Source organism: Rothia sp. HMSC062F03, from assembly GCF_001836905.1.
Classification (GTDB): Bacteria; Actinomycetota; Actinomycetes; order Actinomycetales; family Micrococcaceae; genus Rothia; species Rothia mucilaginosa_A.
On record NZ_KV830893.1, the window covers coordinates 57,672 to 105,669 of the forward strand.

The following is a 47,998-nucleotide window of genomic DNA, read 5'->3' on the forward strand; positions in this document are numbered from 1 at the left end:
GAAAGCACCCGAAGACACCATGAGCTCACGGATGCGCTCCACCTGCTCATCGCTCAGGTTGGGGTTGCCCAGGCTGTCGTGCAGGAGCGCTACCTCCTGCTCGCTGAGGGCCGCGGAGGTCAGCGCCACCAGGACGGTGCGCTTACCCTCGCGCAGGTCGTCACCGGCGGGCTTGCCGGTCACCTCGGGACGACCGAAAACGCCCAGCTCGTCGTCGCGCAGCTGGAAGCCCTCACCGAGCGGCAGACCGAAGGCCCGGTAGCCGGCAAGCACCGGGTGCTCCTCGCTGATTGCACCGGCCCCGCTCTCCAAAGCCCGCGCCTGCAGCGCCAGGGCCCCACCGAGCGTGAAGGGGTGCTCGCACGAGTACTTGGCGGACTTGAAGCGGATCACGTTGAGCGCTCGCTGCAGGGCCGAGCTGGCATCTTCGGTGTCGAGTACCTCGGAGTAGACGTCCAGGTACTGCCCGGCCAGAACCTCAGAACGCATACGGTCAAAAATGGTGCGCGCCGGGGAACCGTATAGTGCGCCCTCGCCCAGGGACGCAAAGACCTCCGCCGACCAGGCGAGGGTCAGGTCGCCGGCCAGGATGCCGCCGGTCAGACCGTAGTTGAAGGCGTCGCCGCGCCAGTTATTCTGCTCGTGCGCGGCCTCGAAACGCTTGTGCACGGAGGGGGCGCCGCGGCGGGTGTCGGAGCGGTCGATGATGTCGTCGTGAATGAGCGCGGAGGTCTGGAATAGCTCCACCGCCATGCCGGCCTTCACGATGGACCAGGTGCCGCGGTTCTCGGTCACGGGTGCGCCTCCCGCCCCGCGCCAACCCCAATAGCTCAGCAGGGCACGCAGACGCTTGCCGCCGGTAGAAAGGGACTCGATGGCCTCCAGCAGGGGGAGGGTCTCGGGGGAGATGCCCTCCAATAGTTCGCGCTGCGCGGCAAAGAACTCGGCCATCAGGGTATTGAAGGCGTTCAGGTAGGCGCTCTGCTCATGTTCGAGAGCCTCGGCGATGCCTGCGGGCAGCTCTGCGGAGCCTCCGGCGGGGGAAGGGGTCGTCATACTATCCTCGGTGTACGTGGGGACGATGGGCATGGGTGCGGTGTGCACCCCTCTAGCTTAGTGGAGAAACGCGTCACACGGGGTATTTACGAATATGTTTACTAATATTTGGGAGCTTAATTCGTAGACGTGTGCTATATTTGGGGTGTGGTGAAAGCTGTCGAAGGGAGGTTGAGGGGTGAGTAAGCCGGGCCGCGATAATGCGCGCGTCATTATGCATCTCGATATGGATGCCTTCTTTGTCAACGTCGAACTCCTCGAGAACCCCTCGCTTCGGGGTAAGCCCATTATCGTTGCGCCGACGGGCCCTCGCTCAGTGGTATGCTCGGCCTCCTATGAGGCGCGCGCCCACGGGGTCCATTCGGGTATGCCTCTCAGCTGTGCCCTCTCCGAGGTTCCGCACGCTACGGTCCTTCCCCTGCGCGCGGATTACCGGTACTATTCCCGAGCCGTCATGGGTATTCTGCGTGACCTTAGCCCGCTGGTAGAGCAGGTGAGCGTGGACGAGGCCTTCGTGGATCTTACGGGCGCCTACCGGCACGGGCAGGACCCCGTGCAATTGGCGCAGCGGGCGCGTGAGCGCATCGCAGGGGAACTCTCCCTGCCTTCCTCGGCGGGGGTGGCTCCCAATAAACTGCTGGCCAAGATGGCCTCGACCGGCAGTAAGCCCAACGGCCTATGGGTCGTGCCGCCCGGCCGCGTGCAGGAATTCCTCGACCCGCGCCCGGTCTCGGCGCTGTGGGGCGTGGGCTCGAAAAGCACAAAGCTTTTGGCCGGCTACGGAATCCAGACCATTGCGCAATTGCGGTCCATGAGCATCGAGTGGCTTCGGGACCGTTTCGGTACCTCCCACGGGGAATACCTCTGGACTGTTGCGAGGGGTATTGATGACCGGCCCGTCCTGACCGAACGCGATGAGAAGAGCATGGGTGGCGAGCATACCTTCTCCGAAGATACCGTCGATGCCGCCGCCATCAGCGGGATTGTGCGCGAGCTGAGTCTCAAGCTCGGGCGGCGTCTGCGCGAATCCGGTCGCCTCGCGGGGCGGCTGAGCCTGAAAATTCGCTATGCGGGTTTCGAGACCCACACTCGATCTGTGCCCCTCAGCTCGCCCCTGGATTCGGGGATGCGCATCGCCGAGCTGGCGCTGGAGGCGCTGCGGGCCGACGGAATCCTGACCGGGGACGAGGCACCGCGACCCATCCGCCTGATTGGCGTGCGGGCTGAGAAACTGGCTCGCGCCGAGGACGGGGTGCAGCAGGCTCTCTTCGAATCCATCGAGTACAAGCCCGCCGGGCGGGGGTCGAGGAATCGGGGGAGCGGAGGCGCGGTGAACCTCGGGGATCTGAACTCTCGATCGTCGAAGCTCGCGCCGGAGGCTACCGAGGCGGTGCTCGTGAAGGCTGGTCGCTGGTCCGAGGTTGAGCACGTCATGGACGCGATTCAGCGGAAGTACTCGGCCGAGAGCATCAAGCCGGCCTCGGGGGTTGCGCTACCGACCGGAAGGCCGACGGCCGCTCGGGAGGGGCCGAGGCGGGCTCCGCGGAAGAGGCTCGTGACGGATAGAGGGACAGGAGAATCGGTGGACCATCGCAGCGGCGAAGGCTGAAAGAAACGGGCGGCTGGTGAGTTCCCCGGCCCCGTCGCATCCACGTGTCGAAATAGCCCCAAAATGGTTCGTAAAATAAGTAGCTGAGAGGCTAAAAATAGTGCGTTGCTCGCGCCTTGCGCGGTAGGATGGAACCAAAGAGTGCGTGCGCGCCACGGGATGCGTTTCAACCCGCTGTGGATACCGGCGCGAACGCGTTGTCAGAAAGACAAAGGAGAACACGATGGCACTGTCCGAGCGTGAACAGAAAGTTCTTGAGCAACTCGAAGAACTCATGAGCAATGAGGATCCGAACTTTGCCTCGTCCATGTCCTCCACCGGCAATACTGCTCCCGTATTTAGTGCTCGACAGTTGGCGCTCGGAATTCTCTGCGTGCTAATCGGTCTGGGCATTATCATTGGTGCCGTCGCCTCTCACCTCATCTGGCTGGGCGTGCTCGGCTTCCTCTTTGCAGCCTTCGGCGTGTACTTCACCAGCACCAGCAAGAAGACCCCCGTGGATTCCTTCCTGGGAGGCAAAGCCGGCGGTGCCGCCCGCGCCCGCTCCCGCGAGCAGAAGGAGCGCTCGGCCTTCATGAACCGCCTGGAGGAGCGCTGGGACGAGCGCAACAACGGTCAGAACTAAAACCCGCTGATGGCCCGGGACAGCAGGTTTCGGACCGAAGATACCGGGGTGAAAATACCGAGGTGAAAATACCTGGCTAAGGATGCCGAGTTGAAGGGTGCAAGCCGGAACTCATAATGACTTTCCCAAGCGGAGGCGAGACGTATGTCTCGCCTCCGCTTTTTCGTGCCCGGTGCCTTTCCAGAGCGGCCCTTTCTTGCTCGGGGGGGGGCTTGTGGGCTTCGCTTTCAATCCTTCTGCGTACGGCAAGCTGGTTGCCCCGGGTGAAGGCATATATAGCCCGCCCGGAATAGGAGCTAACTCCTTTTGTGTGTGCCTCGCGCCACTCCGCTACTGTGTATCTAAGTTCTGCCGCTAAACGGCTCTAACCTGTGTAGAAGCTGTGCGTTGAGATAAAAAATGCAAAAGAAGGAATAAAAACCCTAAAAGACCTTCCTCGAGGTGGGGGAGGTGGTGGAAAGTGGGGTAAAGTGGAGGAGAAGGCTGAAGCCCCCTCCCTCAGCCGTGCTCCGCACCCGTTTCCGCTGTGGTGCAGGGCGCACGTCGTATTCTTCCGCTCGCTCCGCAAGCGCCATCGGAAGGGACGTGAGGCGAGGGCGCACGACAGGCTCAGCATCAGGCACACACGGGGGAGGTGACGCGAATGTTCCTGGGAACCTATTCGCCACGGATGGACGCCAAAGGGCGCATCATCCTCCCCGCCAAATTCCGTGAGGAACTCTCAGCAGGCCTCGTTCTGACCCGCGGTCAGGAACGATGCCTGTACGTTTTCCCCTCCGCGGAATTCGAGCGCATCCACGAGCGGATGCGCAGCGCACCCCTGCCGGGGCGAGCCGCCCGCGACTTCCTGCGAGTATTCCTCTCGGGAGCCTCGGATGAGCTACCCGATAAACAGGGGCGCATCACCATCCCTCCGATTCTTCGGCAGTACGCCGGGCTTGGCGACCAGCTCGTGGTCATCGGGTCCGGAACCCGCGCGGAAATCTGGGACGCCTCCGCCTGGGAGGAGTACCTGGCCCGCACGGAGGCCGAGTTTGCGGCCCTGGACGAAGACCCCTTCAGCCCCCTGCTCTAACGACTCGACGGCTCGTCGAATCGGCAGAGACACGGAGTCGACAGGAACGCCGATTCGACAGGAACGCCGAGCCGGCAGAGCGGTAAATCGGTACGGACCCGATGCGCGGTCTGCGCCCCCCACACGCTTTATCGACACACCACTCACCACCACGCAGGATTACCTCACACAGGAGCACCCATGAGCGTAGAACGCGCCCCCGAAGCCGGCACCTCCGGCTCCTCGGTGAAGGTCACCGGCGCCTCCATCGACAATCTTTCCGAGCGTGACGCCAGCGAGCGCCACGTGCCCGTCATGCTGGACCGCTGCATCAACCTGCTGGCACCCGGCATTGAGCGTGCCGTGGAGGAACGCGGAACCGCCTACGTGATTGACGGAACCCTGGGCATGGGCGGCCACTCCGAGGCGCTGCTGGAGCGGTTCGAGAACCTGGTGCTCATCGGTATCGACCGGGACCTGCAGGCCCACTCCATCGCGGGGGAGCGTCTGGCACGCTTCGGCGAGCGTTTTGTGCCTGTACACGCGGTCTACGACGAAATCGACCGCGCCATGGAAACCGCCGGGGTGCAGGGAATTGACGGCGTCCTGCTGGACCTGGGCGTCTCCTCCATGCAGCTGGACGAACGCGCCCGTGGCTTCGCGTACTCCTACGACGCGCCCCTGGACATGCGCATGAACTCCGAGGACGAGCTCACCGCGCGCATCGTGGTCAACGAGTACAGCGAGGACCAACTGCGCCGCATTATCCGCAATTGGGGCGAGGAGAAGTTCGCCTCGCGCATCGCCCGCGCCATCTGCACTGCCCGCGCCAACGCGCCCCTGGAGACTACCGGCGAGCTCGTGCGCATTATTCAGAAGGCGGTTCCCGTCGCGGCCCAGCGTACCGGCGGCCACCCCGCCAAGCGCACCTTCCAGGCGCTGCGCATCGAGGTCAACCACGAGCTGGAGGCGCTCGAACGGGCCGTTCCCGCGGCCCTGGATGCGCTGAACCTGGGCGGCCGATTCGTTGCGATGAGCTACCACAGCCTGGAAGACAAAATCGTGAAGCGCGCCCTCACAGCCGAGGCGACCTCCAAGGCTCCGAAGGGATTCCCTGTGGAACTCGAGGAGCACAAGCCCACGATCAAGATTATTACCCGCGGCGCGGAGCCGCCCACCGAGGAAGAGATTGCGCAAAACTCTCGTGCGGCCAGCGCCAAGCTGCGCGCAGCCGAGAAGATTCGAATCCCCGCCCAGTAGCGATTTGCTCGCCCGCAGGCGACAGACGCTAGTAACCACCTAAGACGAAGATTAGAGAGCGAATGAGCACCCAGCACGCATCCCAGCGCCCCACCCGCGCCCAGGGTACCCCGCGGACTCGACGCGCCGGTTCTTCGCGCCCCTCGGCGGGTGCATCCGGCGCTCTGAGCTCGAGCCTGGGCTCCTCGAACGCCTCGCACAGCGCGGGCGTGACCCGCACCTCCAAGGGCGTACATTCCGGCCGTACCCGTAGCGCGCGGGTGGATCCGGTTACCGCTTCTCAGCCCGTGGTTCGCCCGGCAAGCACCGCAGCCTCCCACGGGGGTAAGCGCACCGCGGGCCACGTTCCCGGACCGGTACGTGCCGCGGCCCGAACCGAGGAACCGCGCGAGGAAGAGGTCGTCACCCGACGCACGCCGCTGTCCGCGGTGACCCGCCGCGCCCGCCGATTGAGCCCGCCGACCATGCTGGCCGTTTTTGCCGCTATCCCGCTGACCCTGATTTTTATCCTGCTGCTCAACGTGCTGATCGTGACCCGACAGTATGACATGGTGGACCTGCGCGCGCAGGAACAGCGTCTCGTGCAGGAGAACCAGGCCCTGCAGCAGGAGATCGGTTTCAAGGAGGCGCCCCAGGACCTGGCGGTGCGCGCGAGCGCCCTGGGCATGTTCGCCAGCTCCTCGCAGGCCACCCTGAACCTGCAGACCTCCAAGATTGAGGGAACCCCCGCCCCCGTGGCCAGCCCCACCGGCAAGGCCGCGACCAAGGAACAAAACCTGATTGCGCCCCCGGCCGCAGGCTCCGAGGAAAGCTACGCCAAGAGCGTGGTGGATGCGGATAAGACCACCCAGCAACGTCACGCAAGCGCGGCCGCGAGCGCCTCGGCGAGCGCAACGGCCAGCCCCGCCGCGGCCAATAACGCCGCGAACACGAACACCGGTGCCGCTAACGGCACCGCACAGAACGGCCAGGCCACCCGCTAGCCGCCCCCAACCGACACCCCACACAGCACGAGAACCGCGAAAGGATATCCCCGAATGAGCTTCGACGCGCGCCATCACGCGAACGAACCGGCATCCGGGAAGCCGGACCTGACCCGCCGAGGCTTTCTGGCCGGCGCGGCCGCCACCGGTGCCCTGGGCGTCATCGGCGTAAACCTTTTCGTGCGCCAGGGCTTCGACCCCGGCGGGGTTGCCAACGCATCGCGCCAGAAGCGTCTGCGCTCGCAGGTGCTTCCCGCAGTGCGCGGACAGATTCTCGATATTAACGGCAACGTCATGGCCCGCTCGGTGCAGCGCTACAACCTCACCGCGGATCAGACGGCCGTCGCCACCTTTAAGCGTTACAACGAGGACCGCACCGAGAAGATTGAGGTGACCCCGAGCCAGCTGGTCTACGAGATGACCGATATCCTCAAGAGCGTGGACCCGGGCATCACCGACGAATTCATCAAGTCGAAGCTGGACGGCACCTCCAAGTACTCGGTCATCAAGACCGACGTTTCTCCCGAGATTTTCCACAAGATTGACGACCTTGGCGCGCCCTTCATCTACGGCGAGGCCTTCTCGCAGCGCCTGTACCCCAACGGTAGCGTGGGCGGCTCCGTGGTCGGCAAGTACAACATCGTGGATGAGCCCGACGGCAATGGCACCGGCGGCACCGTGACCCGTAACTTTTCGGTGGGTATTGAGCGCGTCTTCGAAAAGGAGCTGGCCGGAACCCCCGGCGAGCGCACCTACGAGATCAGCGCGGACGGTGTGCGCATCCCCGTGGCCAAGGAGGAGCAGCGCCTCGCGGTTGACGGTAAGGACGTGCGTCTGACCATTAACCGAGACATCCAGTACTTCGCCCAGCAGGTTGTGCGCGCCCGCGCCGAGGAGCTCAAAGCGGAGTGGTGTACCGCAATCGTCATGGACGTGCGGGACGGCTCCCTGCTGGCGCTGGCGGATTCCTCGACCATGGATCCCGGCGCGAAGACCATCGAGGACGCCACAGATATGACCCCGCGAGCCATCTCGCAGAGCGTGGAGCCCGGTTCGACCGAGAAAATGCTGACTTCTTCGGCGCTGATTGAGCAGGGCCTCACGACCCCCACGAGCGTTTACGACGTACCCGCGACCCTCACGATTGACGGGCAGACCTTCAAGGATGCGTTCGAGCACCCGGCGCAACGCCGTACCTTCTCGGGCATTATTGCGGACTCGATGAACACCGGTACGGTGCTGGTCGGTCAGAAGCTCAGCAAGGAAGAGCGCTACAACTGGTTGAAGAAGTACGGCGTGGGCGAGTTCACCGGCATCGAGCTGACCGGTGAGGAGCAGGGCCTGATCAGCGATTGGCGCGATTGGGACGGCCGCACGCAGTACACCGTGCTGTTCGGTCAGGGTGTTGCGCAGACTCCGCTGCAGACCGCCATGATTTTCCAGGCGCTGGGCAATAAGGGTGTTCGTCTGAAGCCGCGCATTGTGGACGCAATTATTGACGCCGACGGTACCGAACATAAGCGTGCCGTGGAGCCTGGTGAACGCATGGTGAGTGAGCAGACTGCCGCCTCCTGCCTGACTCTCATGGAGAATGTGGTGGAGCAAGGCCATGATGCCCGTCCGGCGAAGGTGACCGGCTACCGCGTGGGCGGTAAGACCGGTACTGCGGAAACCCCGAGTGAGAAGGGCGGCTATGACGGCAACACGACTTCCTTTATTGGTGTGGCGCCGATTGAGAACCCGCAGTTCTTGGTGGCGGTGACCATGCAGCGTCCTGAGGGTAGCGTGGGTGCGAACGGTACGACGGCTGAGTTCTCCAAGATTATGGAGAAGACCCTGCACACCTATAACGTGCCGCGGTCGACCGGTGAACCGGAGACGATTCCGATCTTCGCGGACGGTAAGAGTAACGGGTAGAGACCGTCTCTTCGCGCGGGTGAATCAAGATTCTGAACACCCGCCAAGAGATTAAGACCGTAGAATATTGAATGACCCCGTGTGCCCCGAGGCACCACAATAGCGAGCTCCCCGCCCAATCCGCGGAGAGGAAAGAAGGATGATGGATACCGCATCTCACGCATCCGGCCCGAATCTGCTGGGCGGCGATGCCCAGACTCTGCGCCCGAAATCTGTGCGCCCCGTGAGCCTGGGGCACCTTCTCGACACCCTGCGTGATCTCGGTGCCGAGGTGAGCTCGCGTCCGGCCGCGCAGCAGAGCGGCGCTGTTGAGGACGTTGAGGTGACCGGCATCAGCATGGACTCGCGAGGTGTCTGCGCGGGAGACCTGTACGTGGCCCTGCCCGGTGCGAAGGTGCACGGCGCGCAATTCGCCGAGGGTGCCCTGAAGCTGGGAGCCGCGGCGATTCTGACCGATGCTGCCGGTGCCGAGTTGCTGGGTGAGGCCGCGGTTCCGCTGCTGGTGACCGAGCACCTGCGTGAGTACGTGGGCCCTCTGGCCGCGCAGATTTACGGTTCGGCATCCTTCCCCGCTACTCACCGTTACGCGGTGACCGGCACGAATGGCAAGACCACCTCCACCTACATGCTGGAGTCTATTTTCCGCACCGGTCTGGGTGTAAAGACCGGCCTGATTGGCACGATTCAGATTCTGATTGACGGCGTGTCCGTGCCCTCGAAGATGACCACCCCCGAGTCGCCCCACGTGCATTCGTTGCTGACCATCATGGGTGAGCACGGCCTGCGGTGCGCGGCGATGGAGGTGTCCTCCCACGCGATTGACTACCACCGTGTCGACGGCGTGAAGTACGCCGTGGCCGGTTTTACGAACCTGACGCAGGACCACCTGGACCTGCACGGCACGATGGAGCACTACTTTGAGTCGAAGGCGCAGCTGTTCACCCCCGAGCGCGCCGAGCTGGCCGTAATTACCGCGGACGATAGCTGGGGCGAGAAGATGCACGCCTCCGCCGCCGAGCGGATGGGCGCCGAGCACGTGCACCGCCTGGTGACCGCCCGCGGTGCCGGCCTCGCCGAGGTCCCCGCCGAGTTTGGTGAGCGCGATTGGGCCGTGGTCCGCGTGCAGCGCGAGGGTCTGGGCCACCGCTTCCACCTGGAGAACGGCGCCGGTGAAAGCATTGAGTGCTACACGGGCCTGCCCGCAGACTTCAACGTTTCGAACGCGGCCCTGGCCGCCCTCATGGCGTACCTCGATACCGATGCCGCCGAGCGCGAGCTGTTGCTGCCGGCCCTGGCCTCCGGTCCGGCGCTCACCCCCGTGGTGCCCGGCCGCATGCAGCTGATTTCGCTGGCGCCGCACGCCATCGTGGACTTCGCGCATAACCCCGACGGCCTGACCCGCGCGCTGGAGGCTATGGACCGCCCCGGCGACGGCAAGGTCATGATTGTGTTCGGCGCGACCGGCGAACGAGACCACCTCAAGCGCCCCATCATGGGCGCGATTGCCGCTCAGAACGCCGATATCGTCATCGTGACCGATGACGATCCGCACGGTGAAGAGCCCGCCCCGATTCGTGCCGCCGTCGAGGAAGGCGCGCAGAAGGCGCAGAACCGTCGCGCCCAGCAGATCCTGAACATTTCCCCGCGATCGGCGGCCATCGATGCGGCGATTGCCCTGGCCACCGAGCACGATGCGATTCTCATTGCCGGCCGCGGCCACGAGACCGAGCAAGACGTCGACGGCGTGGACATCGCCCTGGACGACCGTGTGGAGACCGCTCGCGCGTTGCACGCCCACGGCTTCGAGGTGCTCCCCGATTACCGCCGCATGATTGACACCGCAGGGGCCGCGCAGGCCACCGAGACGACCGAGACCGCTGAAGGTAGGTAGAGAATGATTAAGCTCAGCGCTGCCCAGATTCTGGAGGCGACCGGCGGCACCGCAATCGGCCTGGACGGCCGTGAGGAGCAGGTGCACGCGACCTTCGCCACCACCGACTCGCGCGAGGTGGAGACCGGCACCCTGTTCGTGGCAAAGCCCGGCGCCGTCACGGACGGCCACAAGTTCGTTCCCACGGCGTTCGAGAGGGGCGCAACCCTTGCCCTGGTCGAGCGCGAAGTCGTCGACGAGCAGGGCGTTCCCTACCCGAGCATCCGCGTTCCCGACGTGGTGCTGGCCATGGGCGACCTGGCCCGCTACGCGATTGAGCAGATGCGCGCGCAGGGCGAGCTGACGGTCGTCGGCATTACCGGTTCGGCCGGTAAGACCACCACGAAGGATCTGCTGGCCGCCATCTTCACCCCCGAGGGCCCCACGGTCGCTCCGGTGGGTTCCTACAACAGCGAGGTGGGTGTGCCTCTGACGGTTTTCCGCGCGGACGAATCCACCCGCTACCTGGTCATTGAGATGGGTGCCGACCACGTGGGCAACATCGAATACCTGGCGAATATTGCGCGTCCCGACCACGGCGCAATCCTGAAGGTCGGCACCGCCCACGCCGGCGAGTTCGGCGGCGTGGACAATATCGAGCGCACCAAGGGCGAGCTGGCCGAGGGCGTTCAGCCCGGCGGCTCCCTCTCCCTGAACGCGGATGACCCGCGCGTGCTACGCATGGCCTCCCGCTCGGTCGCCCCCGTCACCTACTTCGGCGTGGGGGAGAAGACCGACGAAAACGGCCAGCCCTACGAGCGCTACGTGGCGGCGCTGAACCTGCGCACCACCGATGCCGGTTGCCCCGAGTTCACGCTGCGCCTGCCTGACGGTAGCGAGTACGAGATTTCCTCCCGCCTGATCGGTGAGCATCACGTGCACAACCTGCTGGCCGCTGCGGCTGTCGCCTACAACAGCGGTATCGCGGGCGAGAAGATTGCCCGCGCGCTCAACGGCGCGGCGGCTGCCTCCAAGTGGCGCATGGCCCGCACCGACCGTGCCGACGGCGTGACCGTCATTAACGATGCCTACAACGCCAACCCCGAGTCCATGGCGGCGGCGCTGCGCACCCTCGCACAGTTGGGCCGCACCGTGGCCCCGGCGACCGGTCAGCCGCACCGCACCTGGGCCGTGCTGGGCGCCATGCTGGAGCTGGGCGATGTGTCCGTTCAGGAACACGATCACCTCGGCCGCCTCGTGGTGCGCATGAACATTTCGAAGCTCATCGCGGTCGGTGACATCGCTAAGCCCGTCTATAACGCCGCGCACCTGGAAGGCTCCTGGGGCAATGAGGCGACCTGGGTTCAGACCCCGCAGGAGGCCGCCCAGATTCTGCGCGCCGAGCTGCGTCCCGGCGATATCGTGCTCTTCAAGTCCTCGAACGGCGCGAAGCTGGGCCTGCTGGGCGACGAATTCGCCTTCGCCGAGGAGAGCTTCGGCTCCGCCGAGGACGAGGCTCCGACCTGGCTTTCCGCCGGCGACTTTGTTGAGGCTACCGACCTGAGCGAGCACCTGGCCGCCCACCTGGACGGTACCGAGTCCAGCACCCCCGCACAGACCACCAACGAAGGGTAACGCTTCATGATTACCGTGTTGATTGCAGGAATCCTCGGGTTCCTTATCTCCCTGACCGCGCTTCCGGTGTTCATCAAGAAGATGAAGTCCCTCAAGCTCGGTCAGCTGATTCGCGATGAGGGCCCCGCCGCCCACCAGTACAAGGCGGGCACCCCCACCATGGCAGGCCTGATTTTCATCCCGGCGGCGATTCTTGCGTACCTGCTGACCATGGGCATTAGCGCCGTTTTCTTCGGTACCTCGCCGCTGCCGAGCGCCACCGCGTGGCTGACCATCGCCTTTACCCTGGGCATGCTCGGCGTGGGTGCTGCGGATGACATCATGAAGTTCCGCCACAAGGGCAACGAGGGCCTGACCGAGCGTCAGAAGACCATCGGCCTGCTCGCGGTGACCGTTCCCTTCGCCTTCCTGGCTTTCCAGTTCCCCAACGAGTCTGGCGCGCGCCCCGCATCCACCGCGATTTCCTTCGTGCGCGACCTGCCGATTGACCTCTTTGCCGCCGGTGCGGTGTTTGGGTCCATCCTGGTGGCCGTGTGGATTACCCTCATCTCCCTGTCGGGCACGAACGCCGTGAACTTCACCGACGGCCTGGACGGTCTGGCCGGTGGCGTGATGATGACGATCTTCTCGGGCTACCTGACCATCAGCATCTGGCAGTACGTGCACGCCTGCACCGCGGGCGCCGGCACCGCCTGCTACGACGTGCGCGACCCGGGTTCACTGGCGCTGATTGCCGCTTCCTTGATTGGTTCCCTGGCCGGCTTCCTCTGGTGGAACGTCTCGAAGGCGCAGATCTTCATGGGCGACTCCGGCTCCCTGGCCCTGGGCGGTGCGATGGTTGCCTTCGCCCTGTTCACCCGCACCGAGCTCCTGCTGCTGGTCATGGCACTGATTCCGGTGCTGGAGGTCTTCTCCGTAATCGTTCAGAAGTTTGTCTTCAAGGTCAGCCGCAAGCGCTCGGTTGCGGCGGGGGAGAAGCCCCTGCACGCGCACCGTTACTTCCGTATGACCCCCTTCCACCACCACATGGAGAAGACCGGTCTGAACGGCAAGTACTCAATCGATAAGAAGGGCCTGGAGCCCGGCACCGTCAGCAGCGGCGAGGTGAACTCCGTGTTCCGCCTCTGGGTTGTCAACGCCCTGTGCGTGCTGGTGGCCCTGGCTCTCTTCTTCGGCGACTGGTTCTCTCAGACTTCTGGAGTGATTCACTAATGTCAACTATGGAACAGGACGCACTGCGCGCCCGCCGCGAGGCAAACGCCCAGGCGATTGCCGTCAACCCGGTGTACGAGAACGAGCGCCTCGCGCAGCTGACCAGCTGGGACGCCCCCTGGGCCGGTCTGCGCGTCGTGGTCGTGGGGATGGGCACCAGCGGTGACGCCGCCGCGGATGTGCTCGCGCAGCTGGGTGCGCGCATCACGGTTATCGACGGGGCAGACACCCCCGAGAAGCGTGAGCGCATCGAGGTTTACCGTAACGCGTACGGACCGGTGAGCGGCCTGTTCGGCCCCGAGCACATGCTCGCCCTGCCGCAGGTTGAAGGGGAGGACCCCGAGCTGGTCGTGACCTCTCCGGGTATTCGCCCCGACCACCCCGTGATGCTGGATGCCTACGAGCGCGGTATCCAGGTGTGGGGTGACGTGGAGCTGGCTTGGCGCCTCAACGACCGCGCCGGCCGCCCCAGCCCCAAGTGGCTGTGCCTGACCGGCACGAACGGCAAGACCACGACCGTGGGCATGACGGATTCGATTCTGAAGGCCGCGGGCAAGAAGTCCATTCAGGTGGGCAACGTGGGCATGCCGATTGTGTACGCGATTGCCGACGACGAGCCCTACGAGTTTTTCGCGGTGGAGCTGTCGAGCTTCCAGCTGCACTGGACCTTTTCCCTGTCGCCCTACGCCTCGGTCGTGCTGAACATTGCCGAGGATCACGTGGATTGGCACGGTTCTTTCGAGCGTTACAAGGCCGATAAGGCCCGCGTGTACGAGAACACCCAGGTGGCCTGCATCTTCAACACCGACCACGCCGACACCCTGCGCATGGTGGAGGATGCCGACGTGGTGGAGGGCGCCCGCGCGATTGGCTTCAGCGCCACCCAGATGCCGGCCGTGTCGATGCTCGGCCTGGCCGAGAATATCATCGTGGACCGGGCCTTCCTGAAGAACCGCTACAACGAGGCGCTCGAGCTGGGCGTCGTGCAGGATTTGGCCCCCGCGCCGGGCAAGATGCCGGCCCAGTACACGGTCGAGAACGCCCTGGCCGCGGCTGCCCTGTGCCGTGCCGCCGACGTCGATCCGAAGGCCGTGGGTGCGGGTCTGCGTTCCTTCAAGACCGGTGCGCACCGCAACCAGCTGGTGGGGTACGCTGATGACATCATGTGGGTGAACGACTCGAAGGCCACGAACCCGCACGCGGCCAACGCCTCGATGAGCGGTTACCCCTCGCTGGTGTGGATTGCCGGCGGCCTGTCGAAGGGCGTGGAGTACGACGAGCTGATTACCGATCACGCCAAGCGCCTGAAAGCCGTGCTCATCATCGGCACGGATACCGCAGGCCTCAAGGCTGCCCTGGCCAACCACGCCCCGCAGGTTCCGACCTATAACCTGACCGCCTCGGTGGCCGACCCCTCGGACGGCATCGCCGTCATGAACGCCGCGGTGGCGAAGGCCGCCGAGATCGCTCAGCCGGGTGATACGGTGCTGATGGCACCGGCCGCGGCATCGATGGACCAGTTCAAGAACTACGCGGTGCGCGGCGAGGCGTTTGCGAACGCCGTGGCCGATCAGCTGGCCCAGTCGTAGCCTATTCGGCCCCGGCCGGTACCCTAGCGCGTAGCGGCGTTCGCGGCCCGTGCCGCCTAAGCCGCGCTCTCGGGGGTGGGACGTTTTGGGTTCCACCCCCGCCTCTTTTCTCAATTGTTATCGCCGCCGCGATTCATCGCTGTGGGTTGTGGCGTTCCAAGCCTTAGGAGGGCATGTGAGTACCAGCGCATCCTCGAAGCGTTCTGCGTCTTCGCGGGCTGGCCGTTCCGAACAGACCGGGCACGCCTCGTCCCCGTGGACTGCCCTGAAGGAGATGACGGCACCGGCCCGTTCGTTTGGCAAGCGCCTGTACCGTCGCGGTCTGAAGGCTGACCTGTGGGATGTGCCGGTCATGCTACTGGTGACGACCCTGGGTTTGGCGATTTTCGGCTGCATCATGGTGCTCTCGGCTTCGAGCGTCACCATGATTTCGCAGGGCCAGTCGCCGTTCTCTCAGGTGTCCTCGCAGATTCTCTTCCTGGTGCTCGGTGTGGTGGCGATGGCCGTCATTACGAATATTCCGGTGGGGTGGTATCACAAGCAGGTCGTGGTGAACGCGATGCTTGCGGTGGCCCTGGTGCTACAGTTGGCGGTGGTAGTTATCGGCGTCGAGGTGAACGGTAACCGTAACTGGATTAAGCTGGGCCCCGTGCAGATGCAGCCTTCGGAGTTCTCGAAGCTTGCAATCGTGATGTGGCTGGCGTGGGTGTATAACCGCCAGGGCGATATTTCGCGGAGCCTCTGGCGTACCCTGTTCCCCTCCATCTACGGTGTGGGCGCCCTGATTCTGCTGATTATGGTCGGCGGCGATATGGGTACGGCCCTGGTGTACGGCTTCATTTTCCTGGGCATGATGTGGATGGCCGGTGCCTCACGTCGGTCAATGCTGCAGATTGGCGGCGCGGTTGCCGCGCTGGCCCTGTTGGGCGTTTTGAGTAGCCCGAACCGAGTGGCCCGTATCTTCGGCATCTGGGGTTCGTGCACGAACGCTAACTGTGATCAGGCGAACTCGGGTGAGGTGGCGTTGGCGACCGGCGGCTTCCTGGGCGTTGGCCTGGGCCAGTCGCGCCAGAAGTACAACTACCTGGCAGAGGCCCACAACGACTACATTTTCGCGATTATTGGCGAGGAACTGGGCCTTCTGGGCACGATGGCGGTTCTACTGCTGTACGTGGGTCTGGTGTACTGTGCGGTGCGTATCATGCTGCGCACCGCCGATCCGCTGGTGCGCCTGGCGACGGGCGGCATTATGGTGTGGCTGACCTCTCAGGCCATCATCAATATGGGCATGGTGTCCCGTATTCTGCCGGTGATTGGCGTGCCGCTGCCCTTTGTCTCCTACGGTGGTTCCTCGTTGCTGTCTTCGCTGTGCGCGGCGGGCCTACTATTGGCCTTTGCCCGGCAGACGCCCCTGCGAGGCGCGACGGCCCCGTCGAGCGTTGAGAACCAGAGCGCTCGCGAGATTCGCCGCGCAAACGCCGATTGGAAGCGCCGCCTGCCCCTGCAGGCTGTGGTGGAGCAGGAGGCCGCGGAGCGTGCCGAGGCCGGTGGCCACCTGATGCAGGAGCAGCATCCGCTGTCGAAGCTGGGCAGCCTGAGCGGTTTTGTCCGGCGCTGGTTGGGCTTTGATCCGGAGCAGCGTCGCGAGTTGAAGCGCATCGAACAGCAGCGTGAGGCAGAGCGCGCCCGCGAAGAGGCCCGCGCGGCTCGTGAGGAGGCCCGTGCGGCTCGTGAGGAAGCGGCCCGTGAGAAGGCTGAGCGGCAGAAGCTGGCTCGCCGTGCCCGTGAGGAAGCGGCCCGCGAGAAGGCTGAGCGGCAGAAGGCCCTGGAGGAGGCCGAGCGGCAGAAGACGGACCGCGAGAAGGCGGCCCGCACGAGGGAAACCCGAGAGCAGAAGGCCCGAGAGCGCCGAGCCCCCGGCAAGGCTGCACCCGGCAAGACCGAGCAGCCCCGACCCGCCCGCCCGGTTCAGCGTCCGGCCGAGCAGGGCTCGAAGGAACAGCAGACCCGAGGCCGGCGTCCCGGGCAGGGGGAGCGTCGTCGTCCGCAGAATCAGCGCGGTGGTCTGCCCGCCGGCCTGCAGCCTCTGCATCCCGAGGACCGCGCCCGCCGAGCTCAGCGTCAGCAGCGTCAGCACGGTCAGTCGCCGCGCCGTCAGCCCGGTGGGGGAGAGCGGTAGAGAGATTTTCCGAGGTGGACAGCGGTCGAGAACGGCCTTACCTCTCGGCCCCGCGTTCCTTCAAAGCGCCCCCGACCTGAGCTAGAGCTCGCGGTCGGGGGCGTTCCGCCGCGCTCTGCGGTGCGGGGCGATAGCGTAAAATGATGCTGTACCGATGTATTGGGAGAGAGACCTATGACGAAGAAGGCACCCTCTATAGTCTTCGCCGGTGGTGGCACCGCCGGTCACATTAATCCGATGCTTGCGATTGCCCGCGCCGTTCGCGACCTTGAACCGAACGCCAAGATTCTGATGCTGGGCACCGCCGACAAGATGGAAGCCGATCTGGTTCCGGCGGCCGGCTTCGATATCGAGTTCATTCCCCGCGCGGCCTTCCCCCGCAGCATTAATCGCGCGGCGCTTGCCTTCCCCGCGAAGTTCCTGGGTGGCCTGTCGAAGACCCGCCGCATCCTCAAGGATGTAGATGCAGACGTGGTTGTTGGCGTGGGCGGTTACGTGTGCCCACCGGCGTACCTGTCTGCCTTCTTCTCGAAGATTCCCGTGGTCATTCACGAAGCGAACGCGAAGCCCGGCCTGGCTAACCGTCTGGGCGGCCGCTTCGCGAAGTTTACGGGTGTGGCCTTCCCCAATACACCCTTCCCGCACGCGACCCTGGTGGGCATGCCCATGAAGGATGAGATTGCCTACCTGAACCGCGACGCGCACCGTTCAAAAGCCCGCCGCAACCTGGGCCTGGACCCGAAGAAGCCCACCGTTATCGTGACCGGTGGTTCGCTGGGCGCGCTGAGCCTGAACAACGCCGTGTCGGCCTGCCGTGATCGCTTCGCAGAGTGGGACTTCCAGATTCTGCACATCACCGGTAAGGGCAAGACCGTTCTGGACGAGAACGGCGAACCCCTGAGCACCCCGAACTACCGTCAGATTGAGTTCAGCAACGGCATGCAGGACGTGTACGCCGCCGCCGATTTGCTGCTGGTGCGCGCCGGCGCGGCCACGGTGAGTGAGGTTGCCGCGGTGGGTGTGCCCGCTATTTTTGTGCCGCTCCCCATTGGTAATGGTGAGCAGGCCCTGAATGCTCGTTCCCTGGTGGAGGCCTCAGCGGCCTTGCTGGTGAAGGACGCAGAAGTCACCGGTGAGTGGTTTGCCCGTGAGATTCCGGAGCTGATGGCAAACCCCGAAGAACTGGAGCGCATGGGCGCTGCAGCCTATAAACTTGGTATCCGTGACGCGGCTCGCGTTATGGCCGAAGCAGTATTGAAGGCAGCTGAGAACTAATGACTGAACTGATGAATCTTGAGATGGTGCTGCCGGCACCCCTGAACCCGCCGTTCCCCGAGCGCCACGCGATGGACGCGCTGGGTCGCGTGCACTTCATCGGCATCGGCGGCGCGGGTATGAGCGCTATCGCCGCGCTGATGCTGCAGGCCGGCGTGACCGTGAGCGGTTCGGACCGCGCGGAATCTTCGGCCGTTGAATCGCTGCGTGCCGCCGGCGCCCACGTGAGCGTGCCCCAGTCTGCTGAAAACATCGTTGACGTCGATACCGTGGTGATTTCCACCGCGATTCGCGAGGATAACCCCGAGCTGGCCGCTGCCCGCGCGCAGGGCCTTCCGGTTCTGCACCGCTCCGAGGCGCTGGCCGCCGTGATGGGGCTTTCGCAGGTGGTGGCGGTGGCCGGTACCCACGGCAAGAGCACGACCAGCTCCATGATTTCCGTGATGTTCGATCAGCTGGGCCGCAACCCCTCCTTCGCCGTGGGCACCGTGATCGCCGGTCGCGGCACGAACGCGCACCTGGGCGCGCAGGGCCCCGACTCGATTTTTGTGGCCGAGGCCGACGAATCGGACGGCTCCTTTGTGCGTTACCGCCCGGCGATTGCCGTGGTGACGAACGTTGAGCCCGACCACCTGGACTTCTACGAGACCGACGAGCGCGTCTTTGAGGCGTTCAACCGCTTCGTGGGTTCGCTGGCCCCCGGCGGCGTGCTGGTAACCTGCGCCGATGACGCCGGTGCCGCCTCCCTGGCCGCCCGTTCCCGCGCGGCCGGCGTGCCGGTCGTGACCTACGGCGAGTCCGAGGATGCCGACCTGCGCATCCGTGAGATTACGAGCGCGGGTTCCTCCTCCTCGTCGACGGTGGAGTGGTCCTTCGAATGTCGCGGTGAGCGCTTCGAGGGCAAGCAGGAGCTGGCGCTGAAGGTTCCCGGCATCCACAATCAGCTGAACGCCGCGGCCGCCTTCATCACCGCCCTGCTGACCGGTGCTCAGGGCCCCGAAATCGCCGCCGCCCTGGGTGAGTTTGTGGGTGCTGACCGTCGCTTTACGCTGCGAGGCGAGGTCGCGGGCGTGAAGGTCTTCGACGACTACGCACACCACCCGACCGAGGTGTTCCGTGCCCTGCAGACCGGCCGCACCGTGGCCGACGGCCACAACCTGTACGTGATTTTCCAGCCGCACCTGTTCTCGCGCACCCGCGAGTTCGCGAAGGAGTTCGCGGAGTCTCTGTCGATGGCCGATCGCGCCTACGTGCTGGATATCTACCCGGCTCGCGAGCAGCCCATTGAGGGCGTGACCAGCGAGCTGATTACGGGTGCCGGCTTCTCCGAGGTGCGTTACGCGACCGCGGAGAGTGCTATCGAGGACATCGCCTCGTACGCTCAGAGTGGTGACATTGTGATGACCGTTGGCGCCGGCGATGTGACGGCTCTGGGCCCGCGCCTGCTGGAGGCCCTGCAGATTCGTCACGACGGCGACCTGACCAAGAAGTCGGAGGCTTAGGCTGTGCCGATGAGTCCCATGCCCCCGTCGGAGGGGCATTCGCGCGCGCCGAAGGCCCCGCGCTCGCGTGCTCGTCGGCGCGCCCGGGAGCTTGCGCAGGAACAGCCTGTGGCTCAGCACACGGCGGAGGCGCAGCCCACCGCTGACGCGCAGACCCCCGCGGCCGGTGTCCCCGCGGCCGGTGTCCCCGAGCAGAAGAAATCTCACGGGTCTGAGTCTCAGACCTCTTCTGGTTCTCACTCGGGCACTGCCTCCACCGTGGGTCGTCGCCCCTCGGGGGCTACGATTCGCCCCACCAGCCCGGCTCGTGCCGAGAGCGTGGCCCTTGTGGACGGCGCGATTCGTCGCGTGCCCGCGGCTACCTCCGGTTCGCAGGAGCTCTTCGACGTGGAGGCCTTCGAAGATTCTCCCAAGGAGACCGAGAAGGCATCCGGTCGGTCGGCGCAGGCTGAAAGCGCGCGGACTGAAAATGCGAAGGACGCGGCGGGGGAGAAGCCCCGCGATAAGCACGGCGAGAAGACCGAAAAGGGCGCCGACCGGGCCGAAAAGACCGGCGACGGTGATGCTTCTTCCGAGCGGAAGACTTCCGCCGACTCCCCGTCGGCGGGGGACGATTCCGCTGAGACCGAGCCCGCAGAGCCCGCCGAGCAGGCCCGCCCCGCAAGCCGCTTCGGCCGCTGGCGCGTGGAGCGAGAACGACAGCGCGCCGCCGAGATCGAGAAGGAACGCGAGCGCGAGCGCCGGGAGGCGCAGCACGAGCGCATCCTGAAGGATCCCGGCTTGGACGGCCTGCGTGCCGAGGAGCGTCCGCGCAAGGAGCGCACCCCGCTCACCCGGGCCCGCAAGCTGCTGTACACGGCGATTGCGCTGGCCCTCGTGGCGGTGCTGTACGTGGTGCTGGTCTTCTTCTCGCCCCTGCTGGCCACTCAGACCATCACGGTACGCGGTGCCTCCCTGCTGGAAACCACCCAGGTGGAGCAGAAGCTGGAGCCCCTGCGCGGGGTTCCGCTGACACGCATCGACGAGAAGCGCGTGCGCGAGCTGATTGGTCAGGACAATGTGCTTCGCAGCGTTCAGGTGGAGAGCCGCCCGCCGCACGAGCTGGTGGTGACCCTGAAGGAACGCGCCGCCATTGCAATCGTCAAGGTGGGGGAGACCTACCATACAGTGGACACCGACGGGGTGAGCCTGATGGAGTCTTCCTCCGAGCCGAGCACCTCGGTTCCCCTGGTACGATTGAATGGTGATGACCCGCAGCATTCGGATGAGTTCCGCACGATTTCGACGGCCTTGTCAGCGATGCCGGCTGAGCTTCTGGCTCAGGTAAAGGAAGCGAGCGCGACCTCAACCTCGAGTATTACCCTCACGCTGCGGGATAATACGACGGTGCAGTGGGGTACCGCCCAGGAGAGCGAGCTGAAGGCTAAGGTGCTTCTGTCGCTCCGCCAGGCGGTAGCTCAACGGGCTCAGGAAGAAGCCTCTTCAGGTGCCCAGGCGCAGAAGGTGACCGTCTATGACGTGTCGGCCCCGCGCGTACCGGTGACCCGTTAGGGGAACTACCAATGGGCGCTTTCCCTCCCCTTTTTGTGTGAATTCCGCAAAAAGAGGGGGTAATTGCGCTGTGTAGCTAGGAACCACCAAAAACAGTTTGGTATCCTAACAGATAAAGTCATTCTTTAGAGGAAACCTTTAGGCTTAGATTGAGCTGGGGGTCTTCCGAAGCTGGAACACGGAACAATCGAGGATTACATGGACGCTGGAACTCCCCAGAACTACTTGGCAGTCATCAAGGTCGTTGGTATCGGCGGCGGTGGCGTCAACGCAGTCAACCGAATGATTGAGGTTGGCCTGCGCGGCGTTGAGTTCATTGCTATTAACACTGACGCCCAGGCTCTGCTCATGTCCGATGCAGACGTCAAGCTGGACGTCGGTCGTGAGCTGACCCGCGGTCTTGGCGCGGGCGCAAACCCCGAGGTTGGCCGTCAGGCAGCCGAGGATCACTCGCAGGAAATTGAGGAAGTCCTCAAGGGCGCAGATATGGTCTTCGTGACCGCTGGTGAGGGTGGTGGCACCGGTACCGGTGGCGCACCCGTCGTGGCACGCATCGCCCGCTCCCTGGGCGCTCTGACCATCGGTGTCGTGACCCGCCCCTTCACCTTCGAGGGTCGTCGTCGCTCCAACCAGGCTGAGACCGGTATTGCCGCTCTGCGCGACGAGGTCGACACCCTGATTGTGATCCCGAACGACCGACTGCTGTCGATTTCGGACCGCAACGTGTCGATGCTGGACGCCTTCAAGTCCGCCGACCAGGTGCTGCTCTCCGGTGTTCAGGGCATTACCGACCTGATTACCACCCCGGGCCTGATTAACCTTGACTTCGCAGACGTTAAGTCCGTGATGCAGGGTGCCGGTTCGGCTCTGATGGGTATCGGCTCGGCCTCGGGTGAGGACCGCGCCGTGAAGGCAGCCGAGCTGGCTATCGCCTCCCCGCTGCTGGAAGCATCCATCGACGGTGCGCACGGCGTGCTGCTGTCGATTCAGGGTGGTTCCGACCTGGGTCTGTTCGAGATCAACGAGGCTGCACGCCTGGTTCAGGAAGTGGCTCACCCCGACGCCAACATCATCTTCGGTGCCGTCATTGATGATGCCCTGGGTGACGAGGCTCGCGTGACCGTGATTGCCGCTGGCTTTGACGCCGTGAACCCCGAGACCAACTCGAACGCTTCGGCTTCCGCTCAGCCCCAGCGTGCACAGGGCTCCTTCGGCGGCTCGAACGCTGCCGCTCCGGCTTCTAACGGCTACGGCTTCAACGCTCCCGCCGCCGCTCCGGCTTCCACCGGCGCCGCTGGCTTCGACGTTGATCTGCCCCCGGTCGTTGAGGAAGCACCGGCTCGCCGCGACACCCTGGACGTCCCCGACTTCCTGAAGTAGTCGCGCCGCGTGCGTCAGCACGCCGCCCCGTAGGGTTTTGATGGAGGGGAGCTGAGAATAGTCCAACTGTTCTCAGCTCCCCTTCGCTCTACCCGCTTTCGCTCCGAGCACCCCGTACAGCCCCGAGAAAGACATAATGATGAGCAACGCCCCTAAAACTCCGCTGCTGGCCACCGCCGACACCCGCATCCTGGGTCCCTGGCGCGTGCGGGTGGGGTTTACCTCCCGCGAGGCGGGGAACCTGGGCCTGCACGTGGACGACGAGCTGGGTGGTGGCGTGGATGCCTCCATGGTGCGCACCCTCAACCACCGTGCGGCGCTCGAGGAGGCGCTGGGTGCGGGGCCGTTCTTCTACCTGAACCAGGTGCACGGCGTTGAGGTGGCCCGCCCCGAGGACTACGCCCCGGCCTCCTACGCGCCGGGCACCCCCGCAGAACGCACCGTCGAGCGCGCCCGCGCCATCGCGAAGCTGGCCCCCGTGGCCGATGCCGCGGTGAGCGTCGAGGGTCGCCCGCTGGCGATTATGGTGGCCGATTGCATCCCCGTGGTGCTGGTCGGTTCCGTCGAGGGTGAGAAGACCGTGCCCGTTTTGGCGGTGGCTCACGCGGGCCGCCGCGGCCTGCTGGACGGGGTACTGCAGACCACCGTGGCGCGCATGCGGGAGCTGGGCGCTGCGCACATCACCGCGTGGCTGGGTCCGAGCATCTGCGGTGCCTGCTACGAGGTGCCCGAGGCGATGCGAGCCGAATCGACCGAGCTGATCCCGCAGGTTCACTCGGTGACGGGCGCGAACACCCCGGGTCTGGACCTGCCGGCCGGCGCTCGCGCGGTGCTGGAGGCCGCCGGAGTGGAGGTATCCACGGAGTGCGCCCGCTGCACGTACGAGGAACCGAGCGTGTACTCGCACCGCGGGTTTACGAATCGCGGCGAGAAGCCCGGGCGCATCGCGGGCCTGGTGTGGGTTGAGAAGCTGGCGGAACCCGCCGAATAGAGTCGCTGAAGGAGAACAAAATGTCTGAACTGAAGGGACCTGACGTGAACGTCGAAGCGCAGGATTTGAAGTACACTCCCGAGCGCGCCGAGCAGCTGCTGCAGAACTACCGCCGGGTACTCGAGCGAATTCGAGCGGCGGAGCAGGACCGCAGCGGGGTGCGCACCGAGCAGAGCGCGCCCGTGCACCTGGTGACGGTGACCAAGTTCTTCCCTGCCTCCGACGCGGCGGCCCTGCTGGACGGCGGCGTGACCCTCTTCGGCGAGAACCGCGACCAGGAGGCCAGCGCGAAGGCCCGCGAGCTGGTCGCCTACTGCGAGCAGCGTGCGGTACAACCCCCGCACTGGGCGTTTATCGGCCAGCTGCAGACCAACAAGGCGAAGTCCGTGGTGAAGTACGCCTCCAGCGTTCACTCGGTGGACCGCCCCTCCCTGGCCGATGCGCTGGCGAAGGCCTACGCGAACCAGCTGACCCGCTACGAGGCGGGGGAGGCGCCGGCCCCCGCGGCCCTGGAAAACGGCGGTCTGGACTGCCTGGTGCAGGTCTCCCTGGCCGAGGAGGCGACGGCCGGCCACGCCGCCGAGGGAGCGCGAGGCGGTACGAGCGCCTCGGAGCTTCTGGAGCTGGCCGAACGCATCGAGAACCACGCGAACCTGCGGTGCGCCGGCGTAATGGCGGTGGCACCCCTGGACGCGGACCCGGACGCCGCTTTCGAGAAGCTTTACGGACTGGCGGCCCGACTGCGCGAGCACCTGCCGCACGCGACCGAAATCTCGGCGGGCATGAGCGGCGACCTGGAGGCGGCTGTTCGCTGGGGCTCCACCTGCGTGCGCGTGGGCAGCGACATCATGGGCCGACGCCCCGCACGCTAAAGCGGCGGGCGGATATGCCGCGCTGTGAGAAGCCGGACGCTGTTCTACCGGCTGGAAGAGCCCGTACGCTGGTAATATATACATGCCGGTGCACGACGTTTTGACGTGCGACCGAACCTTCTGAACGAGGGGCCCGCCCGCGGTGCTCCTCGAGAGGCACCGCCGCAACAGGCGGCCGCCCGCGTTCAGTAGCCTGTCCCTGTACCCTAGCGAAGCGAGAGAAACATGCCGAAGCAAAGCCGCCTGGCGGGTTTCCTCGGCCTGGAGCCCTACAACGCCAAGGACTCTGACGCCCAGGACTCCAACACCGCGGATACCGCGCCCGAGGAGCCCCGCTCCCACGAGCAGTCGGGTCGCGGCGGGGAGCACCACCGCGCGGAGGCCCACCGTGTAGAGGCCCGCGCCGAAGAGCCTCGAGCCGACGACCGCGCCGCGCGAGACCGCTCGCTGGGGGAGCACACCGCATCCAAGCACGGTGCGCCCGCAGTCGCACACCCGTACACACCCGAAACCACAGACGAGGCGGAGGAACCCCGCGAGGATCGCCGAGGCGATGAGCCCCGGCACGAGCCCGCGAGCGAACCCGCAGACCATTGGGAGGACGCCCCGGTGCCGAACACCGAATACACCGAGCAGTACGCCGACACCTACTCGAACGACGGCTACTACGACCAGGGCTACGAGCCCGAAGAGACCAACGGATACACCTACGGTTACGAGGAAGAAGAGGACGAATTGCGTCGTATCACCACTATCCACCCCCGCTCCTACAATGACGCAAAGATTATCGGTGAGGCGTTCCGCGAGAACATCCCCGTGATTATGAACGTCGAGGAAATGCCGGACGCCGACGCCAAGCGCCTGGTGGACTTCGCCTCCGGTCTGGCCTTCGCGCTGGAGGGTCGCATCGAGCGCGTGACCTCGAAGGTCTTCCTGCTGACCCCCTCCAACCTCGAGGTGCTGGGCGTCGCCAACTCCGAGAACACCGCAGACTTCAACTCCGAGGGTGAATTCCCCTTCGACCAGGGCTAAGGACTGATTAATGGGTTATCTTTTCGCTCTCGTGACGATTGCGCTGTACCTGTTCTACGTCTTCATGCTGCTGCGCATGCTCTTCGACTGGGTACGCATGTTCGCACCCGGCTGGCGTCCCAAGGGGATTGCCCTGCTGTGCGCAAGCGCCGTTTACGCTGTGACGGACTGGCCCATGGAGAAGCTGCGCCGAGTGATTCCCCCGGTGCGCGTGGGCAACGTCGCGCTGGATACCGGTTTTCTGATCCTGATTGTGGTCGTCTCGATGCTGTTGGGCCCCATGATGAGCCTGACCGCCCGATTCTCCTAACGACCGGAGCCTGGATGCGCCCCGCGGAATGTTACTCAACATTCCGCGGGGCGCACACGTTTAACGGGATACACGCGCTTAACGGGCCACGGACGTGCGCAAACGCTCCGGGGGAGCGGGGGCCGGGGCCGTTGCGCCATGCGCATATTTTGTTGTCTGTACGACAGAAACCCCGGAGCCGAGGTCCAATGATAGTAAAATGGATGCCAACGACTGTCTGCGCGATGCGGCACACCGCGCCCGATGCGGGGGCCGAACGCTCCCGCCGGGTTGCCCCATCGGCGCACTCAACTTCGAACCCAACCCGTACTAGAGGAGAAGCCACATGGCCATCACCCCCGAAGACCTGATTACGAAGAGCTTTAAGATCGTGACCGAGGAGTCCGGTTACGACCGCAACGAGGTCGACGACTTCCTGGACGAGCTCGTCGTTGAGCTGCGTGCCCTGTACTCCGAGCGCGACGCCCTGGAGCGCCAGGTGGAGCAGCTCTCCGCCTCGGCTCCCGCATCCCCGGCCGCCGCCGTCTCCCAGGAGGCTCCCTCCGCCGCCGGCGCCCAGGACGCCGCAGCCCTGCTGGCCATGGCCCAGAAGGTGCACGACGACTACGTGGCCCAGGGCGAAAAGGCCAAGGCCGAGCTGTTGGACGAGGCAGAGAAGAAGGCCGACGCCCTCGTGAGCGAGGCTCGCCAGCAGCGCGAAGAGGTCCTGGCCCGCCTGACCGACGAGAAGGAAGAGCTGGAGATTGCCGTGGAGGCACTGCGCGGCTTCGAGAGCCGTTACCGCACCAAGCTGCTGGACCACCTGAACAACCAGGTGGAGGAGCTGAAGAACCTTAAGTCCATCGAGGCTTCCGCCTAAAGCACCGCGCGACCCCGCCGAGGGGCGCTACCGTCCGGATTCTTATCGGCCCGTTCTGACGGGTTCAGCCTAAGCCGCGGATAAGGAACCGGGCGGTATTTTGCGCTCTCGGGAGGGCTCGGAAACCCCGTGGACCCCGTTCGCGAGGCGACGAGCGGGGCACGAGAATTTCCCCTCATTTGCTAAGCTAGAGGGGCACCGTAGCACGTCGTCGCGGGACCGCCCCGCTACCGTCGCCACTATTCACACGACCCGAGGAGAGCCTTGCCCACCACCCCGAATCACGCTGAATCCTCGGCCCCCGTACGCACCGCGGAAACCGCTACCGAGAGCACCGGCCGCGCATCGCGCATCCTGAGCGGACGCACCGCCTGGTTGAGCGCCCTGGTGCTCGCCGCCGTCGTGTTCGCCATCGACCAGGGCACCAAGTACCTGGTCGTTACCCAGATGCAGCTGGGGGAGCGCATCACCGTGATCGACGGGCTGCTGTGGTGGTACTCGATTCGCAACTCGGGGGCCGCGTTCAGCATGGGCGAGAACGTGACCTGGATTTTTACCCTCGTCATGGTGGCCGCCGCGATTGTGGTGCTCTACCTGTTGCGGCGCACGCGCTCACTGTCCTGGACCCTCGCGTTGGGCGGGCTGCTCGGCGGCATCTGCGGCAACCTCTTTGACCGCCTCTTCCGCGAGCCCGGCTTCGGTTCCGGGCACGTGGTTGACTTCATCTCGGTACCGAACTTCGCCATCTTCAACGTTGCGGACTCGGCGATTTGCGTGTGCATGGCGCTCGTCGTGCTCCTAAACTTCATGGGCCTGAACCTCAACGGCACGAAGGCTCCGCAGGAGAGCGCCTCGAAGAAGGCTAAGACCCTAAAGAGCGCGGAAGCCGACGGCGAGAACACCGACGCCTAACGGTACGTCACGACGTACAGCACAGACCGCCAACCCACAGCATAAACCACAGCACAGACCGCAGCGCGAGGAGAGAATCATGAGCGAGGAAACCACCGCGGAGCGCATCAGCGCCGAATTCACCGTTGAGGACGCCCTGGCCGGCATGCGCCTGGACGCTGCCCTCGCCGGAGCCCTCGATGCGCCCCGCACCCGCACCTCCGGGTGGATTCGCGACGGGCACGTGAGCATCACCAACGGTGGGCGTGCCGTGAAGGTCGGCAAATCCTACAAGCTCTCCGCCGGAGATTTGGTCGTCGTGGACGCCCCCGCGCCGCGCGATCTGGCGGACATCCGCCCCGAGAAGGTGGACGGCTTCGGCATCGTGTACCTGGACGACGATATCGTCGTGGTGGATAAGCCCGCCGGCGTGGCGGCGCACCCCTCACCCGGCTGGCACGGCCCCACCGTGATTTCCGCGCTGATGGGGGAGGGCGTCTCCGTGGCTACCTCTGGCGCGGCCGAACGCCAGGGCATCGTGCACCGCCTGGACGTGGGCACGAGCGGCCTGATGGTCGTGGCCCGCAGCGAGCGCGCCTACACTGAGCTCAAGCGCGCCTTCAAGGAACGCACGGTCGACAAGATTTACCACACGCTGGTGCAGGGCCTGCCCGATCCGCTGCGCGGCACGATTGACGCGCCGATTGGCCGTCACCCCGGCAACGAATGGAAGTTCGCGGTGGTTGAGGGCGGCCGTAACTCCATCACCCACTACGACGTCATCGAGGCCTTCGGCCCGGCCTCCCTCGTGGAGGTGCACCTGGAGACCGGACGAACCCACCAGATTCGCGTGCACTTCTCGGCGATGCGTCACCCCTGCTGCGGCGACCTGACCTACGGCGCCGACCCGCGCTTCAGCGCCGAGCTGGGCCTGACCCGCCAGTGGTTGCACGCCCACCGCCTCAGCTTCGACCACCCTGCCACCGGTGAGCGCATGAGCTTCACCAGCGAGTACCCGCTGGATTTGGCCTACGCGCTTGACGCCCTGCGCGAGGGCCGCGTGCAGCTCGGGTAGGTACCGCATACCTAGCTCAGTTAAGAGAGCCGTCCGGGCCCCGGTACCGCACGGCTCACCCCGGGGCCGCACGGCTTACCCCGGGGCCGCACGGCTTACCCCGGGACCGCCCCGCCCCGCCGACCGTCAAACGAATCGGTCGGAACACCCCCCACACCTTCAGGAGATATCCGTGGCAACCAAAGACTTTGCGCACCTGCACGTGCACACCGAGTACTCCATGCTGGACGGTGCCGCGCGCCTGGGCGACCTCTTCAGCTACGCCAAGGAGCTGGGCATGAGTTCCATGGCTACCAGCGACCACGGCTTCCTCTTCGGCGCCTTCGACTTCTGGCGCCAGGCCAAGGCCCACGACATTAAGCCCATCATCGGCGTGGAGGCGTACCTGACCCCCGGCACGCACCGCACCGACCGCTCCCGCGTGCGCTGGGGCGATGGCTCGCGCGATGACGTGTCCGGCGGTGGCGCCTACACCCACATGACCATGTGGGCTGAAACCACCGAGGGCATGCACAATCTGTTCCGTGCCTCCTCCCTCGCCTCGCTCGAGGGGCAGCTGTACAAGCCGCGCATGGACCGCGAGGTGCTGCAGACCTACTCGAAGGGACTGATTGCAACCACCGGCTGCCCCTCCGGCGAGATTCAGACCCGCCTGCGCCTGGGCCAGTTCGATGAGGCGCTGCAGGCCGCCAGCGACTTCCGCGATATCTTCGGCAAGGACAACTTCTACTGCGAGGTCATGGACCACGGCCTCGACATTGAACGCAACGTGCAGGAGGATTTGCACCGCCTGGCCAAGCAGCTGAACCTGCCTTACGTGGCCACCAACGACCTGCACTACACCCGGCAGGAAGACCACACCGCCCACGCGGCGCTGCTGTGCGTGCAGTCCGGATCGACCCTGACCGACCCCAAGCGCTTCAAGTTCGACGCGGATAACTTCTACCTGCGCTCGCCCGAGGAAATGTACTCCATTTTTGGTGACATTCCCGGCGCCTGCGAGAACACCCTCGAAATTGCCGAGCGCTGCAACGTGGAGTTCAACACCAAGGCAAACTACATGCCGAACTTCCCCGTGCCCGAGGGCGAGAACGAGGAATCCTGGTTCGTGAAGGAGGTCGAGAAGGGCCTGCACTACCGATTCCCGCAGGGTATTCCCGATAGGGTGCGCAAGCAGGCCGAGTACGAGGTGGGGGTCATTACCTCCATGGGCTTCCCCGGCTACTTCCTGGTCGTGGCGGACTTCATCAACTGGGCCAAGCGCAACGGTATTCGCGTGGGCCCTGGCCGTGGTTCGGGTGCGGGCTCGATGGTGGCGTACGCGATGCGCATCACCGAGCTGAACCCGCTCGACCACGACCTGATTTTCGAGCGATTCCTTAACCCCGACCGCGTCTCCATGCCCGACTTCGATGTGGACTTCGACGATCGTCGCCGCGGCGAGGTCATCGACTACGTGACCGATAAATACGGCGAGGACAAGGTCGCGCAGATCGTCACCTTCGGCACCATTAAGGCGAAGCAGGCGCTCAAGGACGCCTCCCGCGTGATGGACCAGCCGTACTCGGTGGGCGAGCGCCTGACCAAGGCGATGCCGCCGGACGTCATGGGTAAGAACATCGCCCTGGCGAACGTGTACAACGAAGAGGATAAGCGCTACGCCGAGGCCGCCGACCTACGCGCCCTCATCGAGGATCCGGTCGATAAGGTTTACGGCCAGGTGTTCGAAACCGCGAAGGGCTTGGAGGGCCTGAAGCGTCAGTGGGGCGTGCACGCCGCGGGCGTGATTATGTCCAGCAAGAACCTGGTGGACGTGATTCCCGTGATGCGCCGCGAGGCTGACGGCCAGGTCATCACCCAGTTCGATTACCCCACCTGCGAGGGCCTGGGCCTGATCAAGATGGACTTCCTGGGTCTGCGTAACCTGACGATTATTTCCGATGCCATCGAGAACATTAAGAACAACCGAGGCATCGACCTGGAGCTGGAGTCCCTCTCGCTGGACGATCCGGAATCCTACCGTCTGCTGGCCCGAGGCGACACCCTCGGCGTGTTCCAGCTCGACGGCGGCCCCATGCGCGCGCTGCTCAAGCTCATGGAGCCCGAGGAATTCGAGCACATTTCGGCAGTGCTCGCGCTCTACCGACCCGGCCCGATGGGTGCGAACTCGCACACCAACTACGCGCTGCGTAAGAACGGCAAGCAAGAGATCGAGCCGATTCACCCCGAGCTGGCCGAGCCGCTCAAGGACATCCTCGACACCACCTACGGCCTGATCGTGTATCAGGAGCAGGTGATGGCGATTGCCCAGAAGGTCGCGAACTACACGCTCGGTGAGGCAGACCTGCTGCGCCGTGCGATGGGTAAGAAGAAGAAGGCGGAGCTGGATAAGCAGTACGCCACCTTCCACGACGGCATGATTTCTAACGGCTACTCCGAGGGCGCCGTGAAGGCCCTCTGGGATATTCTGCTGCCCTTCTCGGACTACGCGTTCAACAAGGCGCACACCGCCGCATACGGCCTGGTGTCTTACTGGACGGCCTACCTGAAGGCGCACTACCCGCAGGAGTACATGGCCGCGCTGCTGACCAGCGTGGGCGATAACAAGGACAAGCTCGCGCTGTACCTGAACGAGTGCCGCGCCATGGGCATCACCGTGCTCGCCCCGGACGTCAACGAATCCGCCCTGACCTTCACCCCCGTGGGTGAGGATATCCGCTTCGGCATGGGCGCAATCCGCAACGTGGGCGCGAACGTGGTCGAGGGCATGGTCGCCGCCCGCGAGGAGAAGGGCCGCTACGAGTCCTTCAACGACTTCCTGAAGAAGGTGCCGCTACAGGTGTGCAACAAGCGCACCATCGAATCGCTCATCAAGGCGGGTGCCTTCGACGACCTGGGCCACACCCGCCGCTCGCTGTCCCTCATCCACGAGGCGGCGGTGGATGCGGCCGTGGCCGTCAAGCGTAAGGAGGCGGCGGGCCAGTTCGACCTCTTCGGCTCCCTCGGCATGGACGACGCCCTGGGCGACGAGCTGACCGTGACCATCCCGGACGTGCCCGAATGGGATCGCCGCGAGAAGCTGAACTTCGAACGCGATATGCTGGGCCTGTACGTTTCGGACCACCCGCTGCGCGGCCTGGAGCGCGCCCTCTCGGATGCCGCCTCGCACTCGGTGCACGACATCATCAGCGAGGACTCGCACGTGCGCGACGGCGAAACCGTCACGATTGCCGGCATGCTCACCGGCGTTTCGCGCCGCATCGCCAAGTCCAGCGGTAACCAGTACGCCTCGGTGGAGCTGGAGGACCCCTCGGGCGCGACCATCACGGTCATGTTCTTCTCCCGCGCCTACGAGACGATGGGGGCCGCCCTGGCGGACGACCTCATCTGCTCGATTCGTGGCCGCGTGCAGCGCCGCGACGACGGCAGCGTGAACATGAGCGCCCAGGAACTGCAGATCCTGGAAATCAGCGATGACGGCCGCGCCGCACCCATCACGATTGCGGTGCCCGAGTACCTGGTGACCGAGGCGAAGCTGCGCGAGCTGAAGGAGACTCTGCGCGACCACAAGGGTACTGCGGACGTGCGCATGCTCATCCGTACCCGCGATAAGGAACAGCTGGTGCTGCTGGATTCGAGCGTGCGTGTGGAGCCGAACCCGAGCCTCTTCGGCGAAATCAAGACGATTTTCGGCCCGAGCTGTATTCGTCGCTAAAAGAAGAAGACCTCCGCGAGGGGCGGGCAACGCTCAGGGTGGATTCCGAACGTTCTTAAACGTTGGAGTCCACCCTGAGCGTATATTTGCGTATATTCAACGTCACTATTCGGCTCAACCGCCGTCTATCGCGTTAGAATGGGTATAAATATTCTTGAGCGCTGTATATACGGGCGCCACACCGAGCGCCCAGCCAAGGAGAAACGCATGTACTGCCCCTATTGCAAGCACACCGATTCGCGCGTTGTCGACTCCCGCACCACCGATGACGGCGCCGCCATTCGCCGCCGCCGTCAGTGCACCTCCTGCGCTCGCCGCTTTACCACGGTCGAAACCACCACCATTTCGGTGATTAAGCGTTCGGGCGTGACCGAGCCCTTCGACCGCTCCAAGATTGCCGCCGGCGTGCGCAAGGCCTGCCAGGGCCGCCCCGTGGGGGAGGACGACCTCGCCAAGCTGGCCCAGGAGGTCGAGGAGCTGATTCGTGCCCGCGGCCTAGCGGAAATTAACGCTCACGAGGTGGGCCTGACCATTCTGGAGCCGCTGTCGAAGCTGGACGCGGTCGCCTACCTGCGTTTCGCGAGCGTGTACCAGGCCTTCGAGAACCTTGAGGACTTTGAAGAGGCAATTGCCCGTCTGCGTGAGGACCGCATTAACCCGTAGCGCAGAGTAGCGCCGAGACTTCAAGAGACGCAACAGAAGGGGCCGCCTTCCGAATGATTCGGAAGGCGGCCCCTTCTGTACGTATGTGAAGCGCTATCCGAGGCGGATGGCAGGAAGCAAACTCTTATGCTTCGCCGCGGCGCTGACGCGGCCGCGGGTGGGTTGAGGAGACCTTACGCCTCGCCGCGGCGCTTACGCTCGGGCAGCATACCGCCGGCCCACAGCGCGGCACCCACAATACCCGCGTTGTTACGCAGGGCAGCCATGACCATGGGGGTACGAATCTGATCCTCAAAGTAGGGCATGAACTTCTCCGGGTTCTTGGAGATGCCGCCGCCAATGATGAACAGGTCGGGGGAGAAGAGCATCTGAACGTGCTCGAAGTAGCGGTACAGGCGCTTGCCGTACTTCTTCCAGGACAGTTCGTGCACCTCGCGGGCGCGGGCAGAAGCCTGAGACTCGGCGTTGTGGCCGTCAATCTCCAGGTGACCCAGCTCGGTGTTGGGGATCAGCACGCCGTCGTTGATGAGGGCGGAGCCGATGCCGGTACCCAGGGTGATGACAGCGATCAGGCCGTCACGGTTACGGCCCTGACCGTAGGTTGCCTCAGCCAGACCGGCTGCGTCAGCGTCGTTGAGGCCGTAGACGGTGCGGCCGCCCAGCGCCTCGCTCATGACCTGCTCCAGGTCGGTGTTAATCCAGGAGTCGTCCACGTTCGCTGCGGAGAAAACCATGCCGTTCTTCACCACTGCGGGGAAGTCGATGCCGACGGCCGACTCGGGATCCGGTGCCAGGTCGCGGCTCTGCAGCTCATCGACTACGCGGCGTACGACCTCAGCCACAGCCTCGGGGGTTGCGGGCTTGGGGGTGTCGATGCGGAAGCGGTCGGACACGAGGTCGCCGGTGCGCAGGTCAACGATGCCGCCCTTAATGCCGGTGCCTCCAATGTCCACACCAATCTGCAGGTCCTTGGGGGTGGGGGCGGGCAGCTCGGTGATGACGCCGGGCTCGGCGTAGTTAGCCATGATTTCCCTTTCTGTCCTCCGCGCTCGCGGAGGCACGTGTCTGTGATAACGAGTGATAATGAATCGATTCGGCGCGTTCGCCGAAAGAACTGGGCTGACCTAGGGGAGGGTCAGGATATCCGCGCCGTCGGCGGTCACCACGAGGGTGTGCTCAAACTGGGCGGTGCGCTTGCGGTCGCGGGTGACGACGGTCCAGTCGTCATCCCACAGATCCCACTGGATGGTGCCGAGGGTGAGCATGGGCTCGATCGTGAAAATCATGCCCTCGCGAATCTCGGTGTCGTAGGCGGGGGCCGCATCGTAGTGGGGGATGATGAGGCCCGAGTGGAACTCACGACCCACGCCGTGACCGGTGTAGTCGCGGACAACACCGTAACCGAAGCGGGCGGCGTACTTCTCGATGACGCGGCCGATGACGTTCACCTGGCGGCCGGGCTTCACAGCCTTAATCGCGCGGTTGAGAGCCTCCTCGGTGCGCTCGACCAGCAGTCGGGACTCCTCGTCCACGTTGCCGATGAGCAGGGTCTTGTTGGTATCGCCGTGCATGCCGTCCAGGTACGCGGTCACATCCAGGTTGAGGATATCGCCGTCCTCCAACACCGTGGTGTCCGGAATACCGTGGCAGATGACCTCGTTCAGGGAGGTGCACACGGACTTGGGGTAGCCGCGGTAATCCACGGTCGAGGGGTAGGCGCCGTGATCGCAGATGTACTCGTGGACCAGCACGTCAATCTCGTCGGTGGTGGTGCCGGGCACGCAAATCTTGGATGCTTCAACGATGGCGCCGGCGGCAATCTTGCCGGCGGCGCGGACCCGCTCAACTTCCTCGGGGGTGTACATGTTCGAGTCGTTACCCTCGTTGGCGGTGGGCTTACCCACGTACTCGGGGCGAACAATGTGCGAGGGGACCGGGCGCATCGGGCTGACGCGTCCGGGGGTCAGGCAACCGACGGGTGCGTGACCGGGTTCGGCGGGCAGGTTGTGCGAAGTATTCGTTTTGGTTGAAGACATAGCTTCATCTTACCGGGCTTAGGGGGTATCTGTCCGGTGCGGGGACGCGGAAAATCGGGCGAACCGAAACCCGTACCTTTTTCCCAGATTGTGAATAAAATTTCACGGCTGTAGGCGCCGGGACAGGGAACTCGGGAGAGGCCATGGAAGCGCGGTGCGTGAGGCCGCCCCTGCTTCGTTGCTACACGCGTACGTGTGTGAGATGCTAGACATACTGACTCAATACCGTCGAAGGAGCACCATGAGCAAGAACCACCTGGGCGAAGCCATCGAATCGGCAGTCGAAAAGACCCTGAACGCCGCCACCGAAGCTACCAGCCCCCGGGGCGAAGAGTACTGGTACAACCTCGCCACCGGTGAGGTTGAGCGCGGCCAGCAGAGCGCCGTGACCTCCCTCTGGGGCCCCTTCAAAACCTACGAGGAGGCGGCACACGCCATGGACCGCGCCCGCGAACGCAACGAGGCGTGGGACAAGGACGGCGGCCTGCTCTAAAACGCAGCTCCACCCCTCAAGCGCTCGGGTTCTTGAACGTCCCGAGTACTTGCACCTAGCAGAAGACCCCCGCACCCTGAAATACCGGGTACGGGGGTCTTTCTTCTAAAGCTTTCTAAACCTCAAGCCTACTCAAAGGTGTGCTCGGCCGCCGGGAACTCGCCCGAACGCACCTGATCGCGGTAGGCGCGGGCGGCCTCCTCCATGACCTTGCCGATCTGCGCGAACTGCTTCACGAAGCGCGGCACGCGGCCCTCGCGCAGGCCCATCATGTCCTGCCAGACCAGCACCTGACCGGTCGTCACGTTCGACGCACCGATGCCGATAGTCGGCACCGCGCCCACGGCCTCATCCACGCGGCGCGCAACCTCCGCGGTCACCATCTCCATGAGCACGCAGAACGCGCCGGCCTCAGCCAGAGCAACGGCATCCGCAAGGACGCGCTCGGCGGCCTCGCCGCGACCCTGCACGCGGAAGCCGCCCAGGGCGTGCTCCGACTGCGGGGTGAAACCAACATGCGCCACCACCGGAATACCGGTACGCACCAGGGCGCGAACCCACTCGGTCATCGAGGCATCCGCCTCAATCTTGACCGCGTGCGCGCCGCCCTCCTTCATGAGGCGAACCGCGCTCGCCACGGCCTGCTGCGGCGACTGCTCGTAGGAGCCAAACGGCAGGTCGGCAACCACCATGGCGCGGGAGGCACCGCGAGAAACCGCTGCGACCAGCGGAATCATTTCGTCCAGGGTAATGGTCAGGGTCGATTCGTAACCGAGCACCACGTTCGCCGCGGAATCGCCCACCAGAAGCATCTCGATGCCGGCGCGGTCAAAGACCTGCGCGGTCAGAGCGTCGTAACAAGTCAGCATGGAGAATTTCTGCCCGGTCGCCTTCGCCTGCGCCAGGTGCACGGTGCGCACCTTCTTGACGGCATCGAGGTCAAAAGGCTTCTGCGCGCCGGAAGCAGCAGGGGCGGATGCGGAGGTAACGGCAGGCTGTGCCGCATAGGGCGAAGAAATCTCGGAAGAACGCTCAGTAGTCATGCTGACTATTCTAACCCTGCGCGGCCTCAACCTAGCGTACCGCTCACCGTGCAGGAACCACGCCTAGTTCCAGATGAGGTTGATGTAGTAGGTCGGGAACGACGCATTCGTGTTCTTGCGCAGAAGCTCCGCAATGGCGAGGGCGGCCTCCTCAAACTCGCGCGGCAAATCGCGCTGAAGGAGCGCCTGCTGCACCATGGCATCCCAGTAGACCTGCATGACCGAGTAGTTGCAGACCTCCTGCACCACGTCCGCGGCGTACGATTCCCACGCCTTCAACGCTTCATCCTCCGGACCGAAGAACCCCTCGTAGCCCTGAGAGAGGCCCTTATCGCAGGCGCTCACCGCGTTCTTCGAGTACTGCAGCCAGTAGCTGCGGCTCAGCTCATCCGAACTGTTGAACGTAAATGCCTCATAGTCTGCCTTCAGCAGGGCGTAAGATGCCTGAATCGAACCGGCCAGCGGGGCGTGCGAGGAGAAGACAATAACGTCCAGAAGGGCGGCGATGTACTCCATCTGCGCCTTCTCGTGGGCCATGCCGGAGGGCCGCACCGACTGCGCGTAAAGCTGCACGAGGGCGTCCACGGAATTCACGAAGCGCTGAACGTCGGCCGTAGCCTTCACCATCAGATTCAGTAGGCGCTGAACACGCTGGTAGTCTTCGGCTACCTGCGAGAACAGACCGTAGGGCAGCACGCCTCGCTCCGAGGCCACCGCCGCCAGCACCTGGGCCGTCAAGCGCTGACTCTCCGCTTCAGCCCTCGCCACGCTCAGCAGTAGGGCACCACAATAGGCCAAAGCACGGCGATCCACGAGCTGGGGCTGCTGCTGATGCAGCGGCAGAAGGCGCTCGTGAATCTGCCGGAAAATCGCGCTCTGCGCCAGGGCCTTCTGGCCCAGCTCCCCGGCCTTCAGGCGCACGGTATTCGCCGAGAAATCGCGCGGGGTAAAACGGCGGGCGTCCTCGGCGGCAAAGGGCGAATAGGGGCGGCCCATCAGCGGCTGCAGCAGCGACATCGTGGTAAACAGCGAGAAACGGGCCGATACCGGGTACAGAGAATCTGGGTAGCTCGGCGCATCCACCGCGTTCACTCGCTCCGTGCACAGCGTCAGCCAGGTCTGCTCCACCGACTTCGGCGAATAGGCAGGTGTGCCGATGCCAAGGATGCTCTCACCAAAGGCCTCCGAGGGAATCTTGCCGGGGTTCATCTGGCGCAGCTGCATCTGCGCCAGCGCCAGCTCCACCGTGTAGTTCGTGCGGCGCTTCTTGCCCGCCTCATCAAGATTCTGGAAAGGACGCACCGCCGCAATCTTCTGGGCGCGCGCCTGAGTATGCAGCTCCTTGTTCATCGCGAATTGCTGCGGGTTGCGCTGAATCATATTCGACACCGCGTAGGCGCTTTTCCCGTTCAGCTTCTCACGGCGCTGAGCACCCTCGGCCGAGAGCGCGTCGTACTTGCCGCGCGTCGCCTGCACGTAGCAGGAGCGAATCAGCTGAAGGGGCAGGAAGAAGAACGCAAACTTCCACGACCAGGTGAAGAGAACAATGGGGATCACGGCGCTTGACCCGACGCGACCCGTGTAACCGAGCCAATAGAGCTCCACGGCCGCACCAATCAGCGCGAACAGCGCCACGGTACGAGTCTTAAACGCGATGCGGGAGGGCCGATCCAGCAGGTAGGTCGTGCCGCCAGACTTGTTGTTCCTCATGACCAGCGGGCCAAACGCGGCAATCACCATGAGGCAGGCCAGGTAGATGACGAAGAAAACAATCGGTGCCGCGACCAGCAACAGCCACTCTAAACCGGTGGGATCGGCACCCACGATGCCGGCCGCCAGCGGAATCTGCGCGACTGAAGAGAGAGGAAGGGAATGTAGCATACGTCCATTATGGCAAGGGGAACGTGGGGGCACCGAGCGGACGGTCATTTGCCGGTATTTCGGACGAGCCCCGAAGGGGAAAACCGGAAGAGACGGGCCGAACGGGGGAGGGGAGCGCACGAGGCACCGGGCCTTGACTGGAGAGCCCCGCTACGAGAATTTACACAAACGAAACCTCGCGCCCGCCCCTTACGCCGCCGAACCCGATAGGCTAGAGAGACAAGGAACAGACACCCGGTGCTCGCGCCCCGCAAGGATGCACCCCGACGCACCGGCACCCCAAGCGAGAGGCCACCCATGGACCGCCAACAGGAATTCGTACTGCGCACCATCGAAGAACGCGACATCCGCTTTATCCGCCTCTGGTTCACCGACGTGGTGGGAACCCTTAAATCCGTCGCGCTCGCACCCGCCGAGGTTGAAAGCGCATTCGACGAGGGCCTGGGCTTTGACGGCTCCTCCATCGAGGGTTTCTCCCGCGTCTACGAATCCGACATGCTACTGCAGCCCGATCCCTCCACCTTCCAGATTCTGCCCTGGCGTGGTGAGGAAGACATCACCTCCCGCATGTTCTGCGATGTGCTCACCCCCGACGGCGAAGTCAGCGCCTCTGACACTCGCGGTGTGCTCAAGCGCGTGCTCAACAAGGCCGCCGAGATGGGCTTCACCTGCTACACCTCGCCCGAAATCGAGTTCTACCTGCTGGAGTCCTCCAAGCTCGGCGCCGACGGCTTCCCCGTGCCCGTGGACCACGAATCCTACTTCGACCACACCCCCGGCGGCATCGTGCAGGAATTCCGCCGCAAGGCCGTGACCATGCTCGAAGAGGTCGGCATCTCCGTGGAATTCAGCCACCACGAAACCGGCCCCGGCCAGAACGAAATCGACCTGCGCCACGCCGACGCCCTGCAGACCGCGGACAACGTCATGACCTTCCGCACCGTCGTCAAGGAGGTCGCCTACTCGCAGGGCATGTACGCCACCTTCATGCCCAAGCCCTTCACCAAGTACGCCGGCAGCGGCATGCACACCCACTTCTCCCTCTTCGAGGGCGACACCAACGCCTTCTTCGAGGCTGGCGCCGAGTACCAGCTGTCCAAGACCGCGCGCCACTTTATCGCGGGCATCCTCAAGCACGCCCCCGAGTTCACCTCGGTGACCAACCAGTTCATCAACTCCTACAAGCGCCTCTGGGGCGGCGGCGAGGCACCCTCCTACGTCTCCTGGGGCCACAACAACCGCTCCGCCCTCGTGCGCGTGCCCCTGTACAAGCCGAACAAGATGCAGTCCGCCCGCATCGAGTACCGCGGTCTCGATTCGGCCTCCAACCCCTACCTGGCCTACGCCGTGATCCTGGCTGCCGGTCTGAAGGGTATCGAAAACGAGTACCCGCTCATGCCCGCCGTGACCGAGGACCTCGCCGCGATGACCAACGCCGAGCGTCGCGCGATGGGCTACAACCCGCTGCCCGCATCCCTGCGCGAGGCCATTAACATCACCGAGGAATCCGAATTCATGGCGGAGGTCCTGGGCGAGCAGGTCTTCGACCACTTCCTGCGCAATAAGCGCGCCGACTGGGATCTGTACCAGGCGCAGGTGACCCCCTACGAGCTCAAGTACAACCTCGGAATCCTCTAAATTGAGTGACTGCTGACGGATCAGGGCGGTACCCGCTACCGGTGACGTACCGGCGGGTACCGCCCGCAGGCCTATCAGCTGCACCTATCAGCTTCACTTTTCGCTGCCGATTTTTACCGCCGAATCTTTACTCCCCACCCCACGGATTTCTACCCACAGTTCTCACGCTATGACTGACAGCTCACACTACCCGCCCACCGGGCTGATTCGCATCGTCGACCCGGCCAAGGAACCCAAACCCATCAGCGATATCGCCCCCGAGGTACTCGACGAAGCCCAGCGCGCCGAAGCCGAACGCAAGGCCCAGCTACGCCTGCGCACCCGCATGATTGCCGCGGGCTTCCACGACCCCTCCAAAGCCGAACGCTGGCTCAACGCCCCCGAGCTGGCCTCGGTCTCGCAGGATGCGCTCCTGAGCGGCCTGCGCCTCTCGCCCTCCCCGGACACCGCGCTACCGGCCCTCGTACGCCTCATCGAGAAGCACCCGGCAGTGGCCGAGCGCGCTAACCGCGGCGAGGAAGAATTCGGCATGTACCGCATACTCGGCGCCTCCCAGGCGATTGGTGATTTCCTCTACCGCCGCCCCGAGCTCATCGACCCGCTCTTCGACACGCAGGTGTACCCGGCCGAGAGCGCCCTGATTCGCTCCCAGCATCCGGCCTCGATTCTGCCGGAGACCGACGGGGAGTTTCTGACCCCCATCGCGCCGCTGGACACCCCCTACCGCCGCGATATCCTCACCGCCCTGGGCGCCGACCCGCACGCGGAGCGTCCGCGCGCGGCCGCCGAACAGACCGGTAAGGATGGCTACGTGACCCTGCGCGTGGCCTACCGGGCCGCCCTAGCGCGCATCGCCATGATTGACGTGTGCTGCGAAGACCCGGTAGAGATGATGCCGACCATCGGCCGCCACCTCGCCGATTTGGCCGCCGCCGCGCTGGAGGGTGCGCTCGCCATCGCGCGCACCGAGGTGGCGGAGGGGCTGGGCCCGGGCCTGGCGGCTCCTCGCCGCGGTGAGGCTGTGGACGCCCTGGACCTGGCGATTATCGGCATGGGCAAGTGCGGTGCCCGCGAGCTGAACTACATCTCCGACGTCGACGTGGTGTACGTGGTTGCGCCCGTGGAACCCGCCGCCGCTGGCACCGCACCCAGCGCCGGGGTAGACGAGGAGTCCGCCCCACTCAAGCTCACCGAGAACGAGTGCGTCACCATCGGTACGGAACTCGTGCACGCCCTCACCCGCGCCATCATGGGCCCCGCGCCCGAGCCCGCCCTCTGGGAGGTCGACGCGAACCTACGCCCCGAGGGCAAGGACGGCCCGCTCGTTCGCACTGTCGAATCCTACGTTCAGTACTACAAACGCTGGGCGGAAAACTGGGAGTTCCAGGCGCTTCTCAAGGCGCGTCCCATCGCCGGTTCGGCGCAGCTGGGCGCCCGCTACACCCGTGCGATTGACCCCTTCGTCTGGGAGTCTGCCGCCCGTGAATCCTTCGTGGAATCCGTGCAGGCCATGCGAGCCCGCGTGACCGACAATATCCCCTCGCACCAGGTGGACCGCCAGATTAAGCTGGGCCCGGGCGGCCTGCGCGATATCGAGTTCACCGTGCAGCTGCTACAGCTCGTGCACGGCCGCACCGACCCCGCTGTGCGCACCAAGTCCACGGTGGATTCTCTCGCGGCGCTGACCGCCGTCAGCTACATCAGCCGCACCGACGCCGAGGCGTTCAGCCGCGACTACAAGAAGCTGCGCGTGCTGGAGCACCGCATCCAGCTGCAGCAGCTGCGCCGCACCCACCTGATGCCCGAGAAGGAAGCTGAACAGCGCGCCCTGGCCCGCTCGATTCTCTCTCCGGAACGCAACGGAACCCTGTCTGCCGAGCAGATGCTCAAGGCGTGGCAGAAAATTAAACGGAACGTCCGTTCTCTGCACGAGCGGATCTTCTTCCGCCCGCTACTTGCCGCCGTCTCCACGCTCAGCCGTGACGAGGTGGTCCTCAGCGAGCAGGCAGCACAGGACCGTCTGGCCGCCCTCGGTTACCGCGATCCGCGCGGGGCCATGCGCCACATCAAGGCCCTCACCACGGGGCTTTCCCGCAGTGCAGATATTCAGCGGCATCTCATGCCCGTGCTGCTGGGCTGGTTCGCCCGCGGTGTGGATGCGGACGCCGGCCTGCTCGGATTCCGCATCGTCTCCGAGTCGCTCGGTAGCACCAGCTGGTACCTGCGTATGCTCCGCGACTCGCCGGCCGCCGCTGAGCGCCTGAGTCAGCTGCTCTCCAGCTCGCGCCTCATGACCGACCTGCTGGAGGATGCCTCCGCCTCCATCGCCTGGCTGGACAAGGTCGACGACCTCAAAGCGCTGGGGGAGGAGGCCCTTGAATCCGAGATTTCCTCGCTGCTGGCGCGCCACGAGGACGCCGTCGAGGCGATGCGCGCCGTGCGCTACCTGCGCCGCCGCGAAACCCTGCGTACGGCCATGGGCTGGACGCTGGGCATCGTCGACATCGAGGACACCTGCGCCGGCCTGGCCGCCATTGACGAGTGCACGATTGACGCGGCGCTACGGATTGCTCTGCGCGAGCTCCAGAGCACCGCGGAAGAATCCGAAGCCGGGGAGACGGCGGGGGAGCAACTACTCACTCGCATCGCCATCATCGGCATGGGTCGCCTGGGCGGGGCCGAGAACGGCTTCGGGTCCGACGCGGACGTCATGTTCGTACACGAACCTCTCGAAGGGGTCGACGAGGACGCCGCGCAGGAACAGGCCGCGCGCATCGTGAACCGCACCCTCGCCCTGCTCAAGCAGCCCGTCAAGCCCCCGATTCGCGCCGAACGCCCCCTCGAAGTGGACGCCGACCTGCGCCCCGAAGGCAAGCAGGGGGCCATCGTGCGATCGTTGGACTCCTACCGCTCCTACTACGAGCGCTGGGCCGAAACCTGGGAGTTCCAGGCGCTCACCCGCGCCCGCCCCATCGGCGGCGACCCACAGCTCAGCGAGGCCTTCGTGGAGCTCAGCGACCCGTACCGCTACCCGGCAACCTTCACGCCCGAGCAGGTGCAGCAGATTCGCCGCATGAAGGCGCGCGTGGAGAACGAACGCATGCCTCACGGCGCCGACCGCACCCGCCAGCTCAAGCTGGGCCGCGGCGGCCTGTCGGACGTTGAGTGGCTCGTGCAGCTGCTGCAGCTGCGGCACGCGCACGCGGTGCCGGGTCTGCGCACCACCTCCACGCTGAAGGCGCTGGATGCAGCGGTCGAGGCGGGCCTGGTCACCGCCGAGGACGCCGAGGTGCTCAGCGGCGCATGGTTGCTCGCCACAAAGATTCGCGGCGGCAACGTGCTACGCGGCGTGCGCCAATCCGACACCCTGCCCTCGGGTCGCGCCGACCTTGAGGCCATCGCGCGCTGGTGCGGATACCCCGCCGGCAGCGCCCGCGCCCTCGAAGAGGACTACCTGCGCCAGACCCGCAACGCCCGCAAGGTCTACGAGCGGCTCTTCTTTGACGAGGCCTAGAAAGGAACGAGTCCTAGAAAAACCAGCCTGATATTTTCGTTGCTGCGGTTTTCATAGGGGAGGGGCGGGGAATCAAAATTGGTTCCTCGCCCCTTTTACGCGCCCCGCAGAAGTCTTTCGAGGTGACAGAATTTTCCGCGAGTGTTCCGCATCGAGTGTTGGTGAGGGGCAGAACGGCTCCGGCTTCGAAATGCATAAATGTGACTGGCACCATGAAAATAAATTTTGTTGACCCCCGTCGAAAATGAGTCAAAATGCCCTGTTTTAGCCCGGAATTTCGCGGAACGCGGGGTGTTGTGCGAAGGATTTGGCAAACACTCAAAAACCCCGTATAGTATTTACCTGTCAGCACGACGGAGCGAAAAACTCCAACGGAATGATTCAAATTGAATACGCTGATATGCGGTTGTAGCTCAGTTGGTAGAGCACCACCTTGCCAAGGTGGATGTCGCGAGTTCAAGTCTCGTCAACCGCTCGTAAGGACTCCAAGAGTTCGAACGCGTTCCCCTCGGGGAGCGTATGCGGTGAGGTGGTCGAGTGGTTAGGCAGCGGCCTGCAAAGCCGTGTACGCGGGTTCGAATCCCGTCCTCACCTCGCAACAAAACAACTGTTTTGTGAGCGCGATTGGCGCAGCGGTAGCGCGCTTCCCTGACACGGAAGAGGTCACTGGTTCGATCCCAGTATCGCGCACAGATGAAGCCCTGATTCTTCGGAATCAGGGCTTTTGTGTTTAATCTTTTGGTTTTCTTGGTTTGCGGAGAGACGGTGCTCCTCAGCTGACTTGTGTCTGTTCTGGAGGCGGTGCTCCGTATATTTCCTCCGCGCCGTCGCAGGGAACCCGCCCTCGCTTCGCTTCGGGCACCCTGAGGGCGCTTCCGGAAAATACGCTCGCCCCGCTCCATGTCCCCGATGTCACTGCGGAGGGCACCATCCCTCCGCCCCGTAGGAAAAACACTCGACCCCGGTTCAGTAAGGGCAGGGCTTGCGTGCGCGATACCGGCATAACGAACTGGAAGGGAAGGAGGCTGTCGCCCTCTCAATCTTTTGCTGGCTCCGCCGGGTCTACATTTGTAGGGCGTGCATCTTACACACTTCCTCCGCGCCGTCGCAGGGAACCCGCCCTCGCTTCGCTTCGGGCACCCTGAGGGCGCTTCCGGAAGGTGTAAGTCTGCCGCCGAATCTCTTCAGTAGCTCACCGATACGACCAAAAGCTTTGCGCATCGCCCCTACCTCCGATACCCTAATGGAGGAAATCTACACTCACAGATACACCGCCGTATCGCAAAGGAACACCCATGAAATCCTTCCTCAAAGGGTTCGGCATCTTCTTCGCCGTATGCCTCGTCTTCTCCCTCTGGTACGTCGTCATCGGCGCCTTTATCATCGTGCTCATCCTGGGCATCATCCTAACCATCCGCAAAAACCGGTACTTCGCATCCCCCGAATTCCAGATGCACCGGCAACGCACCGCCACACTCGCCAGCGAATACAACGAAATCGCCAGCTACGTGCACGACATCTACACTCACGGAATCTACGAGCTCGGCACTTCCACCAATGGCATGTACGGTCACCTCGCCACCGTTGAGGCTCAGCAACCTAAAACCTGGCAGACGCTGCTGCGGAAGAAAACTGACGAACGTCCCCCGCACATCTATAAATCCTCTGAACAGGTCGTTCTCGAAGCTGAACGGGACCCCATCGGCAGCCTCATCAAGTACTTCCACATCGAAGCCAATCTGCAAACCCTCAAAGACGTGCAGCGCCTCTCCGACGATATCGCGCGCCTCGAAACCGCCGTCGACAACGTGCGACGCCGCGAAGACGACATGATCGCACACATCAACCCGCCCCAGTTCATCACCAAGATCTACGCTGACGAATTCTGGAAAAAACTCAACGTCTACCACGTGGGGCTGAGCGTGCCGTACCCCGTCTACCGATTCGAATACACCTCAGCAGATGGTAAAGAAAACCGTGCCGTCACCGTCACCCTCGACACTCCGACCCTAGACGCGCTCTCGGAAACACTCGAACGCAAAATACGCTGGGTATGGCCCGAAGGCGGCGAACGCACCCTCATGACCGCGCAGCTACGCCAACGCATCAAAGAACGCGATAACTACACCTGCCAAAACCCCGGATGCGGCAACTCCATCATGCGTGAACGAATCCTCGTCCTGGAGGTTGTCCACAAGGTTCCGCTGTCTAACGGCGGCAATAATGAGCCCGAGAACCTGCAGACCCTCTGCTGGCGTTGCGTGCGCGGACGGAACCTGCGGCTCGCATAAAGCCGCACCTTCAGGAAGCGACATCAGGGTGCCCGCCCGGGCGCTCTCCGCAGCGAAGCAAGGATGAGCGGAGCGTCCGGGTGCGGCGGGTTCCCCTGCAGGAGCGCAGGAAGAGAGCGGCGCGAGGCAGCCAAGAGCTCCCATACCGTGCTCAAGCCAGGGATTTATGTTAAGGCTGAGGTTAAGGGTATTCTTTTGAACGGCGCCGAGTTTCTTTCCAAAGCAAGCAATTCGATGCTTGCCTGGATTCAGATACCGTCGCGCCGCACACCACCTAATATTTCTCTCACCCTAAAGGGCATACCATGTCTTCATCCCTGACCCGCCGCAAGCTTGTCGCGGGCGTAGCCTGGGCGGCACCGGTCGTCGCGGCATCGGCAACCGTTCCGTCCTACGCGGCATCCGTCGCCGCAGACTGTACCCTGGCGGCCAGCCCTGCCTACAGCATCTCTGGCACCGACGAGGGCGCCAAGACCGTCAAGACATTCACCGTCCCCAACAACGTCTACAAGCTCCGCTTCGAGCTGGTTGGCGGCGCGGGCGGTACCAACAACCGCATGACCCCGGCGGGTTCCGGCGCGAAGGTCACCGGCGTTGTTGCGGTTACCCCCGGATCCACCGTGCAGATCGTGGCAGCTGCGGGCGGCATCGGCGACGGTTCGCTCACCCCCACGGCCGGCGGCGAAGGCTACGGCAACGGCGGCTCCGTGCCCGCCTACACCATCCCCGCCAGCGTCACCGCGCAGGTGGACGCAAAGTACGCTGACCCGGCAAACTCCAAGAGCCAGGTCTACGCCGCATCCGGCGGCGGCTCCTCCGCACTGCTCATTGACGGCACCGTGGTTGCTGTCGCCGGCGGCGGTGGCGGCGCGGGCATGACCAGCTCCGGCGTGTCCTACGCGGACCCCTGGTACTCCAACCTCGACGGCCAGATCGATGCCGGCGTGGCGGCCCTCGGCTCGGATGCATCCCCGCAGTTCGACGCGGCGGGTAGCGCCTCCGCAGCGGCAGGCTCCAACGGTACCCCCGGCTACGAAATCTATAGGGCTGAACGCTCCAAGGTGCTGACCTACAACTCCGGTTCCGGCGGCGCGGCGGGTGCGGGCGGTGCCGGCGGTGCGGCGGGTACCCTGCCGGTCAGCGGCCCCGTCATCGGTTTCGAGACCACCAACAACCAGGTGCTGTTCAGCCAGTTCGTCGCAGGTAACGCGGGCACGAGCGGCTTCGCGGGCAACGGTGGCGACGGCGCGGGCGCGTACTCCTACCAGCTCGACGAGAACCCCGCCAGCGTGCATGAGAAGGGCACCTACGAGGACCGCAGCTGGGACCTGGACGTCTACAACGACGAGGGCGCGTACGCGCAGAACTTCAATGGCTACCAGTCCGTGGTGTCCGGCGGTGGCGGTGCAGGCTACGGCGGCGGCGGTTCCGGCGCGGCCCAGTCCGTCTCCTCGATTGTGCTGACCCAGAAGTGGCTGAACAGCCCGACCGGTGTGCGCCAGGGCCTGGGCTACACGATGCAGGGCGGCGCCGGTGGCGCGGGCGGCTCGTACCTCGCCCCGTCGGTGAGCGACGGCGCCATCGCCTCGGCCGAGAACGCGCCGCAGTGGATGCGCGACCGCGGTAACGGCTCCGTGACGGTGACCTTCTGCGAGGCGGCAGCCTAACCGTTTCTCACGCTGAGAGGCGGTGTTCGTCCTCGCTCCTACACGCGTATAGGTGCGCCGCATGTTTCCTCCGCGCCTACGCAGGGGCACCCGTCACCCGGACGCTCCGCCCTCTCCTTGCTCCGCTGCGGAGAGCGTCCGTGTGACACCCTGAGGGCGCTTCCGGAAAACACGGCTGCACCTGTAACGCAAGCAAAGAGCCCCCACACGAGGTGATGAACTGCGCCCCGAAACTTGGACGCTATAAATAGTAGCCGCTATGCAGCTTCCTGCAGGGCCTGAACCCGGTATTCCACCGGGGTCAGGCCCTTAAGCTTTACCTGACGTCTT

The 47,998-nt window shown here is 64.6% G+C and carries 35 protein-coding genes and 3 tRNA genes (1 of these 38 running past the window's edge); 32 read left to right on the plus strand and 6 right to left on the minus strand.

Features of this window, described 5'->3' with window-relative positions; translation table 11 throughout:
• Positions 1–951, minus strand: the 5' portion of a protein-coding gene (locus tag HMPREF2674_RS07450; RefSeq protein WP_371441259.1) for a polyprenyl synthetase family protein. Its footprint begins 132 nt before the window's first position; the window shows 951 of its 1,083 coding nt (coding positions 1–951); it begins with the start codon at positions 949–951; the stop codon falls past the left edge of the window.
• A 283-nt stretch (positions 952–1,234) separates the two neighbouring features.
• Here HMPREF2674_RS07450 and dinB point away from each other — a divergent pair, with 283 nt between their 5' ends.
• The 24 genes from dinB (at position 1,235) to nrdR (ending at position 33,105) form a co-directional block, all read left to right on the plus strand.
• Complete coding sequence (dinB, locus tag HMPREF2674_RS07455; protein WP_246826198.1) at positions 1,235–2,665, plus strand: DNA polymerase IV; 1,431 nt, start codon at positions 1,235–1,237, stop codon at positions 2,663–2,665.
• A gap of 223 nt (positions 2,666–2,888) precedes the next feature.
• Positions 2,889–3,290, plus strand: a complete 402-nt coding sequence (locus tag HMPREF2674_RS07460) for a DUF3040 domain-containing protein (RefSeq protein ID WP_049343465.1) — start codon at positions 2,889–2,891, stop codon at positions 3,288–3,290.
• Positions 3,291–3,933: 643 nt separating this feature from the next.
• Positions 3,934–4,365, plus strand: a complete 432-nt coding sequence (gene mraZ / locus HMPREF2674_RS07465; RefSeq protein ID WP_049332640.1) for a division/cell wall cluster transcriptional repressor MraZ — start codon at positions 3,934–3,936, stop codon at positions 4,363–4,365.
• A gap of 180 nt (positions 4,366–4,545) precedes the next feature.
• The gene (gene rsmH / locus HMPREF2674_RS07470; protein ID WP_049332642.1) at positions 4,546–5,604 is read left to right on the plus strand and encodes a 16S rRNA (cytosine(1402)-N(4))-methyltransferase RsmH; all 1,059 of its coding nucleotides are present in this window, start codon (positions 4,546–4,548) and stop codon (positions 5,602–5,604) included.
• 62 nt (positions 5,605–5,666) lie between these two features.
• Positions 5,667–6,587, plus strand: coding sequence for a cell division protein FtsL (locus HMPREF2674_RS07475; RefSeq protein ID WP_239663354.1), 921 nt, complete (start codon positions 5,667–5,669; stop codon positions 6,585–6,587).
• Positions 6,588–6,641: 54 nt separating this feature from the next.
• Positions 6,642–8,504 carry a peptidoglycan D,D-transpeptidase FtsI family protein gene (locus HMPREF2674_RS07480; protein WP_070825321.1) on the plus strand — a complete coding sequence of 621 codons (1,863 nt, stop codon included), beginning with the start codon at positions 6,642–6,644 and terminating at the stop codon, positions 8,502–8,504.
• A gap of 142 nt (positions 8,505–8,646) precedes the next feature.
• Positions 8,647–10,395, plus strand: a complete 1,749-nt coding sequence (locus tag HMPREF2674_RS07485; RefSeq protein ID WP_070825337.1) for a Mur ligase family protein — start codon at positions 8,647–8,649, stop codon at positions 10,393–10,395.
• 3 nt (positions 10,396–10,398) lie between these two features.
• The gene (gene murF / locus HMPREF2674_RS07490) at positions 10,399–12,009 is read left to right on the plus strand and encodes a UDP-N-acetylmuramoyl-tripeptide--D-alanyl-D-alanine ligase (RefSeq protein ID WP_070825322.1); all 1,611 of its coding nucleotides are present in this window, start codon (positions 10,399–10,401) and stop codon (positions 12,007–12,009) included.
• Between the two features lie 6 nt (positions 12,010–12,015).
• A complete protein-coding gene (gene mraY / locus HMPREF2674_RS07495) occupies positions 12,016–13,221 on the plus strand; it encodes a phospho-N-acetylmuramoyl-pentapeptide-transferase (RefSeq protein ID WP_070681406.1) in 1,206 nt (401 codons plus the stop codon).
• On the plus strand, positions 13,221–14,810 hold the full coding sequence (gene murD, locus HMPREF2674_RS07500) for a UDP-N-acetylmuramoyl-L-alanine--D-glutamate ligase (RefSeq protein WP_049346136.1): 1,590 nt from the start codon (positions 13,221–13,223) through the stop codon (positions 14,808–14,810). Before mraY ends, murD begins: the two co-directional genes overlap by 1 nt.
• 175 nt (positions 14,811–14,985) lie before the next feature.
• Positions 14,986–16,989: a putative lipid II flippase FtsW gene (gene ftsW / locus HMPREF2674_RS07505; RefSeq protein ID WP_084824456.1), complete on the plus strand. Its 2,004-nt coding sequence runs from the start codon at positions 14,986–14,988 to the stop codon at positions 16,987–16,989.
• A gap of 174 nt (positions 16,990–17,163) precedes the next feature.
• A complete protein-coding gene (gene murG / locus HMPREF2674_RS07510; protein WP_070825323.1) occupies positions 17,164–18,264 on the plus strand; it encodes an undecaprenyldiphospho-muramoylpentapeptide beta-N-acetylglucosaminyltransferase in 1,101 nt (366 codons plus the stop codon).
• Positions 18,264–19,766, plus strand: a complete 1,503-nt coding sequence (gene murC / locus HMPREF2674_RS07515) for a UDP-N-acetylmuramate--L-alanine ligase (protein ID WP_049343457.1) — start codon at positions 18,264–18,266, stop codon at positions 19,764–19,766. The genes murG and murC overlap by 1 nt, the downstream gene beginning before the upstream one ends.
• 108 nt (positions 19,767–19,874) lie before the next feature.
• Positions 19,875–21,317: a cell division protein FtsQ/DivIB gene (locus HMPREF2674_RS07520; protein ID WP_246826199.1), complete on the plus strand. Its 1,443-nt coding sequence runs from the start codon at positions 19,875–19,877 to the stop codon at positions 21,315–21,317.
• A 198-nt stretch (positions 21,318–21,515) separates the two neighbouring features.
• Positions 21,516–22,697 (plus strand): cell division protein FtsZ, encoded by a 1,182-nt coding sequence (gene ftsZ / locus HMPREF2674_RS07525; protein WP_049332658.1) that lies wholly within the window; start codon positions 21,516–21,518, stop codon positions 22,695–22,697.
• Between the two features lie 139 nt (positions 22,698–22,836).
• Positions 22,837–23,688 carry a purine nucleoside phosphorylase YfiH/LACC1 family protein gene (locus HMPREF2674_RS07530; protein WP_070825339.1) on the plus strand — a complete coding sequence of 284 codons (852 nt, stop codon included), beginning with the start codon at positions 22,837–22,839 and terminating at the stop codon, positions 23,686–23,688.
• 20 nt (positions 23,689–23,708) lie between these two features.
• Positions 23,709–24,560 carry a YggS family pyridoxal phosphate-dependent enzyme gene (locus tag HMPREF2674_RS07535; RefSeq protein WP_049332660.1) on the plus strand — a complete coding sequence of 284 codons (852 nt, stop codon included), beginning with the start codon at positions 23,709–23,711 and terminating at the stop codon, positions 24,558–24,560.
• A gap of 225 nt (positions 24,561–24,785) precedes the next feature.
• Positions 24,786–25,592 (plus strand): cell division protein SepF, encoded by an 807-nt coding sequence (locus HMPREF2674_RS09680; RefSeq protein WP_049332663.1) that lies wholly within the window; start codon positions 24,786–24,788, stop codon positions 25,590–25,592.
• A gap of 10 nt (positions 25,593–25,602) precedes the next feature.
• Positions 25,603–25,902, plus strand: coding sequence for a YggT family protein (locus HMPREF2674_RS07545; protein ID WP_049332665.1), 300 nt, complete (start codon positions 25,603–25,605; stop codon positions 25,900–25,902).
• Between the two features lie 325 nt (positions 25,903–26,227).
• Entirely contained in the window at positions 26,228–26,761 is a 534-nt protein-coding gene (locus tag HMPREF2674_RS07550) for a DivIVA domain-containing protein (RefSeq protein WP_070825325.1), read from the plus strand.
• A gap of 264 nt (positions 26,762–27,025) precedes the next feature.
• Complete coding sequence (gene lspA / locus HMPREF2674_RS07555) at positions 27,026–27,673, plus strand: signal peptidase II (RefSeq protein ID WP_070825326.1); 648 nt, start codon at positions 27,026–27,028, stop codon at positions 27,671–27,673.
• Positions 27,674–27,752: 79 nt separating this feature from the next.
• Entirely contained in the window at positions 27,753–28,727 is a 975-nt protein-coding gene (locus HMPREF2674_RS07560) for an RluA family pseudouridine synthase (protein ID WP_070825327.1), read from the plus strand.
• A 172-nt stretch (positions 28,728–28,899) separates the two neighbouring features.
• Positions 28,900–32,442, plus strand: coding sequence for a DNA polymerase III subunit alpha (gene dnaE, locus HMPREF2674_RS07565; protein WP_049332671.1), 3,543 nt, complete (start codon positions 28,900–28,902; stop codon positions 32,440–32,442).
• 207 nt (positions 32,443–32,649) lie between these two features.
• On the plus strand, positions 32,650–33,105 hold the full coding sequence (gene nrdR, locus HMPREF2674_RS07570) for a transcriptional regulator NrdR (protein WP_049332672.1): 456 nt from the start codon (positions 32,650–32,652) through the stop codon (positions 33,103–33,105).
• Positions 33,106–33,278: 173 nt separating this feature from the next.
• Here the strand turns inward: nrdR and ppgK are convergent, their stop codons facing one another.
• A complete protein-coding gene (gene ppgK / locus HMPREF2674_RS07575) occupies positions 33,279–34,130 on the minus strand; it encodes a polyphosphate--glucose phosphotransferase (protein WP_049332673.1) in 852 nt (283 codons plus the stop codon).
• Between the two features lie 99 nt (positions 34,131–34,229).
• Complete coding sequence (gene map / locus HMPREF2674_RS07580; RefSeq protein ID WP_070825328.1) at positions 34,230–35,141, minus strand: type I methionyl aminopeptidase; 912 nt, start codon at positions 35,139–35,141, stop codon at positions 34,230–34,232.
• A 241-nt stretch (positions 35,142–35,382) separates the two neighbouring features.
• Between map and HMPREF2674_RS07585 the strand changes: the two genes are divergently transcribed.
• Positions 35,383–35,634: a hypothetical protein gene (locus tag HMPREF2674_RS07585; RefSeq protein ID WP_080974937.1), complete on the plus strand. Its 252-nt coding sequence runs from the start codon at positions 35,383–35,385 to the stop codon at positions 35,632–35,634.
• Between the two features lie 128 nt (positions 35,635–35,762).
• Here the strand turns inward: HMPREF2674_RS07585 and panB are convergent, their stop codons facing one another.
• Together panB and HMPREF2674_RS07595 are read right to left on the minus strand one after the other, a co-directional pair.
• Positions 35,763–36,677: a 3-methyl-2-oxobutanoate hydroxymethyltransferase gene (gene panB / locus HMPREF2674_RS07590; protein ID WP_070825329.1), complete on the minus strand. Its 915-nt coding sequence runs from the start codon at positions 36,675–36,677 to the stop codon at positions 35,763–35,765.
• A gap of 63 nt (positions 36,678–36,740) precedes the next feature.
• Positions 36,741–38,558, minus strand: a complete 1,818-nt coding sequence (locus HMPREF2674_RS07595) for a geranylgeranyl pyrophosphate synthase (protein ID WP_070825330.1) — start codon at positions 38,556–38,558, stop codon at positions 36,741–36,743.
• A gap of 297 nt (positions 38,559–38,855) precedes the next feature.
• Between HMPREF2674_RS07595 and glnA the strand changes: the two genes are divergently transcribed.
• The 7 genes from glnA (at position 38,856) to HMPREF2674_RS07630 (ending at position 47,668) form a co-directional block, all read left to right on the plus strand.
• A complete protein-coding gene (glnA, locus tag HMPREF2674_RS07600; RefSeq protein ID WP_049332678.1) occupies positions 38,856–40,196 on the plus strand; it encodes a type I glutamate--ammonia ligase in 1,341 nt (446 codons plus the stop codon).
• Between the two features lie 169 nt (positions 40,197–40,365).
• Complete coding sequence (locus tag HMPREF2674_RS07605; protein WP_210400131.1) at positions 40,366–43,710, plus strand: bifunctional [glutamine synthetase] adenylyltransferase/[glutamine synthetase]-adenylyl-L-tyrosine phosphorylase; 3,345 nt, start codon at positions 40,366–40,368, stop codon at positions 43,708–43,710.
• A gap of 402 nt (positions 43,711–44,112) precedes the next feature.
• Positions 44,113–44,185, plus strand: a tRNA-Gly gene (locus HMPREF2674_RS07610).
• Positions 44,186–44,233: 48 nt separating this feature from the next.
• Positions 44,234–44,304, plus strand: a tRNA-Cys gene (locus tag HMPREF2674_RS07615).
• 24 nt (positions 44,305–44,328) lie between these two features.
• A tRNA-Val gene (locus tag HMPREF2674_RS07620) sits at positions 44,329–44,400 on the plus strand.
• A 605-nt stretch (positions 44,401–45,005) separates the two neighbouring features.
• Positions 45,006–46,001 (plus strand): HNH endonuclease, encoded by a 996-nt coding sequence (locus HMPREF2674_RS07625; RefSeq protein WP_070825331.1) that lies wholly within the window; start codon positions 45,006–45,008, stop codon positions 45,999–46,001.
• 305 nt (positions 46,002–46,306) lie between these two features.
• Positions 46,307–47,668, plus strand: a complete 1,362-nt coding sequence (locus HMPREF2674_RS07630; RefSeq protein ID WP_070825332.1) for a hypothetical protein — start codon at positions 46,307–46,309, stop codon at positions 47,666–47,668.
• A gap of 257 nt (positions 47,669–47,925) precedes the next feature.
• On the opposite strand, the gene HMPREF2674_RS09685 is transcribed toward HMPREF2674_RS07630, so the two are convergent.
• The coding region (locus HMPREF2674_RS09685) for an IS3 family transposase (RefSeq protein ID WP_371441260.1) at positions 47,926–47,998 on the minus strand (73 nt) is incomplete at its 5' end.

Bases quoted from the DNA above. Each gene is read 5' to 3' on its own strand.
- HMPREF2674_RS07595 (WP_070825330.1), bottom strand. From the start codon at position 38,558: ATGCTACATTCCCTTCCTCTCTCTTCAGTCGCGCAGATTCCGCTGGCG.
- nrdR (WP_049332672.1), top strand. From the start codon at position 32,650: ATGTACTGCCCCTATTGCAAGCACACCGATTCGCGCGTTGTCGACTCC.
- ftsZ (WP_049332658.1), top strand. From the start codon at position 21,516: ATGGACGCTGGAACTCCCCAGAACTACTTGGCAGTCATCAAGGTCGTT.
- HMPREF2674_RS07545 (WP_049332665.1), top strand. From the start codon at position 25,603: ATGGGTTATCTTTTCGCTCTCGTGACGATTGCGCTGTACCTGTTCTAC.
- HMPREF2674_RS07585 (WP_080974937.1), top strand. From the start codon at position 35,383: ATGAGCAAGAACCACCTGGGCGAAGCCATCGAATCGGCAGTCGAAAAG.
- HMPREF2674_RS07460 (WP_049343465.1), top strand. From the start codon at position 2,889: ATGGCACTGTCCGAGCGTGAACAGAAAGTTCTTGAGCAACTCGAAGAA.
- HMPREF2674_RS07475 (WP_239663354.1), top strand. From the start codon at position 5,667: ATGAGCACCCAGCACGCATCCCAGCGCCCCACCCGCGCCCAGGGTACC.
- HMPREF2674_RS07625 (WP_070825331.1), top strand. From the start codon at position 45,006: ATGAAATCCTTCCTCAAAGGGTTCGGCATCTTCTTCGCCGTATGCCTC.
- murC (WP_049343457.1), top strand. From the start codon at position 18,264: ATGACTGAACTGATGAATCTTGAGATGGTGCTGCCGGCACCCCTGAAC.
- HMPREF2674_RS07560 (WP_070825327.1), top strand. From the start codon at position 27,753: ATGAGCGAGGAAACCACCGCGGAGCGCATCAGCGCCGAATTCACCGTT.
- murG (WP_070825323.1), top strand. From the start codon at position 17,164: ATGACGAAGAAGGCACCCTCTATAGTCTTCGCCGGTGGTGGCACCGCC.
- HMPREF2674_RS07530 (WP_070825339.1), top strand. From the start codon at position 22,837: ATGAGCAACGCCCCTAAAACTCCGCTGCTGGCCACCGCCGACACCCGC.
- ppgK (WP_049332673.1), bottom strand. From the start codon at position 34,130: ATGGCTAACTACGCCGAGCCCGGCGTCATCACCGAGCTGCCCGCCCCC.
- panB (WP_070825329.1), bottom strand. From the start codon at position 36,677: ATGACTACTGAGCGTTCTTCCGAGATTTCTTCGCCCTATGCGGCACAG.
- mraY (WP_070681406.1), top strand. From the start codon at position 12,016: ATGATTACCGTGTTGATTGCAGGAATCCTCGGGTTCCTTATCTCCCTG.
- HMPREF2674_RS07630 (WP_070825332.1), top strand. From the start codon at position 46,307: ATGTCTTCATCCCTGACCCGCCGCAAGCTTGTCGCGGGCGTAGCCTGG.
- HMPREF2674_RS07535 (WP_049332660.1), top strand. From the start codon at position 23,709: ATGTCTGAACTGAAGGGACCTGACGTGAACGTCGAAGCGCAGGATTTG.
- HMPREF2674_RS07550 (WP_070825325.1), top strand. From the start codon at position 26,228: ATGGCCATCACCCCCGAAGACCTGATTACGAAGAGCTTTAAGATCGTG.
- glnA (WP_049332678.1), top strand. From the start codon at position 38,856: ATGGACCGCCAACAGGAATTCGTACTGCGCACCATCGAAGAACGCGAC.
- murD (WP_049346136.1), top strand. From the start codon at position 13,221: ATGTCAACTATGGAACAGGACGCACTGCGCGCCCGCCGCGAGGCAAAC.
- rsmH (WP_049332642.1), top strand. From the start codon at position 4,546: ATGAGCGTAGAACGCGCCCCCGAAGCCGGCACCTCCGGCTCCTCGGTG.
- HMPREF2674_RS07605 (WP_210400131.1), top strand. From the start codon at position 40,366: ATGACTGACAGCTCACACTACCCGCCCACCGGGCTGATTCGCATCGTC.
- HMPREF2674_RS09680 (WP_049332663.1), top strand. From the start codon at position 24,786: ATGCCGAAGCAAAGCCGCCTGGCGGGTTTCCTCGGCCTGGAGCCCTAC.
- map (WP_070825328.1), bottom strand. From the start codon at position 35,141: ATGTCTTCAACCAAAACGAATACTTCGCACAACCTGCCCGCCGAACCC.
- murF (WP_070825322.1), top strand. From the start codon at position 10,399: ATGATTAAGCTCAGCGCTGCCCAGATTCTGGAGGCGACCGGCGGCACC.
- HMPREF2674_RS07480 (WP_070825321.1), top strand. From the start codon at position 6,642: ATGAGCTTCGACGCGCGCCATCACGCGAACGAACCGGCATCCGGGAAG.
- HMPREF2674_RS07485 (WP_070825337.1), top strand. From the start codon at position 8,647: ATGGATACCGCATCTCACGCATCCGGCCCGAATCTGCTGGGCGGCGAT.
- mraZ (WP_049332640.1), top strand. From the start codon at position 3,934: ATGTTCCTGGGAACCTATTCGCCACGGATGGACGCCAAAGGGCGCATC.